56 protein-coding genes and 8 tRNA genes (1 of these 64 running past the window's edge) are annotated in these 57,671 nt (G+C 40.6%); 49 read left to right on the forward strand and 15 right to left on the reverse strand.

Features of this window, described 5'->3' with window-relative positions:
* Positions 1–151: 151 nt before the first annotated feature.
* The 8 genes from ACTNC6_RS08570 to iadA all read left to right on the forward strand — a co-directional run bounded on the left by ACTNC6_RS08570 (position 152) and on the right by iadA (position 2,200).
* Positions 152–224: transfer RNA gene (locus ACTNC6_RS08570), tRNA-Asn, on the forward strand.
* Positions 225–228: 4 nt separating this feature from the next.
* Positions 229–300 (forward strand) — tRNA-Glu (locus ACTNC6_RS08575).
* Positions 301–351: 51 nt separating this feature from the next.
* Positions 352–424, forward strand: a tRNA-Thr gene (locus ACTNC6_RS08580).
* Positions 425–428: 4 nt separating this feature from the next.
* A tRNA-Ile gene (locus ACTNC6_RS08585) sits at positions 429–502 on the forward strand.
* Between the two features lie 14 nt (positions 503–516).
* A tRNA-Asp gene (locus ACTNC6_RS08590) sits at positions 517–590 on the forward strand.
* Positions 591–627: 37 nt separating this feature from the next.
* Positions 628–700, forward strand: a tRNA-Val gene (locus ACTNC6_RS08595).
* A 3-nt stretch (positions 701–703) separates the two neighbouring features.
* Positions 704–789, forward strand: a tRNA-Leu gene (locus tag ACTNC6_RS08600).
* A 271-nt stretch (positions 790–1,060) separates the two neighbouring features.
* The gene (gene iadA, locus ACTNC6_RS08605; RefSeq protein WP_441043870.1) at positions 1,061–2,200 is read left to right on the forward strand and encodes a beta-aspartyl-peptidase; all 1,140 of its coding nucleotides are present in this window, start codon (positions 1,061–1,063) and stop codon (positions 2,198–2,200) included.
* Between the two features lie 116 nt (positions 2,201–2,316).
* Here the strand turns inward: iadA and ACTNC6_RS08610 are convergent, their stop codons facing one another.
* Positions 2,317–3,159: a MurR/RpiR family transcriptional regulator gene (locus ACTNC6_RS08610; RefSeq protein ID WP_441034241.1), complete on the reverse strand. Its 843-nt coding sequence runs from the start codon at positions 3,157–3,159 to the stop codon at positions 2,317–2,319.
* A gap of 206 nt (positions 3,160–3,365) precedes the next feature.
* Here ACTNC6_RS08610 and ACTNC6_RS08615 point away from each other — a divergent pair, with 206 nt between their 5' ends.
* The 4 genes from ACTNC6_RS08615 (at position 3,366) to bsh (ending at position 7,064) form a co-directional block, all read left to right on the forward strand.
* Complete coding sequence (locus tag ACTNC6_RS08615; RefSeq protein WP_441034239.1) at positions 3,366–3,614, forward strand: hypothetical protein; 249 nt, start codon at positions 3,366–3,368, stop codon at positions 3,612–3,614.
* Positions 3,615–5,093: a sodium/pantothenate symporter gene (locus ACTNC6_RS08620; RefSeq protein ID WP_441043871.1), complete on the forward strand. Its 1,479-nt coding sequence runs from the start codon at positions 3,615–3,617 to the stop codon at positions 5,091–5,093. It abuts the gene before it with no gap.
* Positions 5,094–5,114: 21 nt separating this feature from the next.
* Entirely contained in the window at positions 5,115–5,876 is a 762-nt protein-coding gene (locus ACTNC6_RS08625) for a creatininase family protein (RefSeq protein ID WP_441034235.1), read from the forward strand.
* A 210-nt stretch (positions 5,877–6,086) separates the two neighbouring features.
* Positions 6,087–7,064, forward strand: a complete 978-nt coding sequence (bsh, locus tag ACTNC6_RS08630) for a choloylglycine hydrolase (RefSeq protein ID WP_441043872.1) — start codon at positions 6,087–6,089, stop codon at positions 7,062–7,064.
* 162 nt (positions 7,065–7,226) lie between these two features.
* Here the strand turns inward: bsh and ACTNC6_RS08635 are convergent, their stop codons facing one another.
* The 3 genes from ACTNC6_RS08635 to ACTNC6_RS08645 all read right to left on the reverse strand — a co-directional run bounded on the left by ACTNC6_RS08635 (position 7,227) and on the right by ACTNC6_RS08645 (position 9,253).
* Complete coding sequence (locus ACTNC6_RS08635; protein ID WP_173744133.1) at positions 7,227–7,964, reverse strand: class I SAM-dependent methyltransferase; 738 nt, start codon at positions 7,962–7,964, stop codon at positions 7,227–7,229.
* Between the two features lie 47 nt (positions 7,965–8,011).
* On the reverse strand, positions 8,012–8,713 hold the full coding sequence (locus ACTNC6_RS08640) for a FadR/GntR family transcriptional regulator (RefSeq protein ID WP_441043873.1): 702 nt from the start codon (positions 8,711–8,713) through the stop codon (positions 8,012–8,014).
* A 390-nt stretch (positions 8,714–9,103) separates the two neighbouring features.
* The gene (locus ACTNC6_RS08645) at positions 9,104–9,253 is read right to left on the reverse strand and encodes a hypothetical protein (protein WP_441043874.1); all 150 of its coding nucleotides are present in this window, start codon (positions 9,251–9,253) and stop codon (positions 9,104–9,106) included.
* A 272-nt stretch (positions 9,254–9,525) separates the two neighbouring features.
* Between ACTNC6_RS08645 and ACTNC6_RS08650 the strand changes: the two genes are divergently transcribed.
* The 3 genes from ACTNC6_RS08650 to ACTNC6_RS08660 all read left to right on the forward strand — a co-directional run bounded on the left by ACTNC6_RS08650 (position 9,526) and on the right by ACTNC6_RS08660 (position 11,919).
* Positions 9,526–10,149 (forward strand): HEPN family nuclease, encoded by a 624-nt coding sequence (locus tag ACTNC6_RS08650; protein WP_161285930.1) that lies wholly within the window; start codon positions 9,526–9,528, stop codon positions 10,147–10,149.
* A gap of 124 nt (positions 10,150–10,273) precedes the next feature.
* The gene (locus tag ACTNC6_RS08655; RefSeq protein WP_441043875.1) at positions 10,274–11,398 is read left to right on the forward strand and encodes an AAA family ATPase; all 1,125 of its coding nucleotides are present in this window, start codon (positions 10,274–10,276) and stop codon (positions 11,396–11,398) included.
* Between the two features lie 20 nt (positions 11,399–11,418).
* Entirely contained in the window at positions 11,419–11,919 is a 501-nt protein-coding gene (locus ACTNC6_RS08660) for a hypothetical protein (protein WP_161285928.1), read from the forward strand.
* A gap of 659 nt (positions 11,920–12,578) precedes the next feature.
* Here the strand turns inward: ACTNC6_RS08660 and ACTNC6_RS08665 are convergent.
* A complete protein-coding gene (locus tag ACTNC6_RS08665; protein ID WP_441043876.1) occupies positions 12,579–13,055 on the reverse strand; it encodes a helix-turn-helix domain-containing protein in 477 nt (158 codons plus the stop codon).
* A gap of 223 nt (positions 13,056–13,278) precedes the next feature.
* Between ACTNC6_RS08665 and ACTNC6_RS08670 the strand changes: the two genes are divergently transcribed.
* The 13 genes from ACTNC6_RS08670 (at position 13,279) to ACTNC6_RS08730 (ending at position 24,988) form a co-directional block, all read left to right on the forward strand.
* On the forward strand, positions 13,279–13,479 hold the full coding sequence (locus tag ACTNC6_RS08670) for a hypothetical protein (RefSeq protein ID WP_441043877.1): 201 nt from the start codon (positions 13,279–13,281) through the stop codon (positions 13,477–13,479).
* A gap of 12 nt (positions 13,480–13,491) precedes the next feature.
* Positions 13,492–13,794 carry a hypothetical protein gene (locus tag ACTNC6_RS08675; RefSeq protein ID WP_441043878.1) on the forward strand — a complete coding sequence of 101 codons (303 nt, stop codon included), beginning with the start codon at positions 13,492–13,494 and terminating at the stop codon, positions 13,792–13,794.
* Positions 13,791–16,076: a VapE domain-containing protein gene (locus ACTNC6_RS08680; protein WP_441043879.1), complete on the forward strand. Its 2,286-nt coding sequence runs from the start codon at positions 13,791–13,793 to the stop codon at positions 16,074–16,076. The genes ACTNC6_RS08675 and ACTNC6_RS08680 overlap by 4 nt, the downstream gene beginning before the upstream one ends.
* A gap of 262 nt (positions 16,077–16,338) precedes the next feature.
* Positions 16,339–16,542: a hypothetical protein gene (locus ACTNC6_RS08685; RefSeq protein WP_302025365.1), complete on the forward strand. Its 204-nt coding sequence runs from the start codon at positions 16,339–16,341 to the stop codon at positions 16,540–16,542.
* Positions 16,543–16,600: 58 nt separating this feature from the next.
* Complete coding sequence (locus tag ACTNC6_RS08690) at positions 16,601–16,801, forward strand: hypothetical protein (RefSeq protein WP_022380604.1); 201 nt, start codon at positions 16,601–16,603, stop codon at positions 16,799–16,801.
* 1 nt (position 16,802) lies between these two features.
* Positions 16,803–17,036 (forward strand): hypothetical protein, encoded by a 234-nt coding sequence (locus tag ACTNC6_RS08695; RefSeq protein WP_441043880.1) that lies wholly within the window; start codon positions 16,803–16,805, stop codon positions 17,034–17,036.
* A 79-nt stretch (positions 17,037–17,115) separates the two neighbouring features.
* Positions 17,116–17,412, forward strand: a complete 297-nt coding sequence (locus ACTNC6_RS08700) for a hypothetical protein (RefSeq protein WP_173744140.1) — start codon at positions 17,116–17,118, stop codon at positions 17,410–17,412.
* A gap of 589 nt (positions 17,413–18,001) precedes the next feature.
* A complete protein-coding gene (locus ACTNC6_RS08705) occupies positions 18,002–18,286 on the forward strand; it encodes a hypothetical protein (RefSeq protein WP_441043881.1) in 285 nt (94 codons plus the stop codon).
* 635 nt (positions 18,287–18,921) lie between these two features.
* The gene (locus ACTNC6_RS08710) at positions 18,922–19,173 is read left to right on the forward strand and encodes a hypothetical protein (RefSeq protein WP_288546861.1); all 252 of its coding nucleotides are present in this window, start codon (positions 18,922–18,924) and stop codon (positions 19,171–19,173) included.
* The gene (locus ACTNC6_RS08715; RefSeq protein WP_441043882.1) at positions 19,173–19,604 is read left to right on the forward strand and encodes a hypothetical protein; all 432 of its coding nucleotides are present in this window, start codon (positions 19,173–19,175) and stop codon (positions 19,602–19,604) included. The genes ACTNC6_RS08710 and ACTNC6_RS08715 overlap by 1 nt, the downstream gene beginning before the upstream one ends.
* A gap of 102 nt (positions 19,605–19,706) precedes the next feature.
* Positions 19,707–23,693, forward strand: coding sequence for a hypothetical protein (locus ACTNC6_RS08720; RefSeq protein WP_441043883.1), 3,987 nt, complete (start codon positions 19,707–19,709; stop codon positions 23,691–23,693).
* A gap of 33 nt (positions 23,694–23,726) precedes the next feature.
* Complete coding sequence (locus ACTNC6_RS08725) at positions 23,727–24,035, forward strand: hypothetical protein (RefSeq protein ID WP_329285063.1); 309 nt, start codon at positions 23,727–23,729, stop codon at positions 24,033–24,035.
* 248 nt (positions 24,036–24,283) lie between these two features.
* Complete coding sequence (locus tag ACTNC6_RS08730) at positions 24,284–24,988, forward strand: Rha family transcriptional regulator (RefSeq protein ID WP_441043884.1); 705 nt, start codon at positions 24,284–24,286, stop codon at positions 24,986–24,988.
* 503 nt (positions 24,989–25,491) lie between these two features.
* On the opposite strand, the gene ACTNC6_RS08735 is transcribed toward ACTNC6_RS08730, so the two are convergent.
* Positions 25,492–26,835, reverse strand: a complete 1,344-nt coding sequence (locus tag ACTNC6_RS08735) for a hypothetical protein (protein ID WP_441043885.1) — start codon at positions 26,833–26,835, stop codon at positions 25,492–25,494.
* A 4-nt stretch (positions 26,836–26,839) separates the two neighbouring features.
* The gene (locus ACTNC6_RS08740; protein WP_055066188.1) at positions 26,840–27,055 is read right to left on the reverse strand and encodes a helix-turn-helix domain-containing protein; all 216 of its coding nucleotides are present in this window, start codon (positions 27,053–27,055) and stop codon (positions 26,840–26,842) included.
* Between the two features lie 324 nt (positions 27,056–27,379).
* Here ACTNC6_RS08740 and ACTNC6_RS08745 point away from each other — a divergent pair, with 324 nt between their 5' ends.
* The 4 genes from ACTNC6_RS08745 to ACTNC6_RS08760 all read left to right on the forward strand — a co-directional run bounded on the left by ACTNC6_RS08745 (position 27,380) and on the right by ACTNC6_RS08760 (position 30,202).
* Entirely contained in the window at positions 27,380–27,703 is a 324-nt protein-coding gene (locus ACTNC6_RS08745; RefSeq protein WP_441043886.1) for a hypothetical protein, read from the forward strand.
* Between the two features lie 226 nt (positions 27,704–27,929).
* Entirely contained in the window at positions 27,930–28,277 is a 348-nt protein-coding gene (locus tag ACTNC6_RS08750; protein WP_441043887.1) for a hypothetical protein, read from the forward strand.
* On the forward strand, positions 28,264–28,560 hold the full coding sequence (locus ACTNC6_RS08755; RefSeq protein ID WP_441043888.1) for a hypothetical protein: 297 nt from the start codon (positions 28,264–28,266) through the stop codon (positions 28,558–28,560). Before ACTNC6_RS08750 ends, ACTNC6_RS08755 begins: the two co-directional genes overlap by 14 nt.
* Before the next feature lie 493 nt (positions 28,561–29,053).
* Positions 29,054–30,202 (forward strand): tyrosine-type recombinase/integrase, encoded by a 1,149-nt coding sequence (locus ACTNC6_RS08760; protein ID WP_441043889.1) that lies wholly within the window; start codon positions 29,054–29,056, stop codon positions 30,200–30,202.
* 317 nt (positions 30,203–30,519) lie between these two features.
* Here ACTNC6_RS08760 and ACTNC6_RS08765 read toward each other — a convergent pair whose 3' ends face one another.
* Positions 30,520–32,199 (reverse strand): ABC-ATPase domain-containing protein, encoded by a 1,680-nt coding sequence (locus ACTNC6_RS08765; RefSeq protein ID WP_441043890.1) that lies wholly within the window; start codon positions 32,197–32,199, stop codon positions 30,520–30,522.
* Positions 32,200–32,437: 238 nt separating this feature from the next.
* On the opposite strand from ACTNC6_RS08765, the gene ACTNC6_RS08770 reads away from it, so the two are divergent.
* From ACTNC6_RS08770 to ACTNC6_RS08790, 5 genes are all read left to right on the forward strand, one after another.
* Positions 32,438–33,829 (forward strand): aminopeptidase, encoded by a 1,392-nt coding sequence (locus ACTNC6_RS08770; protein ID WP_441043891.1) that lies wholly within the window; start codon positions 32,438–32,440, stop codon positions 33,827–33,829.
* A 167-nt stretch (positions 33,830–33,996) separates the two neighbouring features.
* A complete protein-coding gene (locus ACTNC6_RS08775) occupies positions 33,997–34,728 on the forward strand; it encodes an ABC transporter ATP-binding protein (RefSeq protein ID WP_008708059.1) in 732 nt (243 codons plus the stop codon).
* A gap of 25 nt (positions 34,729–34,753) precedes the next feature.
* Positions 34,754–36,586, forward strand: a complete 1,833-nt coding sequence (locus tag ACTNC6_RS08780) for an efflux RND transporter periplasmic adaptor subunit (protein ID WP_441043892.1) — start codon at positions 34,754–34,756, stop codon at positions 36,584–36,586.
* A complete protein-coding gene (locus tag ACTNC6_RS08785; protein WP_441043893.1) occupies positions 36,579–37,811 on the forward strand; it encodes an ABC transporter permease in 1,233 nt (410 codons plus the stop codon). The genes ACTNC6_RS08780 and ACTNC6_RS08785 overlap by 8 nt, the downstream gene beginning before the upstream one ends.
* A 135-nt stretch (positions 37,812–37,946) precedes the next feature.
* A tRNA-Arg gene (locus ACTNC6_RS08790) sits at positions 37,947–38,020 on the forward strand.
* Positions 38,021–38,261: 241 nt separating this feature from the next.
* On the opposite strand, the gene ACTNC6_RS08795 is transcribed toward ACTNC6_RS08790, so the two are convergent.
* From ACTNC6_RS08795 to ACTNC6_RS08805, 3 genes are read right to left on the reverse strand one after another with little or no spacing between them, the layout of a single operon-like run.
* The gene (locus ACTNC6_RS08795; RefSeq protein WP_441043894.1) at positions 38,262–38,834 is read right to left on the reverse strand and encodes a nucleoside-triphosphatase; all 573 of its coding nucleotides are present in this window, start codon (positions 38,832–38,834) and stop codon (positions 38,262–38,264) included.
* Positions 38,831–39,637 carry an ABC transporter ATP-binding protein gene (locus tag ACTNC6_RS08800; protein WP_441043895.1) on the reverse strand — a complete coding sequence of 269 codons (807 nt, stop codon included), beginning with the start codon at positions 39,635–39,637 and terminating at the stop codon, positions 38,831–38,833. Before ACTNC6_RS08800 ends, ACTNC6_RS08795 begins: the two co-directional genes overlap by 4 nt.
* A 4-nt stretch (positions 39,638–39,641) precedes the next feature.
* Positions 39,642–40,685: a FecCD family ABC transporter permease gene (locus ACTNC6_RS08805; RefSeq protein ID WP_441034183.1), complete on the reverse strand. Its 1,044-nt coding sequence runs from the start codon at positions 40,683–40,685 to the stop codon at positions 39,642–39,644.
* Positions 40,686–41,011: 326 nt separating this feature from the next.
* Between ACTNC6_RS08805 and ACTNC6_RS08810 the strand changes: the two genes are divergently transcribed.
* Positions 41,012–42,136 (forward strand): ABC transporter substrate-binding protein, encoded by a 1,125-nt coding sequence (locus tag ACTNC6_RS08810; RefSeq protein ID WP_441043896.1) that lies wholly within the window; start codon positions 41,012–41,014, stop codon positions 42,134–42,136.
* 88 nt (positions 42,137–42,224) lie between these two features.
* Here ACTNC6_RS08810 and ACTNC6_RS08815 read toward each other — a convergent pair whose 3' ends face one another.
* The 3 genes from ACTNC6_RS08815 to ACTNC6_RS08825 form a co-directional block, all read right to left on the reverse strand.
* The gene (locus ACTNC6_RS08815; RefSeq protein ID WP_441043898.1) at positions 42,225–43,250 is read right to left on the reverse strand and encodes an XdhC family protein; all 1,026 of its coding nucleotides are present in this window, start codon (positions 43,248–43,250) and stop codon (positions 42,225–42,227) included.
* A gap of 39 nt (positions 43,251–43,289) precedes the next feature.
* Positions 43,290–44,222, reverse strand: a complete 933-nt coding sequence (locus ACTNC6_RS08820) for an NTP transferase domain-containing protein (RefSeq protein ID WP_441043899.1) — start codon at positions 44,220–44,222, stop codon at positions 43,290–43,292.
* A gap of 76 nt (positions 44,223–44,298) precedes the next feature.
* Positions 44,299–45,330, reverse strand: coding sequence for a 3-deoxy-7-phosphoheptulonate synthase (locus ACTNC6_RS08825; protein WP_441034175.1), 1,032 nt, complete (start codon positions 45,328–45,330; stop codon positions 44,299–44,301).
* 219 nt (positions 45,331–45,549) lie between these two features.
* Here ACTNC6_RS08825 and ACTNC6_RS08830 point away from each other — a divergent pair, with 219 nt between their 5' ends.
* The 11 genes from ACTNC6_RS08830 to xylB all read left to right on the forward strand — a co-directional run bounded on the left by ACTNC6_RS08830 (position 45,550) and on the right by xylB (position 56,752).
* Positions 45,550–45,771 (forward strand): purine biosynthesis protein PurH, encoded by a 222-nt coding sequence (locus ACTNC6_RS08830; RefSeq protein ID WP_441034173.1) that lies wholly within the window; start codon positions 45,550–45,552, stop codon positions 45,769–45,771.
* Between the two features lie 76 nt (positions 45,772–45,847).
* Entirely contained in the window at positions 45,848–46,366 is a 519-nt protein-coding gene (locus ACTNC6_RS08835; RefSeq protein WP_441043900.1) for a GNAT family N-acetyltransferase, read from the forward strand.
* Between the two features lie 31 nt (positions 46,367–46,397).
* Positions 46,398–47,096 (forward strand): metallophosphoesterase, encoded by a 699-nt coding sequence (locus tag ACTNC6_RS08840; RefSeq protein WP_441043901.1) that lies wholly within the window; start codon positions 46,398–46,400, stop codon positions 47,094–47,096.
* 96 nt (positions 47,097–47,192) lie between these two features.
* Positions 47,193–48,278 (forward strand): leucine-rich repeat protein, encoded by a 1,086-nt coding sequence (locus ACTNC6_RS08845; protein WP_441043902.1) that lies wholly within the window; start codon positions 47,193–47,195, stop codon positions 48,276–48,278.
* 21 nt (positions 48,279–48,299) lie between these two features.
* Positions 48,300–49,670, forward strand: coding sequence for a vWA domain-containing protein (locus ACTNC6_RS08850; RefSeq protein ID WP_441043938.1), 1,371 nt, complete (start codon positions 48,300–48,302; stop codon positions 49,668–49,670).
* Positions 49,671–49,722: 52 nt separating this feature from the next.
* The gene (locus ACTNC6_RS08855; RefSeq protein WP_441043903.1) at positions 49,723–51,213 is read left to right on the forward strand and encodes an ATP-binding protein; all 1,491 of its coding nucleotides are present in this window, start codon (positions 49,723–49,725) and stop codon (positions 51,211–51,213) included.
* 156 nt (positions 51,214–51,369) lie between these two features.
* Complete coding sequence (locus ACTNC6_RS08860; protein WP_441043904.1) at positions 51,370–51,807, forward strand: GatB/YqeY domain-containing protein; 438 nt, start codon at positions 51,370–51,372, stop codon at positions 51,805–51,807.
* 173 nt (positions 51,808–51,980) lie between these two features.
* The gene (locus ACTNC6_RS08865; RefSeq protein WP_441034166.1) at positions 51,981–52,829 is read left to right on the forward strand and encodes an AraC family transcriptional regulator; all 849 of its coding nucleotides are present in this window, start codon (positions 51,981–51,983) and stop codon (positions 52,827–52,829) included.
* 94 nt (positions 52,830–52,923) lie between these two features.
* Positions 52,924–53,541 (forward strand): DUF4867 family protein, encoded by a 618-nt coding sequence (locus ACTNC6_RS08870; RefSeq protein WP_441034164.1) that lies wholly within the window; start codon positions 52,924–52,926, stop codon positions 53,539–53,541.
* Between the two features lie 112 nt (positions 53,542–53,653).
* Positions 53,654–55,138 carry an L-fucose/L-arabinose isomerase family protein gene (locus tag ACTNC6_RS08875; protein WP_441034253.1) on the forward strand — a complete coding sequence of 495 codons (1,485 nt, stop codon included), beginning with the start codon at positions 53,654–53,656 and terminating at the stop codon, positions 55,136–55,138.
* Positions 55,139–55,294: 156 nt separating this feature from the next.
* Positions 55,295–56,752 (forward strand): xylulokinase, encoded by a 1,458-nt coding sequence (gene xylB, locus ACTNC6_RS08880; protein ID WP_441034162.1) that lies wholly within the window; start codon positions 55,295–55,297, stop codon positions 56,750–56,752.
* Between the two features lie 111 nt (positions 56,753–56,863).
* On the opposite strand, the gene ACTNC6_RS08885 is transcribed toward xylB, so the two are convergent.
* Positions 56,864–57,671: the 3' portion of a LysR family transcriptional regulator gene (locus ACTNC6_RS08885; RefSeq protein WP_441034160.1), read on the reverse strand. 128 nt of this gene lie beyond the right edge of the window; 808 of the gene's 936 nt are visible here — the last part of the coding sequence; the start codon falls outside the window, past its right edge; the stop codon is at positions 56,864–56,866.

Below are 57,671 nucleotides of genomic sequence, written 5' to 3' on the forward strand. Positions count from 1 at the left end.
ATACAGACTGGACATTTGCGAAGCAAATGACACTGAGTGACGAAGTCACGAAGTGACCCCCGCGGAGTACAATACTCAATCGGCAACGCAGGAAGTTAATTCTCAAGGAAATGTCAACATGTATGTAGTTTTGAAGGTGCAAAACCTTTATTCCTCCTTAGCTCAGTCGGTAGAGCATGCGGCTGTTAACCGCAGTGTCGTTGGTTCGAGTCCAACAGGGGGAGTTTTGGCTCCATGGTCAAGCGGTTAAGACACCGCCCTTTCACGGCGGTAACAGGGGTTCAAATCCCCTTGGAGTCATTTAAATAATGTAGATGTGATTTTCTGAGGCTTGATTCTGACAAGTGATATGCCGATGTGGCTCAATTGGCAGAGCAGCTGATTTGTAATCAGCAGGTTATCGGTTCGAGTCCGATCATCGGCTTTTTGGACCTTTAGCTCAGTTGGTTAGAGCAACCGGCTCATAACCGGTCGGTCCTGGGTTCGAGTCCCCGAAGGTCCATTTGTTATTATTTTGGCCCAGTGGCTCAGTTGGTTAGAGCGTCGCCCTGTCACGGCGAAGGTCGAGAGTTCGAGTCTCTTCTGGGTCGTTAGCATTTGCTGACGAGGTAATTGCATAAGAAATATGGAATCTTAGCTCAGCTGGGAGAGCATCTGCCTTACAAGCAGAGGGTCATAGGTTCGAGCCCTATAGGTTCCATATGCCGCAGTGGCGGAACTGGCAGACGCCCGGGACTTAAAATCCCGTGGGTAGTGATACCCGTACCGGTTCGATTCCGGTCTGCGGCATGATTATAAAATGGGAGAAACGTTAGTTTTACAGCGTTTCTCTTGTTTTTTTGCTTATAGGTTTTGAACACACTTCTCTTGATTTTTTATTACTCTTGCCAACTGGAAGTTAAAAATACATTTAAGTATTTTATAACAATAACTTGCATGGACAAAACAGGTTCCATCGTATATACTTGGAGTAGAAACCAAATAAAAAAGGAAAAGTAACTGTTCAGAACCGCTTAAAGTACTTGTGTAATGAACAGCTACAGGAAAAAGAGGAATAGTTATGTTATTGGTAAAGAATGCAGAGGTTTACGCACCGGAATATCTCGGAAAAAAAGATCTTTTGATTTGCGGAGGAAAGATTGAATGTATACAGGATTCCATCGGAGAACTGCCTGTGGAATGTGAGATACTGGATGCAGAAGGAAAAATTCTTACACCCGGATTTTTAGATCAGCATGTACATATTACCGGGGGCGGCGGAGAGGGAAGTTTTCATACGCGGACACCGGAATTACAGATGTCGGAGCTGGTAGAGAACGGTATCACAACAGTGGTGGGACTTCTGGGCACAGATGGTATTACCAGGAGTGTGGACAATCTTTACGCAAAGACCCGGGTACTTTGTGAAGAGGGCGTGAGTGCTTATATGCTTACAGGTGCTTACGGATATCCCAGCCCGACGCTCACAGGCGAGATAGATCGAGATATTGTATTTGTGAAGGAGATTCTGGGTGTGAAGCTGGCAATTTCTGATCACAGGGCACCTAATGTGACGGAGGATCAGCTGATTCAGATTGCAAGCAAAGCCCGTGTGGCGGGAATGCTCAGTGGAAAACCAGGCATTGTGGTGCTTCATATGGGAGATGACAAGGCTGGTCTGACTCCGGTATTCCGGGCACTGGAGGAGAGCTCCGTTCCCGTACGGATTTTCCGACCCACTCACGTGAACCGGAATGAAAAGCTGTTGGAGGATGGATATGAATTTTTAAGTCAGGGAGGCTATATTGATCTGACTTGTGGTATGCACACTTCACCGGGAGAATGTGTTCTGGAGGCGAAAAAGCGGGGATTGCCTACAGAGCATATTACCATGAGCTCTGACGGACATGGAAGCTGGTCTAATTATGCTGAGGATGGCAGCCTTTTAGAGATAGGTGTGTCTGGTGTGGATGCGCTTTATAAAGAGTTGAAATATATGGTGCAGGCCCTTGGAATGAATCTGGAGGAAGCATTGCCTTATATGACCTGTCAGGTGGCGGAGAGCCTGGATTTACAGGGAATCAAGGGAATTGTGGCAGAAGGGGCCGATGCAGATCTGTTGTTGTTTGATCAGAACCTGACGCTGGATACCTATGTGGCAAGGGGAGAGATCTTTATGAAGCATGGAGAGGTACTCCGAAAAGGAACTTACGAGAAATAAAAGATAAAAAGAGGTAACTGGTCAGAAATCGAACAGCTATGAAAAGAGAATAAAAACGAAACCGGATATGTGGTTTCCTGCGGGAAACCTGTATATCCGGTTTTTTTGTCTGGAAATCAGGATGGCAAGGTATCAATAAAGATCTGACGTTCTGCTGGCGATACACTGTCGATGACGAGACAGGAAGCCAGAATATTGAGCATGGCCATGGGCACGGTCATGGAGTTGTAAAATAGCTTCGTAGAGGTGGGGCAAAGCAGCAAAAGTGTGCTGTGTGCTGCCGCCGGAGAAGTATCACTGTCGGTGATGGTCAGAATCGGTACACCTGATTTTGCCGCTTTTTTAGCAATATTTCCAATAGGAAAATAATAACGGGGGAAAGAGAAAAAGATTACCAGATCACCATCAGTCAGCTGTTGGATAGTCTTCTGGGTCAATTCCAGATCTGATAAATCAATCAACACAGCATTAAGGTACAGGATTTCCAGACGACCCTGCAGAAATTTACCGGGTACCAGGGAAATATCATGGGCAAAAATGTAGATACGGCTGCTTTTTCGGATTTCATCAGAAGCCTTTATCACAGATTCCAGATTGATGTTAGCAATAAAATCAGAGAAAACTGTAGCCTCTGTATTGCAGATTTCATGAAGGATCCGTTCTCGTTCGGAGGCTTCGCCTGAGATGCGCTCCGGCAGAAAAAAGGAAGAAGAGGAGGCCTGTTTAATCATTTTCTGGGTATAGTCCCGGAACTGCTCCTTTAAGTCCAGAAAGCTGGAGCAGCCCAGCTTCTGGCAAAAACGGAGCAAAGTCAGCTCTGAGGTACCGGTCTGATGGCTCAGCTGTGCCAGTGTAATGTAGCTAATTTCCTCCAAATTGGCGATCAGATAATCTGCAATGGTTTTCTGCTTTTTCGTCAGGGTAGGATAAAGTTCCTGGAGATGCTCTAAAATATCCATATATATTATACAATGTCCTTTCTCTGCATGGTTCATGCAAAATTTTAGATTTTTTTCATAAAAATTTAAGTAAAAACTTTACAAAAATATTATAACATGTATAATAAAAAATATAAAGTAAAGTATATACTTAACAAAAAAATCGAAAGAATCTTTAATTAATATATTACATGATTTTCTTTCGAGAAAAAAGGAGGAAAAAGGCTATGAAGAAACTTTTTGAGAAACACTTCGAACGGACATGGTTGATTATTTTTCTGGTTATGTTTGTATTCATTATGATTCCGTTCCCGTTTTTCTACAGCGAGACGTATATTCCCGCATTTGGTGGTGTTCCGCTTTATATATTCGGATGGATTGTTCACACTGCCATTACATTTGCGCTGATTGTTATCTATTACCGCATGTGTATGAAGAGAAAAGAATATCACACTTATGATGAGGAGGACAAATAAATGAATGGAGCAGCAGTAATTCAGCCATCACCAATTCCTTTCTATACAGTGTTAGTACTTTATCTTGGAATTATGGCATTTATTGGTTGGTATGCAGGACGTAAGACGAATAGCATTGGCGATTTCTTCGTATTGAGCGGAAAGGCTGGTGTATTAGTAAGTGGTATTGCATATTTCTCAACCCAGTTTTCTATGGGAACCTTTCTTGGTACACCGGGAACCATTTATGGCGTAGGCTATGCAGGAATGGCTATCTCTGTACCTGGAGCTGTGTTCTGTATGATTCTTCCGGCTCTTCTTATTGGCCGTAAGCTGATTACTCTTGGTCATAAATATGGTTTCCTGACTATGGCCGATTACCTGACAGACCGTTATCACTCCAAGAATATGAGCGGTGTTTTGGGCGTAATGATGCTCTTCTTCCTGGTTCCGATGATGGGCGCACAGATTATCGGAGCAGGTGTTATTGTACATGTATTTACCGGACTGCCTGAATGGGTAGGTGTTGTGGGAATGGGTATTATCGTTATTCTCTACTGTATGAGCGGTGGTATGAAAGGTGCCATGATGACGGACGTTATCCAGGGATCTCTGATGATTGCTACTGCAGTGGTTACATTTATTGTATCTGTAGTAATGGGTGGAGGTTTCTCTAACATTAACCATACACTTCAGAGTATGAATGAGGCTTATCTGACCTTCCCGGGTGCTAACGGTTATATGCCTTGGACTTATTATGTATCCAACATTGTGCTATGGTCGTTCTTTACCATGGGACAGCCTCACCTGTTTACCAAGTTCTTTGCCATGAAGGATCATAAGACCATGTTCAAAGCAATTCTTCTTGGTACTGCAGGTATGTTTTTCTCTGCAACTCTGATTGAGTGGGCCGGTGTAAATGGTATTGCTTCCATTCAGAATATTGAGAAGGCAGATCAGATTATTCCTATGATTCTGCAGAGAGGCATGAATCCTTTCTTGGCTTCCATTTTCATCGCAGGTATTGTGGCAGCAGGTATGTCCACAATCGATGGTATTCTGGTAACGACTACCGGTGCTGTTACCCGTGATATTTATCAGAAGATTATCAATAAGGATGCTACAGATGAGACTGTTATGAAGTTGTCCAAGGTAGTAACTGTAATTATCGGTATCATCGTAATTTGCTTTGGTGTATTCCAGCCAGGCAGTATTTTTGAAATTAACCTGTTTGCATTTTCCGGAATGGCAATTTTTGTAGTGCCGATTCTGTTTGGAATTTATTGGAAGAAAGCAACAGCGAAGGGAGCAGTCGCAGCAGTTATTGTAGGTATTATTTCCCTGTTGCTCTTTACTCTGAATCCGTCAGTCAAAGCGCTGGCTATGGGCTTCCATGCATTGTTCCCGACTACCATCATTGCTTCTATTGTAATGATCGTCGTAAGTAAATTTACAAAAACTCCGCCGCAGGAGACTATTGATCGTCACTTTATTGCATAAAAATCAGGAGGTGTATTTGAAATGTATCTTGCAAAAATGACTACAGCACAGGCAAAAGAAGCTTTTAAAAAGGATCCGATTATTGTGATTCCGGTAGGAAGCACTGAGCAGCACGGAACGCAGAGTGCGTTGGGAACGGATTTTATGGTACCGTCCTATCTGGCAGATCATGTGGAGGATATAGAAAATGTAATCGTAGCACCTACTGTTCCTTACGGTGTATGTCCTTATCACTTAAGCTTTGAGGGAAGCATTAATATTGGTTATGAAGGACTTTACATGGTTCTGCATGGCATCATGGATTCTCTGATGCAGCATGGCGCAAAACGTTTTGTAATTCTGAATGGCCATGGCGGCAATACTCCATCCATTGACCGGGCAGCTCTGGAGGTATATCATAAAGGTGGTGTATGTGCCAGCGTAGACTGGTGGAGTCTGGTAGCTCAGCTGGACAAGAAGTTTGAAGGCGGCCATGGTGATGTTCTGGAGACCTCAGCTATGATGGCAATTGCTCCGGAATCAGTACATCTGGAACTTAGCAAGCCTATCAATGCACAGGATCCTTCTGAGAATATGAAAGCGGCTTATATCCAGGCAGTTAATTTCAAGGGTGGTATCGTACGTCTTGTGAGAGATACCAAAGAAATTGCTCCAAGCGGCTGGTTTGGACCTTTTGATCCGAAGGATTCTTCAGCAGAACTTGGACAGGAAGCTTTGGATCTGGCAGTATCCTATATCCGTGATTTCCTGGAAGAAATGAAGCAGATGAAACTGTCTGTTTAATAAAACTGCGGAGCAGCTACTCTTGATTTAAAACTTTAATAGATAGAAATCCGAAGGGATACCACTCAGACATGAAAAGATAGCTGAGTGGTATCTTTTTATGTTATATAAATAAACGAAATCAATAGTTTTTACTTATCTATGTAAAAATTATTGATTTTTATTATGATTGTTGGCTATAATAAAAAAGAAGTTAAGGAGGAAATGATCATGTGTACAGCTGCAACTTATAAAACAAAAGATTTTTATTTCGGAAGAACTCTGGATTATGAATTTTCTTATGGTGATCAGGTTACTGTTACACCGCGCAACTACCCGTTTCATTTTCGGCATGTCGGTGACTTGACAAATCATTATGCAATTATTGGGATGGCCCATGTAGCAGATGATTATCCTCTGTATTATGATGCCGTTAATGAAAAAGGGCTTGGCATGGCAGGACTTAATTTTGTGGGGAATGCTTCTTATTCTGAAGTTCAGACAGAAGGGGATAACATTGCACAGTTTGAATTTATTCCCTGGATTCTAAGTCAGTGTTCTTCTGTAACAGAGGTTCGGGAAAAACTTGATTATATTAATATAGTGAATACTCTTTTCAGTGAACAATTTCCTTTAGCCCAACTGCATTGGATCATTGCTGATGAAAAGGAAGCTATTACAGTAGAATCTATGTCTGATGGTCTTCATGTTTATGATAACCCGATTGGTGTTCTCACAAACAACCCGCCTTTCCCACAGCAAATGTTTCAATTGAATAACTATATGCACCTTTCACCGAAACAACCCGTGAATACATTTGGCAGTAATCTCCCTCTCAATGCATACAGCCGTGGAATGGGAGCCCTTGGGCTTCCGGGAGATCTTTCTTCGGCTTCTCGTTTTGTACGTGTGGCATTTACAAAAGCAAATGCTTTTTCCGGTGAATCAGAGGAGGAAAGCGTCAGTCAGTTTTTCCATATCCTCGGGTCTGTAGATCAGCAGCGTGGCTGTTGTGAGGTTTCCGACGGAAAGTATGAGATTACCTTATACACTTCCTGTTGTAATACTACGAAAGGGATTTATTATTATAATACGTATGAAAATCATCAGATCAGCGGGGTAGATATGCACATGGAAAATCTGGACAGTGATAAATTGGTCTGCTATCCGCTGATTCAGGGAGAACAAATTAAATTTCAAAACAGATAATATTTTTATAACCGAGTAACTGTTCCGTGACTTATTTAGGAAGCAGGATGGTCGATAAAATGGGTTGAAAAATAGCCAAATATGCTGGCGATTATGATCATACATGGAAGAAACATCCAGAAACGTTGCTGGCTCATGGTGTGGAACAATGCTTTTTTAAGTCTATTTGTATGGAGAGTAACAGTCATAACGGATTGCCTTGCCCTTTAGGGAGTAGGAAGGAACTCTTTCATCCAGGTATGGACTTTTCAGAGGACGTTTTACAATGATTTTGGAAGGCTGTGCTGCCATAGCTGCATCAAAAAGAGCTGTTTCCTTAGAACAGGGAGGTTCCAGTTTCTGGATAAGCTGGAGCTTTTTGTTGATCAGGCCGGATTTCTGCCGTCCGGGAAACATAGGGTCCAGATAGATGACATCCACAGGATCCAGTCGCTTATTCAAATGTTCAATGCTATCCCCCTCTACAAGCTGCATGCGGGATACAATATCCTTTAGGACAGTATTTTTTTTGGCACGGCGGAGAGCATCTTTGAGCAGAATGGCAATTACAGGATTTTGCTCATAAAGTGTTACCTGATATCCACAGGCTGCCAGAAGCAGGCTGTCTTCGCCCATGCCGGCAGTTGCGTCAATGGCCTTAAGATTTTCCTGATCTGTTTTGACTGCCTTGGCCAGCATCTCATGCTGAAGACGTCCATTGGTCACACGATGAAGCATATTTTCAAAATCTCCCTGATAGCTGAGACCGAAACCGGATAGAGATACTCCTTTGGAATCAAATAAAACGGTCAGGTAATCTCCGGGTTTATTTACGATAGGGGAGCCGGTACGTCTGGAAAAGGATTCTGCCATATCTTTCTGACCGCCTTTGCCTATACAGACTACGATTTTATTATTCATAGTTTTCTTCTCGCTTTTTTATTAATGTTTAAGGATTGGAACAATGTTTATTCTGTGATTTCCTTCAGCAGCCGTTCAATGGTTTGCATATGTTCACTCATGATCTGTTCTGCCAGAGAGGGATTGTTTGTAGTAATGGCTGCTACAAGTCTTGTATGTTGGGAATCAATTTCCGGAGAATCTTCATCTTTTTGCATAAAATGTGAACGAATTCCCACGATCATATTTTCTGTGAGCTGGGAGGAAGCATTCATCACGCTGAAAATAAGAGGATTATCTGCAATCTGTGCAATTTTAAAGTGAAGATCGCGGTCCAGATCACTTCGAAGGGTTTCGTCATCAGTACTGTCCAGCTTGGCAATGATCAATTGAAGTTCCGCTGCATCTAGCTGACTGCAGTTTTGGGCAGCCAGATAGGCTGCTTTGGCTTCAAGAGCACCACGAAGGGAAACGGCGTCCTGAATTTTGCTGTTATACATTTGAAAGATGATGGATAATGGGCCTGTAAGGCAGCTGCTTAGATCTGTTGCAATATAGTTGGCGCCTCCATGCACGCTGACTGTGATTCCCAGAAGAGAAAGAGCTTTTAGCACTTCGCGCAGGGCAGGTCTGGAAATCCCCAGTTCTTCGGCCAGGATACGTTCGGCAGGCAAGGCATCTCCGGGCTTTAATTCCCCGGTCTGGATTTGCTCTATGATCTGTTTTAATACGTCATTAAAAGTATTAGTTCTGTCTATTTTTCTAAACATAAATTTTCTCCCGTATATTAAATATCTAATTTTCTTTTGGATATGGAATACTTACATTATAACTTATGATGTGATATATTTGCGGTTTTTTTATAAATTTTATTTTTTTATTTCATATCTTTTATCTGTTTTTATCTTGTGTCATTATTTACATTTTTAAAATCCCCGAAAGTCTTGATTTTGCTGGATAAATTTATAAAAAGGATTTTGTCAGTGTTTATCACATATTAAGTTTTGCTCGTGGGGTAAAAATCAGTTTGTGGGGTAAAAATTGGGGTAAGCTGTGGGGTATGAAAACGCAATAGATATGTGTTGGTAAAATACGATTTGACAAATATTTTTGCAGTTCGCATAATATACTTAACAAGGGAGCCGGAAAGTGAGTGCAGATCACCCGACCCGGCGAAATAAGATTAGTAAAAAATAGCTGTCATTCTCGCCAAAGAACAGGACAGCTATTTTTTTATATGTATAAGTCAAAATTGCAACGATGAGTAAAGCAGTTGCAAGTATAATTTGCAATTCTTCATAAGTACTCATAATGATCACTCCTCTCTGGTAAGGTGTCCATATCAGGCACTTTTTTATTGTTTTTTACCTTTGAAATTAATATTGTATACAAAATTGTACGCAATTACGGGACATAAAGAGAATGTGTTTTTGAATTTACCCTGTTTTTTACCCCGGTGAGAAAGAAAAATCGCGGAATGAGGTATAATTAGTAACAAGACGCAAAAAATAGAATTACAGAGAGAACTGTAAAAAATAAAATGTAGTATAGAATTATAATGATTATTAAAGTGGAGGCTGTTATGGACAACGAAATGAATCATGGATATTATGTTGAAATGCTTGATAACAATTTGGATACATTTAGTTTGTTAATGAATTTAGATTCTGTATTATGGAATCAAACGGAGCAACCATTGTCTGTAAGTGATTTTTTTGAAAAATGGAAACGTGGAGCGCGGAAATCAGATAATTATAATATTAATTTAGGAATGAATTTAATTAGGACATTGTACTGTGGTATTGTGATTCCTTGTGAAAAATATAAAACATTATTACCGCAAATTTCGATGGATTCTATGGAGATTTGCGAATGGTTTGGAAATGATTCAAGTTGGAAAATCAAAGTGGAAGAAAGAAATTTGAAAAATTGCATGAAAAGAATTCGAAATGCAGTTGCGCATTTTTATGTTGATATTAATTTTCCGGAAGAATATACGGCTGCTAGTAGAATATTGAAAAATACTACTGTTGTGTTGAAAGATAGGCCAAATGAACAAAAACCATTTACATTTGAAGCGAGATTTACTATAGATCAGCTTATTAAGATTATGACTAGAATTGCTGATCTTATAAAAGAATATGACATTTGTGAAAAGAAAAGGGCAATAAAAGAAAGAATGGTTTTAAGCAATGGTTCTAAGTAATAATATATATGAATATATTTTATAAAATTAATTTGAATATATTTCAAGTGTGTAGTATAGTTATAGTATAGAAGTGGAGGATTGCTTCGTGATTTGCGAAATAAAAAAACGGGAGGAACATAAGATGATAGTGATGGATATAAGGTTAGATAATTTTATGGCATTTAAGAACTTTCACATGAATATGTCTTATCCAAAAAAAATAGTAAATTCCTATATTGAAGAAGAATTTTTAAAAGATCATCCTAATTTTAGATATAAAAAAGTAAATATAATTATGGGAGCTAATGCGTCAGGGAAAACTTCTTTGGGTAGAATGCTAATGAATATATTTAACTTTATGGATAAAAAAGAAATGGAAAAAATAACCGGTGTAATTTGTGATACACATAAGAAAGCAACATTTTCAATGGATTTTGTAACTTATGATGGAGATTCTTTATATAGAATAATCACTCAAATTGCTCCTAAAACAGAAGAAAAATATAAAGAGACAGATGTTAGTATTTGTGTAAATAATGTAAAAATAGGTGTTAAAGATAGCTATGAGAGCTGTAGCAAACGGTTGGATGAACAGAATTGTAATATGAAAAAAAATTTTGTTGAAGAACTGGGAAAGATAAAGGGATTATCATGGTTATTTGAATATCCTGTAGATTTTGGCGGTGTTTATAGATACGACACATATTATAATAGCCAGAAATATTTAACAGTTTTGGAAAATACTCTAAAAGCATTAGATACATCAATTATTAAAGTTGAAAAACTGCGGGATGTAAAAAATTCTTTTGTTATAAGAATGAAAAATCAAGATGTTATAATACAAGATGGAGAGTTGACAAAAGCAGATACGTTGTCTAGCGGGACTAAAGCGGGAATAGCTGTAGCAGGTATGTTAACAGCCATTATTAATGGTGAAAATGGATTTTACTATTGTGATGAAAAATTTTCATATATACATACAGATATAGAAAAAGCTTTTCTAACGTTAATGATTCAATGTTTGAAGGGAAATGATCAGCTGTTTTTCACGACACATAATACAGATATCCTTGATTTACCACTTCCTAAGCATACCTTTACATTTTTCAAAAAAGATACGAATGATGATATGGAAACTATAAAATGTATAAATGTTTCTGATTTTCTGAAAAGAAGTACCGATTCAGTAAAAAATGCAGCTGAGAATGATTTGTTTTCAGTGGCGCCAAGTATGGAACTTATTTATGAATTGGAAAAATTGAAGTAAAATGCAAAAGAGGGTATACAATGGGGAAAAATTATCAGTATTATGTTGAAGGCGAAGATGAAGAAAAAATAGTTAAAGTACTGAAGACTGAATTGCGATTAATAGAGCCTGGAAAAATAGAAAAATTCAATGTTGTTTCAGAGCAATTTACTAATCTCAGGGTAATGTCTTTGAAAATGGGGACAGTGGTAGTATTGGTTTTTGATACAGATGCTGGAAATATTGATATATTAAAGAAAAATATTGAATTTTTAAAAAAGCAAAAATCAATAAAAAAGGTCTTATGTATCACACAAGTAAAATGTTTAGAAGATGAGCTAAAAAGAAGTTGTAACATTAAAGATGTAAAAGAACTAACAGGAAGCAAATCTAATAGTGATTTTAAACATGATATGAGAAAAGAAAAGGCATTTGGAAAGAAATTAGAAAAAAAGGGATTTGACATGAAAAAGTTTTGGATTCAAACAGACAATGGTATTTATAAAGAAATTCAAAATAATTCTAATGAAATTAAAATATAAAGATATTCTTTTTGTACATAGGATAGTATTTGGAGGATATTGCTGAGGGATGCTTGAAATTTATGAGAAGTAAAACTTTTTGTTAAGAGGCGAGCGAAAATAGTATGGGTTTTTGGAATTTCTTTGTAGGGAACATTATAATGAATTAAAATGGGCTGGAGCTGTAACAGGTTCCGGCTTTTTTTACAGTAGGACGATAAAGTTTATGAGTGATATGTTTTGCGAAGATATTTTGTAGAATTATGAAGCGGTTTATGCTATAATAAATATATAGTATTTTTGAGGGAGTAGGAAACTCTGATGGCAGATGTGGCTTAGCCATTGCTATGATTGTCGTAGACAGTATTTTGTATGTAGTTTATTTGTATGCACCTACACATGTAGTGTGCCAGACTTTCTTTGAAAGGGTGATGCCTATGGTAATTAATGGTTTTATAGTAACAGTTCATGCAGTGATTGCAAGTGTAGTGGCTAGTCTGCTACTGCCTCAAGAGTATTATTAAGTATTTTCACAAGCAGTCTTTCGCGAGGCTGTTTTTTTAATATAGCGAATATACAATAAAGCACTCAATGCCTTATGACATGATGCCTCTTAAGTAGACAGGGTAAATAACCGGAGCTACTTAAGGGGAAATCAGGAAGTATTGGGTGCTTTTTCTTTATGTTTCTGGATTCTGCTTTTCTTTGAGTCTGGGTAGTAACCATTTTTCTGTACGCATTTGAATGTAATCTGAAATATCCTGATGAAATTCATGTAGATCATTGTCTGAAATAGAACTATTTTCATTTTGATTTTCAAGATTTTCGCCAATTAAATGAACTAGCCGTGTGATGCTGGATGAAATTTCCATATTAAGCAAATTGCTAAATTTTCTTTTTTGGGTAGCTTTATTAAACTCTTCTGGTGTTTTACAGTTATCCTCACATAATAAATATTCTGGTCGCACTCCTAAAATAGGAGCTATTGAGTGGGCTGCCTCGATTGTCATTGGTCTTCGAAAATTACGGAAATTGCGGATTTGTTGAGAAGAGTAATGAGATAATTCAGCAAGTGTTGGGGCTTTAATATCAAGTTCTGTCATAAGTGAGTCTAACCTTTTGGCACATTCTGCTCCATAATAATTTTTCCGTTTCATAGTAAAAACCTCCTTTTTTAATACTGAAACAAAATTTGTTTCGTTTTTTCGGTGTGACTAACTAAAAATCTTTAAATCATTCTTAAAGATTCTAAAACAAATTATAATTTCCTTACAGGAAACAGAAACTGTTGTTTGCAAATTGCGAAACAATATATTACCATAATAGCATAAAGAAACACATAACGCAATGTAAAATCAGACAGGAAGAAGAGGTATTTTTATGAGAAAAACGACATCGTACCCAGGTACATTTTCAGACGCATTAAGTGTTGATACTGCTGGATTGCAGAAAATGCTGAATTCAGGAAGACAGACAGCAACGCAGATTGGTATGGCAGCAGGTGCAAAATTTTGTGTTGGTAGAAGAGTGTATTGGAATGTGGCAAAAATCAGAAAGTATTTGGATGAGATTTCTGAGTAAGGCGGTGATTCTATGGGAGTATATGAACATCTGCTACCAGGTAAAAAAAATGCATTAACGCCAGAGTATCTTACTGTGAAATGTCATTTTTCCAGTGTTCGAATGTTGCAAAAGCAGATTGAAGCAGAACGCAAGGCTGGCAAAGTCATATTATCAAACACAACTCCGCCTGGAGGATATTATCTTCCTGTAGCAGGAGACACGATGGAAATCCGAAAGTTTATTCGTACTTTAGAGAATAGAGGTGAAAATACATTGAAAGCTCTGGAAAGTGCAAGGGATTTATTAAAAGAATTGGAGAGTGATGACTGTTGAGCAATCTTCAAGAGATAAAGGACTTGATATCTATCAGTGCTGTAGCAGATTACTTGGGTTTGGTAGAAGAATATGGAAAACGTAAGTTTCCGGGTGAAAGAACTGCAAGCATTCAGTTATATAAGGACAACCGATTCCATGATTTCGGAAGAAATGTTGACGGAGATATTTTTGATTTAATGATTCATGTGAGAGGTTACACGCTTAAAGAAGCGATAGCAGAACTTAAATCCGCTTTTAATATTAAGGATTCGCCAATAGGGAAAAATACTGTTAAAGAAGCTTGGATAGCATATCTGGAACGAAAATTTAATGCTAAATATATAGAGCATTATGATTATTTCTTGACTGACCAAAGTGGAAAAGCAGTTTATGCCTATACTAAGGTCCGATTGCAGGATAAAGCAGGGAAAAAGAAGTTAATTTACGGTAGGTTTAATGGTGATCGTTTTATTCTTGGTTTGCAAGGTAAAAAAGCGAAAGATATTCTGGCCATTTATGGTAGCTCTGTTTTTGCGATTCAGAAAGCAATAGATCATCAGGAAACAATCTTTTATGTGGAAGGCGAAAAAGATGTAAATACTCTGATGAAAAGGGGATATACAGTATTTACTTGTGGTGGTTCAGGAGATTGGAAAAAGGGTGTTTCTGAAATTGTAAGACAAGCAAATGTGATTATTTTAGCTGATAATGATAAGCCAGGAGAACAATTAGCCTATCAGGTTATGCAGGATTTGCAGTTAATTGCTAATAATGTAAGCATTATAAAACCAATGCCAGAGGTGCCAAAAGCAGATATAACTGATTATTTTGAAGAGGGACATACTGTTGAAGAATTTGAAAATTTAATAAGGAATGTTGATGATACAGAGAGCATTTGCACAGATGTTCAGCAAGATCAGAAGCAGGATACAGGTAAAAAACGAACTGTAACACAAAAAAGTAAGGACGAAGTAGTTGGAGGTCAGGCATTAGTCTTTAAATTCCTCGACTGCAACTATGATGAAGATGGAAATGTAAAAAGCGTAAAACAGCTTGTACATAATTTTGAAATCGTTATGGATAAAGACAGCCGTTTCGCCGGGAAAATCCGTCTTAATGAGTTTGCACAGCAACCTTATCTATATGGTAATGTGCCATGGGAGAATGAGAATAATTGCAGAGCATGGAGTAGCCATGATGATTCAGCTTTGTTTGCGCTGATACAGGCTGATTATGGGCTTAAAAGTCGGCAAGACTTCGCAGATGCGCTGAAAAATGTTTCTATGCGCAATAAATTCCATCCGGTAAGAGAACTACTGGATTCCCTTACATGGGATGGAAAAGAGCATATAAGAAGCCTGCTGCCGGAATATCTTGGAGCAGAGGATTCTGATTATACATACCAGGTAATGCGCTTATGGATGCTAGGAGCTGTTTCAAGAGTGTATAAACCTGGAAGCAAATTTGATTATACTATGATTCTACAAGGCTCACAGGGAATTGGCAAGAGTACATTTTTAAAGCAAATGGCAATGGATGATTCATGGTTTAATGACTCCTTGGACAGTTTGGATTCAGACAAGGCGGTACAGTCCCTTACAGGATCCTGGATCATCGAACTTGCAGAATTAAAGTCACTGGCCCGGACTGCAGGAGGCGTTGAGAGTGTAAAAAGGTTTTTGACCGCAACGCAGGATAAATACAGGATTCCTTATGAGCGGCGGGCAGACACATTTTACAGACAGTGTGTATTCGCCGGAACTACCAATAAAGATGATTTCCTACAGGATGAAACGGGAAATAGGCGTTTCCTAATTGTCCAGACAGGCGTTAAGAAACCATCAAAAAGTCTTTTTGTGCCAGAAATCATGGATGCAATCAAGCTGGCTTGGGCTGAGGCTGTACATATTTGGAAAAATGAGAAGCCACAGCTGATACTTCCAGAAGCATATATGCAAGAGGCAAAGGAACTTCAAGAGGCGAATATGGCGGATGATGGCAAGCGGGGGATTATTCAGGAATACCTGGAAGGTAAAACTCAGGTGTGTGCAAGAGAAATATGGTTTGAAGCATTGGAAGAAAGCATTTCGCCAAAAAGTTATCAGACATCGGAAATAAACAGTATTATTGCAAAGGTACCAGGATGGCGAAGAATGAAAACTCCACGCAAATTTCCTAAGTATGGAAGTCAGAGAGGGTTTCAGAAGATGTTACTACAAACTGAACCGGAAAAAACTACAAACTCTTCTGACTTTGTGCCAGTTCCTAAACAAGAACAAATGGAAATACCGTTCGAGTAGGCGATCTTGAAAGAATGTAGTCAACTTTGTAGTTAGAATGTAGTCTGCTCAACCCCAGCATTTATGGGCTTTTCTACAATAACTACAAAAACTACATTCTATAAAAAGAAATATATAAAAGATAATAATATGGGATATAAGAGTATATAAGGAAAACTTTAAACTCTTTGGAACGATTGTAGTTGTAGTTTGTAGTTGTAGTTTGTAGTTTGGTTTTGTAACGGATTTTATAGGCGGTTTACCGCCGGAAAGGGAAAAATATATGTCAAAAAAATTAAAGAAACAGTCGGTATATTCAGTAGCTGATTTAGAAAGTTTGAAAGGATTTACAGTAGATGAAGTGAAATCAGATTCAAGGGGGCTGAATGTAACTATGAAGCTTGTAAATAAAGCAGGAAACGTTGTAAAAATATATGTTGATTCAGTTTTGTTTGGAGCTGAATTAGTGAAATATACAGAGGAGTAACTTAATCATAGGGGAAACGATAATTATAGGCGGTAATCCGCCAGAAAGGACAATAATCATGAAAATCATGACACAGGATAAAACACGAGTTTTAAATTTCAAAATGACGTATATCAGTTATGTAAGTAAGAACCGTATTTGTGAGGGTGATTTTGGTATTGCGGAATATGCAAGTCCAGAACGCGCGAAAGAAGTGTTGAATGATATGTTTCAAAAGTATGCAGCAGGAGAAAAAGCGTATATCATGCCGGAGGAGTAAAGTGGATAATACAAAGGAATTAAAGCCGATTTATGACATATTCACTGCTGCCTGGCGGGCATACAGGGAACACTATCCGCCGGGAAATCCGCAGGATGATACATACTGGTCAAAGCTGGTAGATGATCTTCACAAAATAGAATCACAATATAATTGCCAGTTGTGCCGGGATATTTTGTGTAATGTCGTGTCAGATCTGGAGCGCAAAGCAAAAGTCCTGTATCAGTCAAAGTAACTGACACAGGACCATATAAAAGGGGTGAGTCTTTCTGTAAGCTATTATACCACAAACAGGACAGGAGGACTCTATACCAATGAGCATCAGAAAAATGAAATTGAAAGATTATGGGATTACGCCGGGACGGGCAGCAGAACTCAAAGAAATGGTAAAAGATAAACAGTATTATTCTTTAGTAATCGAAGCATGCAATAGGGCAAATGAATTTCTTGCCTCGCATCTGGTAAAGAGTTTTACAGAAAGCGTGGGATATCGCCAGATATTCAAAAACAGCAATTCATGCGAACTTCCATGCACTGAAAATGATTTTTATGGTTATAAGCGGAAAGCACTTCATGAATTTGATTTACTGGTGAAAACAGTAGATTTGTAGTAGACGATGCTGGCAGAACCTGACAAAACTCCACATATCACTCTATATATGGGAAAACTTACGGAAACCTACGATTTCAGCATATATAGCCGAAAACATTAACATATATTAACATCTTCTTGGATCGGCAACCTGTCAAAACCGTCTGTTTCTCTGTATAGGGAATACATCTTGGAAAAACGTGGAGTTTCAGAGGATATAGTGAGGAAGTAGGTTGCTAAGAAATGCTAAGGTTTCTGCATATATATCCGAAATCTTAGTATTTTGGCTCATATAGGCGGAGGCGTTCCATGAAAACCTCATGATTTTTCTGTATAGGATCATGGAACCTAACAAAAGCTAACATTTTTGTATATATAGGCAAAACCTTAAAAAACCTAATATTTCTCGGTATATGGATGGAAAATGCAGGGAATTTAATGACACGATTACGCGCGGGTGGTATTCGGAGATTTCGGAGTCCCTAAAAGTCGGGGCGTAATTTCAGAGCGAACTCCGAGTGAACTCCGAGAAATAACCGTTTTAGTATTGTTGAACAGAGAACGAACAGAGAGAAATCGAACAACAGACAAACAAAAAGGAGATTTTTATGAATAGATGTAATGAAAATGCAATTGAATTTATGACCAATGGTACCAAAGCAACATTGACATTCTCTCAGGGCCGGTATAAATCTGTAATCCGCAAGCTGGCAGAGAAACATCCTGAGGAGTGTCAGATCATTGCGGATAATGAGGACGGAAGTATTTGTGCTCATGTTCCGGTAGCTTGGATCCGGATTTCTCCTCCGAAACAGTATACAGAGGAACAGCGTCAGCAGATGAGGGAAAGGCTAAGCCACAATATATCTGAAAATACAGGAGTATGGGAATAAAACAGAGCAAAAACCAATTGTAATGCAACTAAGGTAAAGTTGTAAGGGTAAAGGAAGAAAAAGGTTAAATGAGCCGATAAAATAGAGAGAAGAGATGATGCCAGTATTTAATAAAAATCCTGCTGCCGAACCTACGGCTTAATAAAAGACCCATTATGAGAAATACGGTCATTTACGGTCATGCGTTATTACTGATTTTTACGGTATTGGTCTGATTGAAGCAGTGAGGAAGCAGTGAAAAGTTATAAAAAGGGGTATCCACTATTTTGAGGATCCCTGTTATTGATAATGAAGCCGCAGGAAAGCCGCACAAAGCCGTGACGAACCCGTGAGAAATGGAATTAAAGCGGCGAGGAAGCGGCGAGAACTTGGAGCGTTCGAACAGGCGAGGAACAAGCGAGAATATCAGATTGAATCGTGATTTTTGCGAAAGGCCAGTTACCTTTGAACTGTCGATGAACAGTCGAAATAACAAAAACGCCCAAAAGTGGTAGAGAGCTGTTCTCACAAAATGTGAGATAATATATGTATCACGATAGGACAGGAGATGATGTATATGATTTTACTTAACATGTTGATGTTGGTTGCAGTCATGGAATTAGCAGCTATTTATGATGCGGTAAGGGGGAAAGACAATGAGACGTATCAGAATGAAGAAAAGTAGAAAATATGAACAGGACAAGCTTCAGGCGGCAATAAATGCTTCTGCCAGACGGGCACTTGATGATTTGGAGAAGTCATCGGGAATGCTTTCTGTAACGATTGAAGCATTAAGACAGGGCCTTCCAGAGATGGCAGAAAAATATAGAAAACTTGCGCAGGATTACAAAGAACTTCGGAAACTTGAAAAAGAACTTCAGAAATATGAGGGAGAGGGCGATAAATAATGGCAGAGAAGATAACATTTAATACAGGTGCTAAGAGCTATGAGATTGTAGATCAGGATGGAAATGATCTGGGAGTGTTCCGGTTTGTTCCTACAGATGCCGGAATCTTGACCAGATATAAAGAGACAGCGGCGTTTTTCGCAAGTGTAGGCGACAAAATGAAAGGGGAGGATCTGGAAGATATTCTACCTGAGCTGGAGAAAGAGGCCGGGGAAAAGATTGATTTCCTGTTCGGTGCTCCTGTATCGGAAAACTTCTTTAAAATTACTCATCCGTTTACAATTCTGGAAGATGGACAGACATTTGCCGAACAGATTATCACTGTAATTGGCGGAATCATTGAAAAGGAATTAGCTGAAAGAGAAAAGAAGCAGCAGGAACGAATTGACAAATATACTGCTAAATACACAAAAAAAGACGAAGAAAAATAAAAACGGTGGGCTGTTCTGGAAACAGGATAGCTCTAATTTATAACTCGGTACTGGTAATTTGAAACTGGTACCCTGACCTCAAATAGTCGGGAGGTAGATAATATGGCAGCTGATGGCTCAATCATCATTGATACCAGGATTCAGACAGAAGATCTTTCCAAAGGATTAAATACGATCAAGGCAGGAATGACAAGAATTACTGCCCAGGTATCAAAAATGGGAGAAACAGCAAAAAATTCATTTCAAAGGCAGATTGCAACAGTTGACAGCCTTTATCAAAGCTATGAAAAGCAGGAAAGAAAAGTTGCTGAATTAAAATCTAAGCTGGATGAGCTGGGTAAAAGCAAGACAGAAACAGAAGAATACAAGCAGATTTCAGCTCAGATCAAAGCTCTTGAGACAGACTTTGAGAGCGTAGAATCTAAACAACGTGAATGGCTCAACATGGGATTCCCGGTTGATTCTGGACCTGTTAAGGATCTGGATAAGCAGTTGGATAAAATATGGATGGATATGGAAAAACTGCAGAACAAACAGAAAGAGATGCAGGTATCCGGTAGCGCATACATAGATCCTAAATCGACAGATGCCTATAAGAATGCATTACAGAAGTACAACGAGGAATCGCAGAAGCTGGAACGTACAAACGGAAGGTTATATTCTTCATACAATAATCTAAGGAAAAAAGTAGAGGAATATCAGAAAAAGAACAACAAGCTTGTTCTGGCAATGCAGAATCTACAGAAAGCTGCTGCACGTGTAGGTGCAGTCATGAAGAACATTGGCTCTGCTTTAAAGAGCGCAGGATCGGCTGTAAAAAGCATGGTCTCTGCTATGAAAAAAGCAGTGGAATCTATGCTTAATTTCGATAAGCAGACAAAACGTTCCAAGGCAGGTCTGGGAAAAATGCTGGGAATGTCGCTGATGTTCTCTGGCGTATTTCGGGCTATAAATTCTGCTATTGAAGGGATGAAAGAGGGATTTCAGAACCTCGCACAGTATAGCAATTCTACAAATGCCAGCTTTTCACAGTTAATGTCCTCTATGACAAGACTGAAAAATAGCCTTGCCACAGCATTTGTGCCGGTTCTGACAGTGATAACGCCGATACTCACAAAACTCATTGATATGTGCTCGCAGGCGGCTACATCCGTAGGAATGTTCTTTGCTGCTCTTACCGGACAGACAACATTTACACAGGCGAAAGCTGTACAACAGGACTATGCACAGTCTTTAGACAGTACTTCGGCATCTTCTAAAAAAGCTGCTACAGCTGCAAATAAGCAGGCAAAAGAGCAACAAAAGTTAGCAAAAGCAACGAAAAAGAACATTGCTTCCTTTGATGAACTGAATGTGATCGGGGGGAATACTACCGATACAATAAGTGATCTGTCAAATGTGGAGACACCAACGCTTTTACCAAAAGATATGTTCGAAGATGTTCCCATAAAAAGCAAGATTAAGGACTTTGCGGACAGAATCAAAGATATGATCAAAAAGCAGGACTGGAAGGGCATCGGGAAACTTCTTGGAAGTCAGATTAATAAGGGTCTGCAAAAGGTCAATAAAGCAATCCGGTGGGACAATGTAGGCAAGAAGATTGAAAAGGGCGTTGATGCGATCACAAGTATCTTCAATTCCATGGTTGATGAGATTGACTGGACATATCTGGGAAATACCATAGGCGAGGGTCTGAACACAATAGTCCGGACAATGAACCTGCTCATGGAAAAAACAGATTTTAAGAATCTGGGAAAAAGTATTGCAGAAGCTGTTAATGGCCTTATGGATACAATATCGTGGGAAGAGGTCGGACGGTTCTTTGGTAATCGTGTGATGGTTCTCTGGGACACATTAAACGGAGCGGTACATGAATTAAACTGGGCCGGCATAGGAACATCCCTGGCGGAGACATTGAATGGTGCTTTTCATCGTATAGACCTTGCCGAGATAAGCGATACTCTTGCAACTTCAATCAATGGAATCTTCACATCCCTGCAGAACTTTACAGCTACATTTGACTGGACTGGTTTTGCCGATAATATCAAAAATGGAATAACTACATTCCTGACAGAAACGGACTGGAAAGCAAATGGAGCGGCGCTTGGCGAGTTTATTGAGAAGTTATGCGAAACACTGACTGATGTAATGACTCTTGAGAATTTTCAGGAGTTTGGAAAAGGTATAGGGGAATTTTTATCGGAACTTCCATGGACAGAGATATTGAAAACTGCTGCCACAGTCATGATAAATGCCATAGGCGGGTTATTGTCTGGACTGGCAGGAACGCCGGCAGGCAGATTTGTAGATGGGTTGGTCGTTGCGTTTGGTTCTGCGAAGCTGATTGGAATATTAACAAAGGCGTTCAAGGCACTTTTTACAACAGCTGCTTCAGATGGCGTGAGTGGAGCAATTACTGCATTGAAAGCAGGCGGCGTATTTTTAAAATTTGCTTCTGCGATAGGAATCGGTGTAGCAGCAGGTGCTACGGCTTCTGAGAAAACGACATCCAGTAATGATGAGCTGAAAAGTACAGAACAACTGCTTTCAAACTTTCAGCTTGTATTGGAGGACCTTAAGGAGCAGGGCATTGTATCAGGAGAAGCTATGCAGCAGCTTTATGAAAAGGTCGGTGCAATTTCTTCTGATACATCACCGGCGGGGACTATCAGCCAACTCAGGGATGCATTGGTAGAGGCGGGAGTATCTTCCAATCAGCTTGCAAGCTCTATAGGAAACACAGATGTGAATCTGAGTGAATTATATGCTGTAATGGCAAATTCTACAGGAGCTATTGACGAAGCAACCGGGAAAACAAAAACTTTCTCTCAGGCAATACAGGATACAGAGACAAGCTCCCTGATTGAAAAACTGGATTCCCTGCAGACTGCGACAGACAAGGTAAGCTTTGCGGACCTAATCTTGAAATCCGCCAATGCGATTGATGAGATGGGCGGTATCTGGGAAAATGGAAAACAGATTCTTGGAGAAAAAGCTATTGCAATTCATGAAGAAATCGTAAATAAGGGCCTTAATCCTGATAAAGATGGGTTCTATAAACTGGCAAATGGACAGATGGTCCAGTACGGAAAAGGAATAGAAGATTCGACAGGAACATTGAAGGAAAAAACGAAATCCACATTAGATGCAGGGCTGAAAACTGGAATTCAGGAAGCACTTCCGGAACAACAACAGATTGGTTGGGATATGGGAGGCTATTTTATAACTGGTTATACAAGGGCCTTGCTGGAGAATAAGAAGCTTAGGGATGCATATAAAGACGCATTGGCAAGCGTAGATACAACAAATGCAAAGTCCAAAGCAAAATCCGATGGAGAAGAGCTGGGAAAGAACGCCGGCGAGGGATTTCAAAAGGGAATCGAAGAAGTCTCACCGGATGTGAATGCATCTGTAACAGATATGATGGAAAAATCGGTCAAGGAACCGGCTCAGACAGCTGTTGATGCACATTCACCGTCCAGATGGTTTGAACAGTTGGCGGACTGGTGTGGTCATGGATTTGGAGATAAACTGAATGCTGCTTTTTCATCAACATTTGCGTTCTTCAGAGATTTCCGTGCCCGTATCAGTAACAGCATAGGTAATTTATACAACATTGGTTATAACTTCCTAATCGAGATGAATAACGGAATGATGTCAGCGGCGACTGTCTTATACAATAATGCCCAGGCGATTGTCAACAGGATTAACAATATATTTCGGAATATAGGAAAAAGCCATTCAACATCCAGTATATCTGGAGGAATTGCCAGAAGCATTCGAAGCTATAGAATGCCTGCTATGACAGCACCACAGATTCCGTACCTGGCAAAAGGTACAGTTGTGCCGCGAAACTCCGGAGAGTTTGCTGCAATCCTTGGCGATAATAAACGTGAGACAGAGGTTGTATCTCCTCTTTCAACGATGAAGCAGGCAATGATGGACGCTTTGAGAGAATCCGGAAACAATGGCGGAAATTCTCCTCAGTACATCACGCTTAACATTGATGGTCATGAGTTTATTCGCTGGCTTCGCGATCAGAACGGACAATACAGGAACCGGACGGGCTTCGGAATCTTTGAAGGCTAAACAAATAAAAAATAACACAAGGAGGAAGAAATTATGCGGACTAGAGAAGCAACTTATGCAGACTATGGATTTAAAAAGGGAGAGGAAAAACAGCTGAAGCAGTATTGTCTGGATCTGGAACTGCCGGACAAGCTTCTGCTGTTACAATGTGCGCATGAATGCAATCCTATGGTTGAAGATGATCTCTTTTACAGTATATCCAAGGGCGTGGCATTTCAGGTCCTTGCCAGAAAAGGGATTGATCAGAATTACAAATGCCATGCAGATGTTTATGGATATAAACGAAAAACACTGGCATTATTCAGATCTGCACTACAGGCATGCGGAAGATATCCATTTTAGCAATAGAATGGAAAATTAGATGAAAATATTACGGTACTGTAAGGATATGGGGCTGTATATAATACACGCGAATGGATAACGAAGCGTGAGGGAAGCGTGAGAAACAGCATTATGTTGGAAAAAGATTGCATTTCTGCATATATAGCCGAAAAGCAATAACATATTTACTAGAAATGTTGAGATTTTTTATATGTAGCCCCATAACAGTACAGTTATTTCCAAAATAGAACTTGAAAAAACTTGAAGTATTGGCTTATATAGCTCGGAAAAATAATTGCAGAGCGGAAAGGAGCGTTGTTATAGACGATTTAGTATATCTTAAAAATGAACAAGCAGTATGTGATAGTTTACAGGTAGCGGAGAAATTTGGAAAAAGGCATTCAGATGTCATTAGAGCAATAGAGAATTTATTGGCAAATGACTCAACGCAAAATTGCGTTCAGTGCATCAAGCCATCTAAGTATAAAGATGCTTCCGGAAAATATAATAAAAAGTATTTGTTAAATAAAGATGGCTTTGTGTTCCTGGCATTTGGTTTTACTGGAAAAGAAGTGGATGCCTGGAAATGGAAGTATATTGATGCGTTCAATCGGATGGAAAGACTTGTTTATGAAAAGAATACTGCTGCTTATCAGATAGCAGATCAGGAAGAGAGGATCACCAGAAGAGCAGAGACGGATGTTATCAAGGAATTTGTGGAATATGCCAGAGCGCAGGGAAGCACTCACGCAGATCACTATTACAGCAATTATACCAGACTGGCATATAAGAGTGTAGGAATCACTGACAAGACAACTGCTGCCGGAAGTCAGTTAGATGATCTGTCATTGGTGGAACATCTGATAGCGCATACTTTAAGAACTGGCATGGCAGCAGGACGTAATTACAAAGATATTTACCAGGACTGCAAGAATCGATTGGAAGCTATGCGGTATTTACAGTGTACGGCGTGAAATGTTTTATTTGTCCAGAGTACAGGCATGAAATAATGTGAAAATGGATGGAAACAGTGCAAGGGTATATTTGTATAGGGTAAGGTAGAATAAAGAAAAATAGACGATTATTACAAAGCAATGAACGGTGTGGAAAGCATAAGGGAAATGCCGAGAATGGATCCCGATAAATTGAATAGGCGAAGCGGCAGCAGATGAGAGTGTGGGCAAATGGAAATTGACAAATTCTGGGGGCTGGCATATAATATACTTATCAAGACAGCCAGTAAGGGAAGTCAAGGTTCCCCGTCCTGGCAAGATATATGTTTAAGACGTAGCCGCCTATTCTTTACCAGAGAGCAGGGCGGCTATTTCTTATGTGTGTATGTAAGGATAGATACAATTAAGCTGGCTGTTGTCAGGATTATCATAAATATCTCGTAATCGCTCATAAGCATCCCCTCCTGTCAAGGCTCAGGATCAGGGGAACCACAGCCGCTCTACTGGCTGCCTGGATAAATATACTATATTTGATTTCTACGCTGGGCTTCTTTGATTCGTTGCTGTATTAATTGAATGTTTAAGTCATCCCAATAATTGATGTATACAAGAGTTATATGATTTTCAATGCTGAGTTTGAGTTTCTGCTTGTCGCGCCATTGTTGTTTTTCAAAGCCATCTTTTCCACCGAAAAAATCAATAGGTTCAAAATGTTGCTTCCCCTGATATTCAAAAGCTAGATGAAGACTTGGTATAAAAACGTCATAACTCAATTGACTGTTTCCTTGTTTTAAGAAATCGGCACGATATTGATAGTAAACAGGTTTTTTAGGAAACATTTGGGTTATTAATTGAAACATAAGTTGCTCTGATTTCCATTTGTTTTCTGGAATTGAATATTCATATAAATCAATATCTGCATACATTCCTTTTTCAATGGATTTTAATAATTCTACATCATTATAAGATTTCATATATGCAGTGAGCCAGCAAAATGACATTCCTTTTTCTTCGATACCGAGTTTTCCATTTCCTAAATTTTTCTTTCTCCATGAAATATCAAAAGTACCATTCAAACGACCAGTTAAAACAGTATGCATATCGGAATTAAAAGTAAATAAATATTTTAATCCTGCCCAGGTATTGAAGTGTTTTGGGTTAGAACATGTAACGCAGGCAAACAAGAGATCTGAACCAATGTCATATATTTTTTTTAAAGTTTGTTTCGCATTGGTATGACGAATTGCAATCCCATGATAAGGCTCTTCTTTAAGATCGAATAGTGCATAAGAATACGGAATTCCCTCCCATTTGTTGTATAAATCATTTATTTGTAGATTAGGAAACGCAGTGTTAATTAGTTCATACTTACTTATGTGATATGGATTTGAATAGCCCAAAATACCATTAAATCCCCAGTAAGAGCACAAGGGAATTGTGCGAGTGTATTTTTTTATTCCGAAATCATAATGTCCAGCATCGAATATTTCTTCAACAACAAGTGAATTAGTAAATTCGATATTTATAGAAATATAAAGGATTAATGTATTTTCAATAATATATAACAATCCATAGTCCCAAACGTTAAAAACTTGATAATTACAATTTTCAAGAAGACTCTTTAATCCTAATATATACGATTCGAAAATTTGTTTGGTATTTGTATCAGGAATAGGTGCTACTATTTGGTATAATCCGCGCCTGATATCTTTATCTATCTCTGAAAAATTAACAGAATTGTTATAGTAATCGACTGATTTTCCGGAATTTACTATAGAAGACGGAACCAGAATATAAATAGGATCAGTATGCGGAATGCCCCATAATGGGAAATTAGTTTTTATAATTTGAGTATGAGAGTATTTCATGTTATTAATCGGTTACTTTATCCCCGTTAGGAAGAATAAACGAACTTTGATAGATACATCCTGCTGCTTCTGCTACTTTTTTGAGTTCTGCTGGAGTAAATCCCTCTCGCTTTAATTTTTGGTTAAATGCTTGAGGACTTGAACCATATAAGCGAGCAAGCTCAGATACACTTATACCGAGTTTGACACATAATATTTTGACCTGTTCTGAAACTGCCATAATAATTCACCTCTAATATTTGATGTTTGATATATAAATAAATTATAAACGATAATATTTAAAAAGACAACATTAAAGTGGAAAAAAGAAATGAAATTATTTAAACAAAACTATTGACATTATAAACAGAAATGTTTATACTATAATCAGTTCAAGGGAACAGACAACAGCGAAGAGTGAAAATGAAGTGATTGTAAGATGTACCAAAGACACTAACATAACATCGGGTAAGGGTAAGGGGATAATGAGATGGTCGAGAAACCTTAGATAGCTTTAAGACCTGCCGGGGCTGTTGGGAATTCCGATAAAAGGAGGGATAAGAACATGAAGTACAACTTATCAAAGATCATGCTGAAAGCATGGAAGATTTACCGCAAGACAAAGGACATCCGCTTTGCAGAAGCTCTTCATAGAGCATGGTTGAGCGCAAAGGCTGAGGAAATCAATGCAAAGCGTATCGAAAGTGCGAAGCAGGCAGCAGGAATCACTGAAGAGACGAATACTTTTGCTAAATGGAAAGAACTGGGATATAAAGTGGTTCATGGTTCCAAGGCATTATTCGGATGTTCTCTTATCTGGGGAAGCAGGGGAGACGGCGCAGAATACAAGGCAAGTTTCTTTGGAAAGTCTCAGGTAGAAATAATTTAATAAAAAGCCCTTACCAGAGCGGCAACTCTGATAAAGGCAAAGTAACCCGACATTCAGCTAAATTGAGGGGTTGTGCGTATTATAACATACTCATTCCCCTCAGACAACAAAGGAAAGGAACAAACAAAATGATATCAGTAATGGATGTTCTTACAATTTTTATCAGTGGCTTTGTGGTTGCCAAGGTATGCGATTACATTAAAGAACTGGATAAGGAGAATGAGATATGAGTAAAAAGGAAGTATTAATGACACAGGAAGAAACAGAAGTGATGCGGGCCACAGGTGTTCCAGCACAGGAAATAGACGGTGTAGGTGTGGTTATGGCAACAGAGATTATCGCAGATCTCAAGAAACAGCTCGAGGAAGCAAAGGAAGAGGCGAAAGACTGGGAAGAAAGTTGGAATGTGTGTCGTAAGCAGGTTCGAGTACTGTCCAGACAGTCAGACATTATTAGTATGGCGTTAAGGATGGATGATGTAGAACTATTAGACTTATCTTTTGGATTTGTTAGAGGATGCTATAACCAGCAGATTAAAAAGGAACAGGAGGCAGAAAACAATGGAGAAATGTAATTTAACTCAGGTTCCTTGCAGAAAGGCAATTATGGACGTTGTCCAGGCTAACAAAGATAGAAGATCATTACAGCACACCTATGAGCTGGCAGAACTCTTTCAGGTGGCTTGTTCCAGCAATGAAGTATTTATGGAACTGCCAGAGGAAGATCAGGAGCGTTTCTGGCTGATTACAGATGCTTTAATGATGAATGATCTGGAAGACCTTAAGAGAGTACATAACCTTGCTAATTATCTGATGGTAAAGCGGATTAAAGATAATGTGAAAGTGGCGGAGGCATAACATGGACTACAAAAAGCAGATAATTGAGATGTTGGAGAAGATAGATAACATTTATTGGCTAAGGTCAATCTATGTATTCATGAAAACGCTGATAGGATAGTGGTACGGAGGTATAGCATGGATTATAAAAAAGAAATTGGAAATCTCTTGAATGAAATCCAGAGCGAGAAATTTCTGAAATTTTTGTATAACGTAATTGTCTCATTTAAGAAGCAGTGGGGGTACTAATATGGATTACAAGAAAGAAACTATTGAGATATTACAGAAGGTAAGCGATGATAGCCTGCTTGAATTCTTCTATAGATTCATTGCCAGAGTATTAAAGAACAGGGGATATTAATATGGATTACAAAGAAGAAACTATTAAACTGATTCAGAAGTGTAACGATCTTCACTGGCTGAAAGTAATCTATGCTTATGTTTCAAGGTTGTTGGGGTAATTAGAGGGGCGGCGGACTGCTGCCCTATTGCCAATAGAAAGACAGGTGATATAATGGCAAGAATACCATCAGGGATGCGAAAAAAGGAAAATGGTTTATTCGAAAAACGTTTTACTGTAGATGGCAAGCGGTACAGCGCTTATGGTCATAATGTAAAAGAATGCGCAGAGAACGAGGCTAGGATTCGTGAGGAAATTAAAGCTGGTCTGTACAATTCAAATAAGAACATAACACTGGATGCATATTTTGAGGAGTGGGAGAAGTCCAGGATAGGAGTGATCAAAGATAGTAGCCTTAAAATAAACAGGTCAAAGTACAATAACCATATTAAGCCGGTTCTGGGAAAGACTAAGATTCAGAAGATAGAGAAGCGTGAAGTAGTAAAGCTACAGCAGGACCTATCAAAGAAGTTAAGTGCATCAATGACCAACGGTGTTATAGTAGTTTTAAAAACAGTGTTGAATGCGGCTATTGACGATGAAATTATTGTTAAGAATCCTGCCGCCAATGTAAAGCCCCTTAGGACGGACGATAGGCCAAAAGCAAGTGAAACTATACATAGGGCATTAACCAGGGAGGAACAACAGGCATTTATACGGGAATCTAAGACAGAATGGCTTTATGAATTTTTCTGTTTTTCTTTGTGCACTGGAATGAGGCTCAATGAGATCATGGCCCTGAAGTGGCGTGATATAGATTACATCAATAACGTGATCCACGTAAGCAAGACCGTGAGCTGGAAAGAGGGAGGCGGGATTGAAGAAACTTTGCCAAAGTCTGACACCAGCAAGCGCGATATTCCTATGAATGACACTATCAAAAAAGTTCTGCAGATGCAGAGGACTAAGATGTCTTTAGTTTATGGAGAGATTTATGCAAGGAAGATGGACAATAATGTTTTTATCGGGAGTAATGGAGCTAAAGCGGTAGCATCGGCTACAGTATCATTTTCTATCAATAATGTTCTGAAACGGCTCCGGCAGCAGGGCATAGAGATTGAGAGATTTACCCACCATGCTTTCAGAGATACGTTTGCGACACGATATATAGAAGAGGGTGGGAATATGCAGACACTCCAGAAAATTCTGGGACACAGTAGTCTGGCTATGACGGCAGATCTGTATACGCATGTCCTTCCGAATACAAAGCAGCAGGAAATGAAACAAATAGAGAATGGATTTAGTGAGGTGGCAGTTTTATAACTGCTGCCTTTTTTGAATAAGATCAGCGGATTGGGGTAATAATTGGGGTAAAACCAAAATCTGCATTCCAAGAATCCCGTAAAATCAACATTCTTTGCAGTTTTTTTATAAATTTTATTTTTTTATTATAAATTAGACAAATTTTTCTCACATTTATGCGATATGATATTTACATCTTAAGGGAGTGACGAACCTTAAGATAAAATCTTTCCTTTCCCTATAAAAGTGTAAAATGATCGATGAATCCCCGCACCTATGGCAAGATCGCTGTAGGAGCGGGGATTTTGTGTTGTCTGCATCCACAGATACTCAGAATCTCAGGGACGACGGTAACGGTTAAAGCAGGCATAGATTTCCTGAAGTCTGGGGAGGGCATAGCCGCAGGAAATCTGGCGGTCTCCGTAAAGGAAAGACATTCCTTCTTTTTTTAGCTTTTTTTCAAGATCTTCGACAATTTCAGATAAGGTACGTTTTCCATTAATCATATTTTCTACAGCATATTTTAACAGAAGACTCAGGGTAGCCGTTTGTTCTGGGTCAATGAGCTGTTCAGTATAACGCAGATCAATCTCCTGTCTGCCCAGAGAGAAGCCATCAGTTTTGGAAACTTTGGTTTTCAGGCGATCCTGGGGTGCTTTAGTCATAATTCGATAACTGTGTGGAGATGCGAAGGCGGGAGCACAGAATGCAGGCAGAGGGTATTTGGCACAGAGAGCTTTGGTAGAGTCTGTAATGTCCCTGGGTACATAGTTATCCATCTGTATGATAGTATCTGCAATATGGAAAAAAGCACCGGAGCTTCCGGCTACCAGGATAGTGGAAATACCAGCCTTTTTATAAAGCTCACCTGCACGTTCCAGAAAGGGGGTAATAGGCTCCTTTTCACGCTGTATTACCTGCTGCATAAAAGCATCCCGTACCATAAAGTTGGTGGCAGAGGTATCCTCATCCAGCAGAAAAAGATGGCTGCCTGCCTCCATGCTTTCCACGATTCCGGCTGCCTGGGAGGTACTTCCACTGGCATCCTGGGTAGAAAAACAATGGGTATCCTTTTGGTTGGGCAGGTCATTGATAAACAGGGAGATGTCTACATCCTTAATGAAACGTCCATCTTCTGAGCGAAGCTTGACAGCAGTGCAGTCTGTGATCACATATTCTCTGCCGTCTCCGGGGATATGGTTGTATACGCCAAGTTCCAGTGCATTGAGAAGAGTAGACTTACCGTGATAACCACCGCCTACAATGAGGGTGATTCCCTGTGGGATTCCCATACCTGTGAGAGTACCTTTGTGAGGAAGCTCCATAGAGATCCGAAGGCTTTCCGGAGCGGAAAAGGGGATGGCGTTTTTCATAGGACGGGAGGAAATCCCGCTTTCTCTGGGAAGGATGGAACCATCTGCTACAAAGGCGGTAAGCTTTCTGCGGAGAAGTTCCTGACGAATATACTCCTGATCCAGAGCCAGTTCCATAAAGTTGCGGAGTTCTTTTTTATTTGTGCTGGAATAGAAAAATGCTTTCTGTACACAGACAGGGAGATAATCAAAAAGGATTTTCTCCAGCTCCAGGGCATTGATCGTTCTTCCGTTGGCTGGGAAACCAATGAAAAAGCGAGCAGTAATACCTCTGCCTGTAATCTCACAGGCTGTTCTGGAAAGGATTTCCTGACCACAATGACTAACAGAAATCAGACCGCTTTTTCCGGAACCCTTTGCACGGAAGGTGTAGCGGTTTACCTGCTGTTCGAACTGGCGTGTCAGGTAATCACACAGGGTGGTTCTGGTAAGTACATCCTTGTAATATTCACTGGGAAAAACAGAATCTCTGTGAGAGATCTGTATACTGATATGGGAGGGAGAGGCAAAGGGATCTCCCTGGACATGGTCAATGGAAAGAATGAAATTTTCAAAGCGGTAAGCGCCCTTTAAGCCCTTGTAGGCCGGGTAGCTTTTTCTGTGTATGGAATGAAGCTGCTGACGCAGTACTTCTGAATTCTGCATATATAGTTGCCTCCTGCTGAAAAATCAGACATCCGCAATTTCCGGAATGTCTGCTGATGTATATTACTATAGACGAAATTCTGTAGTTTGTCCATAAGAGGATTACTGTTTACTGTAACGTAACATTAGCTGGAAAAAACTTCTGCAATGTTATATAATAAAACGCGAAATACTATATAATAGAATGCACTATAGAGGAAGAAAAAATACGGATGAGAGCAGAAAGGCGGAACAGGTAATGGAACGTAGAAATGCATGGCTTTCTTATACAGAAGCAGAAGAAAAAGAACTGGAAAAGGTTGCAAAGGAATATCGTAACTTCCTTGATGTAGGTAAAACAGAGCGTGAATGTGTGACACAGATCATTAAAGAGGCACAGGAAGCAGGATATGAATGTCTGGAGGAGAAAGCTGCGAAAGGCGAAAAACTGAAAGCAGGAGATAAAGTTTATACTGTAGGAATGAAGAAAATCGTTGCACTGTTTCATATTGGACAGGACGATATTGCAGAAGGTATGAACATTCTGGGAGCACATATTGATTCCCCTCGTCTTGATATCAAACAGAATCCTCTGTATGAGGATACAGATTTTGCATATCTGGACACTCATTATTATGGTGGTGTTAAGAAATATCAGTGGGTAACCATTCCTCTTGCCATCCATGGAGTAGTGGCAAAGAAAGACGGAAGCGTAGTTCAGGTAAATATTGGAGAGGATGAGAATGATCCCATCGTTTATATTACAGACCTTCTGATCCATCTTGCAGGAAAGCAGCTTCAGAAAACAGCTTCAGAAGTGATCGAGGGTGAGAACCTTGATATTCTGATCGGAAGCAGACCGCTGAAGGATCTTGAGGATGATAAGAAGAAGGAAGCAGTGAAACAGAACGTACTGAATATCCTCAAAGATAAATATGATATAGAAGAAGAAGATTTCCTTTCAGCAGAGCTGGAGATCGTACCTGCCGGAAAGGCAAGAGAGTGTGGACTTGACAGAAGTATGATCGCTGCTTATGGACAGGATGACAGGGTTTGTGCATATACATCCCTGCTTGCAATGCTTGAGATGGAAGCACCGAAGCGTACCGCATGCTGCCTGCTTGTAGATAAGGAAGAAATCGGAAGTGTAGGTGCAACAGGAATGCAGTCCCGTTTCTTTGAGAATGCGACAGCAGAGCTTCTTGATGCAATGGGATGTTACAGTGATCTGAAATTAAAAAGAGCACTGAAGAATTCCAGCATGCTTTCTTCTGATGTAAGTGCTGCTTACGATCCTGCATATGGAGACGCATTTGAGAAAAAGAATGCAGCTTATTTCGGAAGAGGTATTGTGCTGAATAAATTTACAGGTGCAAGAGGGAAATCAGGATCAAATGATGCAAATGCAGAGTATGTGGCAAGAGTCAGAAATATTTTTGACAGCCATGAGATCGCATTCCAGACAGCAGAGCTTGGTAAAGTTGATGTAGGCGGCGGCGGAACAATCGCATATATTGCTGCACTCTATGGAATGGAGGTCATTGACAGTGGTGTTGCAGTGCTCAGTATGCATGCACCGTGGGAAATCACAAGTAAAGCAGATGTCTATGAAGCTAAGAAGGCATATAAAGCATTTTTACTGGATGCATAAAAAATGAAGAAATTGGGGAGGCTGCATCGTTTCTGATTAACAGAGACTTGCAGATTCCGCAGATAAGGGCAGAGCTTTTGGGGAACCGGAAGCCTGCCCTTTTATATATCTATAGCAATTCCGTAAAATAATTTTTGTGGAATTGCTATAAGAGAGAGGAGGAAAAGATGGAGGAAGCACTGATCAGAGTAAAAGATTTGTGTAAGATATATAATCCCGGCGAGAATGAAGTGCGGGCGCTGGATCATATTAATCTGGAAATTAATAAGGGTGAGTTTGTTGCTATTATCGGACAGTCAGGTTCGGGAAAGTCTACATTTATGAATATGCTGGGATGTCTGGATGTGCCTACATCCGGCGAATATTTTCTGAATGGAACTGATGTGTCTACAATGGAAGATAATGAACTATCAGAAGTCAGAAACCGGGAGATCGGATTTATTTTTCAGGGATTTAATCTGATCTCAAATCTGACTGCAATTGAAAATGTGGAACTACCGCTGGTTTACAGAGGGGTAGACAGAAAAACGAGACATAAGCTGGCAGTAGAGTCACTGACCATGGTAGGGCTTGAGAAACGTATGGATCACAGACCAAATGAAATGTCAGGAGGACAGCAGCAGAGGGTGGCTATTGCAAGAGCAATCGCGGCCCAGCCACCGGTGATCCTGGCAGATGAACCTACAGGAAATCTGGATTCTGCATCCAGTAAGGAGATTCTTCAGATTCTTAAAAGTATGCACGAGCAGGGAAAAACGGTTATATTGATCACACATGATAATGGGATTGCTGCTCAGGCAAGGCGTGTAGTCAGAATTATGGATGGAAAGATAGAGTCAGATTTTATCAATAAAAACTATGGGAAAGAAGAATATATAAAAAATCAGCTGGATGCATAAACCCGGTTACAAGGAGACAAATATTATGAAAAAAAAGAAAAGTAAAAAGAAAATTATTATTGGAGCAGCAGCTGTTCTCGTTGTTGCCGGCGGAGTTACAGTAGCAGGTCAGAGGAATTCTACAGAAAATCAAATCCCGCAGATTCAGGTGGTAACTGCAGAGAAGGGTGATGTTGAGGAAATCATAGATGCCACAGGAACAGTGGGAAGTGAAGAAGAGAAGACTTATTATTCTCCTGTAAATGCAGAACTGAAAACGGTTTCTTTTTCCCAGGGCGATGTGGTAAAAAAGGGAACAAAACTGATCGAGTTTAATACAGAGGATCTGGAAAAAGATAACCGGAAAGCAGAACTGAATCTGAAATCAACAAAGTACGATACAAAAGATACAAGAAATAAATCTGATAAAGCAGAGAAGAAGCAGAAGGATGCCAAAAAGAATGTTCAGGAGCTTGAGAAGAAAATAAAGGATAAAAAGGCTTATGTCTCGTCTCTGAAATCACAGATTTCAGCGGCAGCAGCAGCGGCACAGCGTGAAGCGGCAGCTCAGGCATCTGCACAGGTAGCAGCTCAGGCTCAGGCACAGCAGCAGGAAGCTCAGGCAAAAGCCCAGGCAGAGGCAAAGAAACAGGAGGAAATCCAGAGTAAATATCAGGCCGCACTTTATACATACAAAACGGAGACTCTTCCGCAGTACCAGCAGCAGCTCTCAGATCTGAATGCACAGTATAATCAGGCACAAAGCGATTATAATCAGGCAGACACCACATATCAGATGGCATTTGCAACATGGCAGGCAGACCCTTCAGATGAGAATACACAGGCTCTGGATAATGCGGAGGCTGCAAGAACACAGGCACAGCTCGCAATGCAGCAGGCACAGCAGACTTATAATGATCTTAAGCAGCAGACACCGAAAATGCCGGTACTTTCTGATTTCACAGAAAGCAGTGCAGATTACTCATGGGGAATTTCAGACGGTTCAGATGCAGATGACAGTGATGGGGAAGATTCTTCCTCCTCCGGATATGATTACAGTGGAAGTGATGGCGGGACAGTAACTGCGGATACTTCTGCTCTGGAAAGTGCGCTTGAGACAGCAAGCGATGAACTTGCAGAGCTTCAGTCAGATCTGGCTTCTGAGAAAGCTATCGCAGAGGCAGATTCCACAAGCCTGACAAAAGAAGAAAAAGAGAAACTGAAAGTAACGGATAATCTTTCCGAACTGGACGCAAAATCAGCCGAGGAGCTGGTGAAGGAAGGAAAGAAAGGAATCACCGCGGAATTTAACGGAATCATATCCAAGGCAGATATTAAGCAGGGAGCAGCAGTTACTCAGGGGATGGAACTGTTTACTATTGAGAATACAGACAAGGCAAGTGTGGATGTGACTCTCTCTAAATATGATTACAATACAGTGAAAGAGGGGCAGTCTGTTGAGATTACCTTGGGGGATAATACTTATCAGGGTACTGTAACAAAAATGAGTCATATTGCGGTGCAGAATGAAAAAGGAACGCCGGTCATTTCAGCAACAGTAAGCATTGATGATCCAGATGAAGATATTTTCCTGGGGGTAGATGCAAAGGTTAAGATTTATGCGGCTTCTGCGAAAAATGTGGTGACTCTTCCTGTGGAAGTGATCAATATCGGCAAAGAAGGTTCCTTCTGCTATGTGATAGAAGATGGACTGGTGACAAAGAGAAATATTACCACAGGAATCAGCTCAGAGGATTATGTGGAAATTACGGATGGAATCAAAGAAGGAGAAAAAGTAATCGCAGATCTGGGTGATTACACAGAGGGAATGGAAGTACAGGCAGTTCCTGAGCAGACAGGAGAGGATGCTGATGAGTAATCTGTATGAATATATCAAGATGGCAGTCCATAATATTATGGCAAATAAGGGACGTTCTTTTCTGACTATGCTTGGCATTATCATTGGTATTGCTTCTGTAATTGCCATTGTATCTGTGGGTGAAGGAACCAAAAACCAGATGAACAGTGAAATTGATGATATCGGCGGCGGGCAGATTGCCATCAGTGTCAGCGATGAGGCACAGACAGATGAGGAGTGGATCACTGCGGATGATGTGGAAGCAATCCGGGCGGTAGACGGTATAGAAGGAGTAAATGTTTCGGATTCATTCAGTGGAGAAACTACCACAGGTAAGGGGAATTTTTCTCTTATGCTGACAGGTGAGGGACCGGATGCGAAACTGTTAAATAATGCCACCATGAAGCATGGAGTATATTTCGGGGAAAATGAAGTTCAGGAAGCAAAAAATGTCTGTGTGCTTTCCGATGCAGATGCAAAAAGACTTTTTGGCACAGATGATGTGGTTGGAATGACTGTAGATGTCAACTGCTATGGACTGACCAAAAGTCTTCATATCTGCGGGGTGACAACCCAGAAAGAAAATGGAACCTTTGTCAGTTATACTTATGAGGGAATGCCGGTGACTATTAATGTTCCCTATACTACAATGAATGAATTCACCGGTGTATCCGATTACTTTTTCTCAGTAACAATGCAGGCAGATAAGAGCTTAAACAGTCAGGATGTTGCTGACAAAGTGGTAAAACTGATGGAAAAAAGACATCAGTGTGCAGGAAAAGATTACTTTCAGGTACAGAGCTTTCAGGATATTATGAGCTCTATGAATCAGATGCTGGATATGGTGACTGCTTTTATCTCCTTTGTGGCGGGGATTTCCCTTCTGGTTGGCGGTATCGGCGTTATGAATATTATGCTGGTTTCCGTAACAGAACGTACCAGAGAGATTGGTATCCGTAAGTCACTGGGAGCGAAAACCTCTTCTATTATGATGCAGTTTCTGGCAGAGGCGGCAATTCTGACGGTGATTGGAGGGGTGATAGGAATTGTTCTGGGTGTGATTGGCGGATATGTAATCTGTTCAATCATAAGCAGTAGTATGGGAATGTCCATCACTCCGGGAATCAGCCTGAGTACAATTATGGCGGCGACTTTGTTTTCCTGTGCTGTGGGAGTATTCTTTGGAATTTATCCTGCGAAAAAGGCTGCAAAACTGAGTCCGATAGAGGCATTAAGACGGAACTGAATTTTTGCAAAATAATGAATTGTATTGGATAAAAGAAAAAAATAAAAAAATTTAAAAAAGGTGTTGACAAATGCTTTAGTATAGAGTAAAATGGTCAATGTTGTGAGGGACACAAAATAAAAACTTCACAAGGATGTGCGTTTAGCTCAGCTGGATAGAGCGTTTGGCTACGGACCAAAAGGCCGGGGGTTCGAATCCTCTAACGCACGCTAATAAAAAATAAGACAGTGCATATGCACTGTCTTATTTTTTATTCGAGTCCGGGTCGGACTCGAACGGGTTCGATCTACGCTTTGCTCCGGTCGTTGCTAAACGCGTGCCACTGGCACGCAGCAACCTCTAACGCACGTAAAACCGCTAGAAATCAAGGCTTCTAGCGGTTATTTTTTTACTTGACAAGGCTACTTGACCCTTTGGTTAGTTCCGATGGCATAGCCCCGGGAGTAATCATTAAGGAGAAGAAATTTTACATTGAATGTAATTGAGTAAAGCTCTGTCATTCCGATTGTCTTCAGAAATTGTAATGATTTCAACCTTTGGGTGATTTACAATTTCAGGCCAGAAAGATTCTGCAGGTTCCTGTAATACCCCTAAAATGGGAGTCTGCCCATCCAAAAGGTTTAAGATTTTTTTACGAAATAAAGCAGCGTCTGCTTCATGTGGACCAAGTTCATCCATAACAATTAAAGAGCAGTCAGAACACATGGAAAGAATATTGCATCCAAGACGATCAAAGGTATCGGCAGTGTGTTCATCTGTTTTTCCGCATAAAAACAAAAGATTAGATTCGTTTGGGAATTCCTTCTCTTTTAGATGGTACATATGAACTGAATACTGATTCTTTAGATAGTCTTTTGTGCGGACAGTCAGGAATCCATCAGCGTTTTTCTTATAATCATCCAATATCTTTTGGATCAATGTAGATTTTCCAATGTGTTTTTTACCAGTTAAAAATATATGTTGAGTCATAGTAAAGTCCCATTTTATTTTGTAATAGTTCCATAATTGTAACCCACGTATCATTTCTCATGAACTGTTTTGGCTGAGCTATTTACCGGTAAACAGATAGTTCGTTCACGGCCATAGCGGTCGTATGTAGTTATCACATCCATTTCAATATCGTAAACAGATTGTAAGGTTTCAGATGTAATGATTTCTTTGGGAGAGCCAAATCCCATAACCTTTCCGGATTTCATGAGAAGAACTTTGTTTCCCACGGAAAAGGGATGCTCAGGACTATGTGTTGACATAATAATGCAATATCCCTGGTTGGCCAGCCCTGAAATTACTTCCATGAGAAGCTGATGATTTGCATAATCCAGATTGGCGGCTGGCTCGTCCATGATGAAGATTTTTGCAGACTGACAGATTGCACGGGCAATTAAAACCAATTGCCTTTGTCCTCCGCTTAAGGAAGTATATTTCCTGTTGGCAAGAGGCAGGGCATTTACTTTCTCCAAGGCAGCAAAAGCTGCTTCCTGATCAGGCTCTTTTGGGGTTTCAAATGCGGAGAAATGAGAAGCACGCCCCATAATTACCATATCAAGAACTGTATAGGCAAATACAGGGGAATGATATTGGGGAATATATGCAATCATATTTGCCAGTGCTTTGGTTGTAAAGTCACTAATATTTTTTCCGGCTATCTTTATTTTTCCATTAGAAACAGGAAGGGAACCTAATATCATGCGGAACAGAGTAGTTTTTCCACAGCCATTAGGACCAAGCAGACAAAGCACATCACCATAGTCTGCGCTGCAGCTGATACCCTTTAAAATATCACCATTGCCGTAACCGCCAAAAACATTTTCAATTTCCAGAAGCATATAATTACGCGCGCTCCTTTCGTTTGATGATAAGATAGATAAAGAAGGGGGCGCCCATGATACTTGTGACAACGCCAAGTGGAAGTTCCATGGACAAAAGGGAACGGGAAATATCATCAACAAGTATCAGATATCCGCCGCCAAGGATCGCACTTGCAGGTATCAGCCTTCTGTAATCAACGCCAACCAGTGCACGTGCCAGATGGGGGATCATCAGCCCGACCCATCCGATCAATCCTCCAAGACAGACTGCAGCGGCGCTGAGTAATGTGGAAGCGACTATAAAAATCAGACGATATTTACGCACATTGATTCCTAAACTTTTGGCTTCTTCTTCATCCAAAGTCAGCAGATTGATCTGCCATCGAAAAATAAAAATCAGACTTAATCCAATGATCATTGGAAGAACACTCCAGGAAAAGGATTTGGTTGTGGTTTTGGTTAAGCTGCCCATAAGCCAGAAAGTAATTTGCTGGAGAACATCATTGGGGTCTGCCACGTATTTGATCATTGTGACACCGGCATTGCAGAGTGACATGATCATAGTTCCGGTCAGAACAAGACTGAGGGTCTGGGAATGTGCGGATTTTCGGCTGATAAGATAGGATGCGGCTACTGCGACCACACCACCTGCAAAAGCAGAAAGCTGAATCATCCAGTTGGAAGCTCCGTTTAAAATTGCAAAAGCAGCTCCGAGACTTGCACCGGAAGAAACTCCAAGAATATCCGGAGATACCAGTGGATTGCGAAACATTCCCTGATAGGTTGCACCTGCTACCGAGAGGGAAGCACCAATAAATAAAGCAGACAGAATACGGGGCAGACGGATATTCCAGAATATGGTAACTGCCTGGGGTAAAATATCTCCTTTAAAACTAAATTTTGATAAAAATGCATTTAGTACCTGCACTGGTGTAAGCGGATAATATCCCACCCAGAATGAGAGTACTATAATGATAAACAAAAGTACCAGCATAACCGCCAACAGCAGAACATATCGTCTTTGCCGGGCAGTAGCTGCTTTTTTTTCATTAGCTGTCAGATTCATAATCATTCATCCTTGTAACTTGACTGATCAAATTTACGGTGTTATACTCAGAAAAACCGAATTGTTTTTAAAAACTATTCGCATATACATTATAATACTTAAATGATGTATAGTCAATTTAATCGAATCAAGTAAGTCCCCTGCTTCAATTGCGAAAAGCAATAAGCAGTGAGTGGGGACTTGATTGCATCAGGAGGAGTGCAAGCTCCTTCTGATAAACTGCGGAGCAGTTATTCGGTTATGAGCAAGTAGCGAAGCGGATTGCGAATATCCGCTTGACCAAGCGTCAATTATGAGTAATGTGGAGAAAAGAAAGGAGAGAGGTTATGAAAAAGTACAGACAACTTTTGGCTCTGCTTATATGTCTGGTGATGTCAGTCAGTCTTTTAACAGGATATTCTGAAACGAAGGCTGCTACTGAAGAGCCGACGCAGAGTGGGGAGCAGGATGCCACACAGGAAACTGCTGAAACCCGTGAGATCACAGACATGGCAGGAAGAAAAGTGACGGTCCCTGCAGCAGAAAATATTGAATCTGTTTTTTCAGCAGGTCCGGTAGCTGCAATTTTTCTGTATATGGTTGCACCGGATAAGCTTCTTGGGTGGAATTATGAACTGAATGATGTTGAGAAATCTATTATTCTGGACAAATATCAGGATCTTCCTAATTTTGGAATGGGTGATGCTGTCAATTATGAAGCAGTAATTGCTGCCAATCCTACAATTGCTATTAATAGTGGAAAGATTAATGATGCAATGGTTTCTGATTGCGATGCGTTATCAGAAAGCCTTGGGATTCCGGTTGTTGCAGTAGACAACGAGCTTAATAATTCTGCGGAAGCTTTTCGTTTTATGGGCGAACTTCTTGGCGTAGAAGATCATGCAGAAGAGCTTGCTCAGTATGCGGAGCAGGTATTTACTGATATTAATGCACTTTCAGATATTCCAGAAGAAAAGAAGGTCAGTGTATACTTCGGTAATGGGGAGGATTCACTGGAAACTGCACCCAGGGGATCCCAGCATGCACAGATCCTTGATGCCATCAATGCAGTCAATGTTGCAGATCTGGAATTGGGAGATGGATCCCGTGTTCAGATTTCAGCAGAACAGCTTCTTGCATGGAATCCGGATGTGATTGTTGTAAATGGTGAACCAAAGGCAGATAAAAGCGGAAATTCTGCAGCAGAAGATATCCTGAGCAATCCGGATTATGCTTCATTAAAAGCAGTACAGGACCAAAAGGTTTATGGAACTCCTAATGCACCGTTTAGCTGGGTGGATCGTCCGGCAGGACCAAATCGTCTGATCGGTATGCGATGGTTCTCAGCATTGATTTATCCGGAATATATTAAATGTGATATCAATGAAGAAATACATAAACTTTTTGATCTTTTTTATCATGTTGATCTGTCCGATGAACAGTTGGAAAATGTTCTGAAAGGAACTGTATAAAGATCAGACAGAGATGTAGAAGGACTGTACAATAAATAATAAAAGAAACACCAGTTCCGGTAATGATACCCGGTTCCGGCGTTTCTTTTTATTTTAATGAAGCTTTTCTGTCAGCACGGATCTGGATCATCTGTCCTGTGATGGATATGGCAATCTCAGCCGGTGTTTCTGCTTTAATCTCCAGTCCGATAGGTGAGATGATGCGGTTTAAATCCTGTTCATCAATGCCGTATTCTTCAACGAGACGGCGAAATACAGCTGCTTTTTTTGTACGGCTCCCAATGACACCTATATAGCATGCCGGTGTGGCAAGAAGCTGTGCCTGTACAATGGTATCATAGGAATGCCCACGTGTCATGACGCAGCAATAATCAGCAGCTGTGATGGAAATATACTGATCCAGATGGTTGAAATCACAAAGCATTGTTTCAACTGCCCCAGGGAAAAGGGCAGGATCTGCAAATTCCGGCCGGTCTTCCAGGACGATACAGCGAAAATCAACGCTTGCAAGGATTGGTACAAGCTTCTGTGAAACATGTCCGCCACCGAATACATAGACGGTTTCTGAAGTTCCGATCTGTTCAGAAAACAGGTCATAATCTTTACTGCGATAGCGGTGTGGCTTTGCAGATAAAGAGGACAATACAAAAGAAGGAACATTGGCATTTCCGATGAGACCGCATGCAGGACTGTAGAGACTCATACCGGAAGTGGTGAGAAGATCGCAGATCAGCCAGAAATCTCTTCGTTCTTCATAGAATTTTTCGGCAGTTTCCGTGATCTCTGCAATAATCGGGTCGTTATGATCCAGATACTGAAAAAAGACCGTAACGTCACCACCACAGATCATACCGATATTTTCAACATCCTTACGGTTTAGCAGGAACTGATGTTCACAGGATTCCTTTCTTTCAAGGATATCTAATGCCATACATTCAGCGCGATATTCTACAGCTCCGCCTCCGATGGTTCCGGTAACTCTACCGTTTTTGTTGACCAGCATGCGGGAACCGGCACCTCTTGGTGTAGATCCTGAGGATGCTGTGACAGAGACAAGCACCAGATCGTATCCCTTCAGGAATTGCTGTTTTATTTTCTGAAATAATGCTCTCATATAATAAAATACCTCCTCATATAATCTGTCAGATCAAAGTTAAGCATCAAAAAATCCTCCGAAACATTTTTCAAATATTTTTTTTGAGCAGTTACGTGTTTCTTCTGAAAAACGGGCATATCGTTTCAGAAATTCCTTGCCATATGGTGTCAGTTCACTATGGCTTCCCCTTATACCACCCTGGCTTCTGCTGATCAGGGGCTCATGAAGCTGTGATTCCAGGGTATGGATCAGGTTCCAGCTGGCAGAATAGGAAATATGCATGCGTTCACAGGCATTGCGCACAGAACCGGTTTCATGAATTTGTGTAAGAAGGGCATAGAGCTTTTCATCAAAGAAAACTTTTTCCCTGGCCAGCTGAATATGGATTTCGGAACGGATCAGGCTCTGGTTATGTATGCGGAGAAGTTCGGCATAATCCTCTGGTGTATCAACGTCATGAAGGATGCCGGGATCATCTACATCCAGATAATATATAGGTTCTCCACAGTTTTTTACAGCACCCTTAAGCCCCGATTTACCCTTATCATTTAGGATAGAATCAATAAGAGTGGACCGGATCAGGAGAGGATGGCCGGGTCTGCCGTTACAGACCGGGATTACAAGTGGATGCCCCAGAGAAAGCATTTGAGTAACAGTCCGGGCTGTAAACAGTGGAATGTCTACAGGTGTAAAGAGAACTGTATCCACTTTGCCTTTCAGATACTCAAGTCCGATCCGGACAGAATCAAACATATGCGTGTTTTCATAGTCTTCATTTCGAAGAAAGATTACATTATTGGAAGCAAGGTGGCATTCCAGAACATCTGCGCGATATCCGGTTACCACCACTATTTTAGAGATTCCGGCCTGCCGGAAATTATTGATCACGCGCTGTGCAATGGAAATGGAGCCAAGCTGAAGCATTGGCTTAAAGTCTCCCATTCGTGATGATTTTCCGGCAGCTACGATGAGAGCACCTGTCTGCATCATAGATATCACCTTCTTTCAATGATGTTATATATTGAGACTATTATAACATATAAAAGAAGAATATTCGCTTGATAAATCAGCATTTCTCAGCAATATCATAGATAAGCCGTTCTGTATCTTCCCATCCGAGGCAAGGATCTGTGATGGAACATCCAGGAGTCATATGATCACTGATATCCTGGCGGCCCTCCAGAAGGTAGCTTTCAATCATAACACCTTTCACCAGCTTTTTAAGTTCCGGATTATAATTACGACTGTGAAGTACTTCTGAGACAATTCGGATTTGCTCTTTGTATTGTTTATTGGAATTAGAGTGGTTGGCATCTACGATGATGGCAGGGTTCTTAAGATCTTTTTTGGCATATAAAGCAGACAGATGCATCAGATCTTCATAGTGGTAGTTAGGAATAGTCTGTCCGTACTGGTTTACACCTCCGCGGAGAATGGTATGTGCCAGATCGTTTCCTGAAGTTTCCACATCATTTCCTCTGTAGATAAAATGATGGGGATGCTGTGCAGCAGTGACGGAATTCAACATAACAGAAAGATCACCACTGGTAGGATTCTTCATACCAACCGGAATATCCATGCCGCTGGCAGTGAGACGATGCTGCTGATTCTCTACGGAACGTGCACCTACAGCTTCGTAGGAGAGAATATCATCCAGATAGCTGCGATTTTCAGGATAAAGCATCTCATCTGCGGAAGAGAGTCCTGTTTCCTGCATAACTCTCATGTGCATCTTGCGGATAGCAATGATTCCGGCAAGAAGGTCAGGCGCTTTATCAGGATCTGGCTGATGTAACATTCCTTTGTAGCCGTCGCCGGTGGTACGGGGTTTGTTTGTATAAACCCGTGGGATAATCATCAGTTTGTCAGAAACCTTATCGGCCACTGTTTTTAATTTGTGTACATATTCACAGACTGTATCTTCGTTATCTGCAGAGCAGGGTCCTACAAGAACCACAAATTTATCTGATTCACCGGTAAAAATGCGGCGTATTTCTTCATCTCTCTGTTTTTTTACTTTTTTGAGTTCCTGGCTGAGAGGGTACTGAGATTTCAGAACCTCCGGCAAAGGAAGCTCGTGATTGATTTTCATAGACATGATTTGTTTCCTCCATATAATATCATACAGGCTCTTGATAATGCCGGAACTCAGGAATGTTTTATACCTGACCGGACTGCCTGCACATTTTCCTTCACAAGTATAACATGATGTTATCTAAAATTCCAGAACTTTAACACTTTAAACTGACATATTTTCAGAGGGCGTAATCAGACTGTTTTTTATGCTTGTTTCCTAGCTTCACAAAAATGCTTTCAGATGTTACAATCAAATAAAAGATATGAGGAAAGAAAACAGATTGTGGAAGAATCTTTTGGGAATATATCTGCAAGCTGTGATGGCTGTATGGCGGGACTGGCTGAGATGTATCAGGAATATATTGATGGCACGAAGGAAATCCGCGACATTAACATGGAGTTTAATGCACATTATATACGGGAAGATCTGGATGAGAAATCAAAGAGAAGCTGCCCGATGTAGATAAAACAACTATATGGGAAACTTACAGATCTCGAATATACAGGAAATAACAAGATAGCAGGAGAAGGATAATAAAATGAGTACAAACAATATGGATAGATTTGAATTCAGATGTATCAGACCGGAGGAGACACAGCAGGCAATAGAGATCGAGCAGATCTGTTTCCCGCCAAATGAGGCATGTTCCCCGAAAAGTCTGACAGAGAGAATAAAAGCAACAGCAGAAACATTTCTGGTAGCTGAGGATAAGGAAACCGGAAAGCTGGCTGCATTTCTTAATGGAGTTCCTACAGATGAGGAGGCTTTCAGAGATGAATTTTTCACAGATATTTCTCTGAGTAATCCTGAAGGCAAAAATATCATGCTTCTGGGGCTGGATGTCCTTCCGGAATATCGTATGCAGGGACTGGGACGTGAACTGGTATCCCGATACTGCCAGAAGGAAGCACAAAAAGGACGAAAGAAACTTTTCCTCACCTGTCTGGATGAAAAAGTGAAGATGTATGAGAAATTCGGCTTTACAGATCTGGGCCAGGCAAATTCCACCTGGGGCGGAGAAGCCTGGCATGCCATGAGCATCGAGATTGAAAGATAATTAACAATCAGAACAGACAGGAGAGTGTACAATGAGCCTATACGCAATCGGTGATTTTCATCTTTCGTTTACAGTCAATAAACCTATGGATGTATTTGATAAAAGATGGAAGAATCATGTAGTTAAGATTGAGAAATACTGGAAGAAGAGAGTGACAGAGAATGATACAGTAGTGATTACCGGAGATCATTCCTGGGGGAGAGATCTTGCAGAGTGTCAGGCAGATCTGGATTTTATTATGGCTCTGCCGGGCAGGAAAATCCTGCTTCGGGGAAATCACGATATGTTCTGGGATGCAAAGAAGACAGAAGATCTGAATGAGATGTTCTGGGGAAAGCTGGAATTTTTGCAGAATAATTTTTATACATATGAGGATTATGCGCTGGTGGGAACCAAGGGCTGCTGTTATGAAGGAAAAGACAGCTATGAGCATTTTCTGAAGATCCGAGAGCGGGAGCTGGGGCGGCTGCGCTGCTCTTTTGAAGGGGCGAAGGCAGCAGGATATGAGAAGTTTATCATGTTTCTTCATTATCCGCCTACAAGTATTGGAGAGATGGAGAGTCCGTTTACCCTGATGGCACAGGAATTTGGCGCCGAGAAGGTGATCTATTCTCACTGTCATGGAGAGAAGCGATATGATGACAGCTTTAAAGGCTATGTGGATGGAATAGAGTACAAGCTGGTGTCAGGAGACTATCTGAATTTTAAACCGGAGCTGGTTTTACGCTAATTATATTGTCTGGAAAAAATCCCTGGGAAGTATTATACTTTTCAGGGATGATTTTATGTGCTTTGAGAGAAAATATCTTCGGGGAGAAATGAGAAAATGAAGATTTACTACAGAGAGAAATCTGGCGAGATTGAAATTCTGCGGTGTTTTGGAATAGAGGGCAGAGTTGAGATTCCGGGAATGATAGATGACAAATTGGTAATTAGTGCAGCACCGTATGCATTCTCCAGCCATATGGATGAGAAGGAAGACCTGAAAAATGCCAGTCTGTGGGAAGTGTCAGATGGTCTTGAGTTTGGCAGAGAAGAGCATGTTCTGGCAGGAAATGACGTGGAGGAGATTGTTTTTCCTTACACTTTAAAAGAGATTGGACGATATATTTTTTATGGCTGCGGGAATCTGAAAAAGCTGGAGTTTTCTGACAGCCTGATGCAGATAGGCTGTGGTGCATTTACAGGCTGCCATGCATTGGAGAAGCTGACTGTTCATATGAGACAGGGAAAGAAGTCAGGCGTTAAGGAAATGCTGGGCGAGATGTGGCAGAGGATAGATGTAAACTTTCTTTATGAGCATGAAGAAGCCAGACTTGTATTTCCGGAGCATTATGATGAGGCAGTTGAGAACACTCCGGCGCGTATTTTGTATACGGAATATCATGGATCAGGCAGTAATTACAGGCAGTGTTTTTATGATAAGGAGCTGAATTATCAGGAATATGACAGACTTTTTGAAATGGCGGTAGCCATGGATAAGCTGGAAGTTCTGGTTGATATGTCATTTGGCAGACTGGAGTTTCCTTATGAACTGACCGGGAAAGCCAGGGAGAATTACAGGGAATATATCCGTAAGAATCTGGGAGATATTGCAGAATATCTGGTAAAGCAGGAGGATATGCACAGATTGGAAGTGATATCCTCGCAAAAACTCTGGACACTGGAAGGAATTGATTCTGCCTTGGATTGTGCATCTAAGAGAAAAGAAACGGAAGTATCCGCATTTTTGATGAATGAAAGAGCAAATCTGGTGGATAATACGGCAGGAAGTGAACGTATAGATGTGGATAAGCTGCAAAATAGTCAGGAAGCTGACAGGACAGAGCAGGGGAAAAATGAACAATCACAAACTACAGAAAAATCTTTGAATAGAAGAACTATACTAAGAAAAAAGAGGTTTGAACTGTGATAGATATAGAGGAAAATAATGATGCAGCCAGAGGATAAAATACAGGAAATAGCAGAAAGAGCAGAGCGTTTGCAGGAAATCGGCAGCAGTATTCTCAGCGCTGCGCGGGATGAATTATATCTGGGAATGCGTTTTTTGGATGTGGCGCTGAGCAGTTTTTCTTATCAGATGGATGGTCAGGTCCATGGATTTGGAACGGATGGAAGAGTGATGTATTTCCAGCCGCAGATGCTGGGAGGCCTATATAGAGAGAACAGGATTCTGGTGAACAGAGGGTATCTGCATATGGTATTCCACTGTATTTTCCGGCATTTTGCATGGAGCGGTACAGAAAGTAAGAAGAGGGCAGACGATGGAATCACAATCCAGGAACGTATGCGTGATCTGAGTTGTGACATTGCAGTGGAGCATATGATAGATGGGATGAGCTATCGGAGTATCCGTTTCTCACGCAGTCTTCTGCGAAGGGAAACCTACCGTCTCCTTGAAAAAGAGGGAAAAACCCTCAACGCACAGAGAGTATATAAAATATTGTCAGAATGGAATCTGAACGAAAAGGATCTTACAAATCTGGAACAGGAATTTCGCACAGATGACCACAGATACTGGGAAAGTAAGAAACCGGATCAGAAACCGAATCCCATGCTCAGCCGCAAATGGGGGGAGATCAATGATGGAATCGAGACGGACCTGGAAACCTTTTCCCAGGAGGCAGGTGAGCGGGACGGAGATTTCCTGGAGCAGATAAAAACAGAGAACAGAAGTCGGTACGATTACAGAGAATTCCTGCGGAAATTTGCAGTTTTTCATGAAGAACTGGTAGTGGATGATGACAGTTTTGATTACAATTTCTATACCTATGGTCTGCGTCTCTATGGAAACATGCCGCTGATCGAACCACTGGAATCCAAAGAAGTTAAGAAGATAGAGGAATTTGTGATTGTCATCGATACTTCCATGTCCTGTTCAGGAGAACTGGTGAGAAAGTTTCTGGAGGAAACATACGGTGTGCTTAGTGAGAGTGAGAGCTTTTTTACAAAAATCAATGTGCACATCATTCAGTGTGATGAGAAAGTCCACACAGATAAAAGGATTACCTCCCGGAAAGAAATGAAAGACTATATGGAACATCTGGAACTGTATGGAGATGGCGGAACAGATTTCAGGCCTGCATTTGAATGGGTGGACAAACTGCTGGAACAGCATGAATTTCATAACCTGAAAGGGCTGATCTATTTTACGGATGGATTCGGGATTTACCCGAAGAAAATGCCGCCATATAAGACTGCATTTGTGTTTATGCAGGATAATTACAGAGATGTGGATGTGCCGGTATGGGCCATGAAACTGATCCTGGATGAGGATGATTTTGATAAGTCAGACAGGCAATGAAATAAAAAGCTGAGTAAAAGTAAGAAGTGTTCAGCAGGAAAGGATTTACATTATGGATATAAAGCGAGCAAAACAGGAGATAAAGGACTCAATAGAAGCATACCTTGCGAAGGATGAATTTGGAGAATATCTGATCCCGGCCATACGCCAGAGACCAATTCTCCTTATGGGGGCACCGGGTATTGGAAAGACGCAGATTATGGAACAGATCGCCAGGGAATGTAAAGTAGGTCTGGTATCTTATACTATCACCCATCACACCCGTCAGAGTGCAGTAGGACTGCCGTTTATCAAAGAGAAAACCTTTGGTCAGGAGACTTTTTCTGTCACAGAATATACTATGAGTGAGATTATTGCCTCTGTCTATGAAAAGATGGAAAAAACAGGTCTCAGAGAAGGAATTCTTTTTATTGATGAGATTAACTGCGTATCAGAGACCTTGGCGCCTATGATGCTGCAGTTTCTTCAGGGAAAGACCTTTGGCAATCAGAAAGTACCGGAAGGATGGGTGATCGTGACAGCAGGAAACCCGCCGGAATACAATAAATCTGTCCGCGAATTTGACGTAGTAACCCTTGACAGAATCAAGAGAATCGATGTGCAGCCGGATTTTGAAGTATGGAAAGAATATGCCTATGAGCAGGGAATCCATCCTGCTGTGATCTCTTATCTGGAGCTTCGCAGAAAGAATTTCTACAGAATGGAGAACACAGTAGACGGACGGATTTTTGCCACTGCCAGAGGCTGGGAAGATCTTTCCAGGCTGATACAGGTATATGAAACACTGGGCAAAGAAGTGGACAGAGAGGTGGTATATCAGTACATCCAGCATCCCATGGTTGCCAAGGATTTTGCTTCGTATCTGGCACTTTACAATAAGTATAAGACAGATTATGCAGTGGAGGATCTGCTTCAGGGTAAATGGACGCCCATCACTCTGGGCAAAATTCGCAATGCTTCATTGGATGAGCATCTGAGTATTGTTGGTCTGTTGAACGGAAAGCTTAGCCAGTTATTTGCAGACTGTTATTTTATGGATGCCTATGTGACAAAGCTCTATGGTTACATGACAGAATACAGAGATAACTTTCCGGAAATGACGCTGGAATCCATTTATAAAAAGGCAGAAAATGATTTTTATACTGCAAAAAAATCTGAGCTTCTCACTAAAAATGAAGAAAAAGTATTTATCCGTACAGTGAATTTCTTTGAAAATGAAATTTCAGAAAAAGGTACTTATGAGCAGATAAAAACCGCTTTTACAGCGGAGGCAGACAGTCTGGAAACACAGACAGAATATATCTCCAAGACGCTTCAGAATGTTTTTGATTTTATGGAAGCAGCCTTTGGTGACAGCCAGGAAATGGTAGCATTTATTACGGAACTGAATGCAAACTTTTACAGTATCTGGTTTATCCGGGAAAATGGTTCTGACCAGTATTACCGTCACAACAAGGGACTACTGTTTGATGACAGACAGAAACTGATCCTGGGACAAATGGAGGAACTGGAGAACACGATGAAGCGGGGACTAAAAAATTAATTTTCATGCCAATTAGCATTGGATTTTCAGATAAATCGTGGTATGCTGATGAATAGAATTATAATTTGAGTGAAAAATATCAGGAATGCAGGCGCATTTGACTGTGCAGCAGTAGAACGATATGGAATCACTAGAAAAAACGAGGAGGAATATAAAATGGAATTAGAAGTATTAAGAAAAGATATGGTTGCAGCTATGAAAGCCAAAGATAAAGTAACAAAAGAAGCAGTTTCCTCTCTGATCTCTGCAGTAAAGAAGGTAGCGATCGATGAGGGATGCCGTGATGAGATTAAGAGTGATCTGGTGGACAGAGTGATTCTGAAAGAAATGAAAACTGTAAAAGAACAGCTGGATACCTGCCCGGAGAGCCGCGAAGATCTGAAGGCTGAATACCAGGCAAGATATGATGTGATCGCCAAATATGCACCAAAACAGATGGATGCAGCAGAGGTAAAAGCATATCTGGAAGAAAAATTTGCAGATGTGATCGTAACAAAAAATAAGGGTCAGATCATGAAGGCTGTTATGGCTGATATGAAGGGAAAAGCAGACGGAAAGGTAATCAATCAGGTTGTTGCAGAGCTCTGCAAATAATGTGTTATCTTAACCGAATCAAGTAGCGAAGCGGATGATTTTATCCGCTTGAATATGTGAAGAATATGGTCATCCAGCAGTTTTGGTATGCAGAGAGCTGGATAGTTATCGAAATAGCCGCAGTATATTGGAGTATCCGGATACTGCGGTATTTTGTTAGGAGGTGAATATATGTGGAGTTTCAACATGAACTGATCATTCCTAATGAGGGACTTCCGTTCAAGGTTTTTCTGTTTGAAGGGGAAAACGGTAATTACGTGCGGGAGAAACACTGGCATACATCTATAGAGATTTTTGCTGTGATGGAGGGAAGCCTGGATTTTTTTGTAAATAAGGAAGAATATCCTTTGAAAGCGGGAGAGCAGATTATTATCAATTCCAATGAGCTCCATTCTATCCATGCTGTGGAGAAAAATAAAACGGTAGTTCTGCAGATTCCTCTGAAACAGTTTGAGAATTATTTTACTGCTCAGAGATATATCCGTTTCCGTGGGCAGGAGGAGCTGGTGGATAAGAAACTGGCTTCTCTGCTTCGTAAATTATATCATGTGTATTCTGAGCGGAAAATCGGATATGAGTTTCGTACAATTTCCATTTTTTATGAAATCATGTATATTCTGGTGAAGGATTATCGTGTGACAGAGACCAGGGAGAAGGATATCCGACACAGCCGCCGTCTGGATACATTGTCAAAAATCACCACATATATGCGTGAGCATTACAGGGAGGAGCTGAAGCTTTCTGATGTGGCTGCTACCTTTGGATACTCGGATGCATATTTGTCGCGAATGTTTCAAAAATATGCAAAAATCAACTATAAAACCTATCTGCAGGATATCCGTATGGCATATGCGTACAGGGATTTGCTGAATACAGACCATACGATTAGTCAGATTGCACTAGATAATGGATTTTGCAGCAGCAGGGGCTTTTCCGAGGAATTTCAGAAAAGATATGGGCTGCTTCCCAGTGAGATGCGAAAGCAAATAAATGAAAAAGGTCAAAAAAACGCTATAGATTAGACAAGAAAACTGGCGAAAAGTGCCATTTATTCTGATATACTCTAAGCACAGTCAAGAAAACGTAATATCTACAGAATATAAGGAGGTTTTTAGAGTGAAAATTCAGAACGTAACAGATGCTTCCTTCCGTAAATATGGAAAGGTGCTTGAAGGGTATGACTTCAGTGCTCTTCTCAAAGAGATGAAACATACACCGGTTCCGGATGATGTGGTTTATGTACCGTCTGTTGAGGAACTGGAAGCTCTGGATGTAGCAAAAGCATTGCAGAATAAAGGATTTGGCGGAATTCCCATTGAAATTGGATACTGCAACGGACATAACAAGAAATTAAATGCAGTAGAATATCACCGCAGTTCAGAGATCAATGTAGCGGTAACAGATCTGGTTCTGCTTATCGGAAGCCAGCAGGATATCACAGATGATTTTACATATGATACTTCTAAGATTGAAGCATTCCTGGTACCTGCAGGAACAGGTATTGAAGTATATGCAACTACACTTCATTATGCACCCTGCAATGTACAGGATGGCGGTTTCCAGTGTGTAGTCGTACTTCCGGCAGGAACCAATACAGATCTTACATTTGAAACTGCTAAGGCAGGCGAGGACAGTCTGCTGACAGCTAAGAATAAATGGCTCATCGCACATGAGGATGCAGCGATTGAGGGTGCAGTAAACGGACTTCGTGGAGAGAACATCACCATTGACTGACAGCGTATTTTAAGTTTGAATATTGCTGAGAGAAGCAGATGAAGTAATGAATGAAACCAAAAATAATAAATGAAACCTAAATTTGTATTAAGAAAAAGGAGAATCCATCATGATCGATAACATGCCAAAAGTAAAAGTCGGAATTGTAGCAGTAAGCCGTGACTGTTTCCCGGAAAGCCTTTCCGTAAACAGAAGAAAAGCACTTGTAGAGGCTTATACAAAGAAATATGGTGCAGAAGACATTTATGAATGTCCAATCTGTATCGTAGAGAGCGAAATCCATATGGTTCAGGCTCTTGAAGATATCAAGAAAGCCGGATGTAATGCACTTTGCGTATATCTTGGAAACTTTGGACCGGAAATTTCCGAAACACTTCTTGCTAAACACTTCGAAGGACCGAAGATGTTCTGTGCAGCAGCTGAAGAAACACAGGGCGACCTGATCCAGGGACGTGGAGATGCATACTGCGGTATGTTAAATGCAAGCTACAACTTACAGCTTCGTAATGTAAAAGCATATATTCCGGAATATCCGGTTGGTGACGCAGAAGACTGCGCAGATATGATCCATGACTTCCTTCCAATCGCAAGAGCAGTTGAAGGATTAAGCAACTTAAAGATCATCAGCTTTGGACCACGTCCAACAAACTTCCTTGCTTGTAACGCTCCGATCAAACAGCTTTACAACCTTGGTGTTGAAATCGAAGAGAACTCTGAACTTGATCTGTTCGAAGCATTCAACAAACATGCAGGAGATGAGAGAATCCCGGCAGTTGTTAAAGAAATGGAAGAAGAACTTGGTGCAGGAAACAAGAAACCTGAAATTCTTGAGAAACTTGCTCAGTATGAACTGACTCTGAAAGACTGGGTAGAGGCTCACAGAGGATATCGTAAATATGTAACATTAACAGGAAAATGCTGGCCGGCATTCCAGACACAGTTCGGATTCGTTCCTTGCTATGTAAACAGCCGTCTGACAGCTCAGGGCATCCCGGTATCCTGTGAAGTTGATATCTATGGTACATTAAGTGAGTTCATCGGAACAGTTGTAAGCCAGGATACAGTTACACTGCTTGACATCAACAATTCTGTACCGAAGGATATGTACAAAGAGTCTATCGAAGGCAAATATAACTACACACTGAAAGATACATTCATGGGATTCCATTGTGGAAATACAGCTTCCAGCAAGCTTTCCTTCTGTGAGATGAAGAACCAGATGATCATGGCAAGATCTCTTCCGGAAGAGGTTACAAACGGAACTCTTGAAGGAGATATCGTACCTGGAGGTATCACATTCTATCGTCTGCAGAGCACAGCTGATAACAAACTTCGTGGATATATTGCACATGGTGAAGTTCTTCCTGTTGCAACGAAATCCTTTGGTTCTATCGGTGTATTCGCTATTCCGGAAATGGGACGTTTCTACCGTCATGTACTGATCGAGGGAGGATACCCACATCACGGAGCAGTAGCATTCGGACATTATGGAAAAGCTCTGTTTGAAGTATTCAAATATATCGGTGTACCGGTTGAAGAGATCGGATACAATCAGCCGGCAGGCGTAAGATACCCAACAGAAAATCCATGGGGTTAATTCAGATAAACAGACTGACACCATAAATCATAATACATCTCAGGGGTTTACCCTGGGATGTATTAAATTAGATGAATATTAATTTATACTGCAATAAATCAGGCTGTTTAATGAAATGAAAATAAGCAGCTATAAAGAGAGAAAAGGAGAGCACTTATGTATTATATTGGTATTGACCTTGGTACTTCCGCTGTAAAACTTCTTCTTATGGAAGAATCAGGAAAAATCTGTAACATCGTATCCAGAGAATATCCTTTATTCTTCCCACATCCGGGCTGGTCTGAGCAGAAGCCGGAGGACTGGTTTGCACAGAGCATGGAAGGCATGAAAGAACTGACAAAGGATATTGACAGAGCTCAGGTAGCAGGAATCGGTTTCGGCGGACAGATGCATGGTCTGGTAACTCTTGACAAGGATGGCAATGTGATCCGTCCTGCAATCCTCTGGAATGACGGACGTACAGGTGAAGAGACAGAATATCTGAATACAGTGATCGGAAAAGACAAACTTTCCCAGTATACAGCAAATATTGCTTTCGCAGGCTTCACAGCACCGAAGATCCTCTGGATGCAGAAAAATGAGCCTGAGAACTTTAAGAAGGTAGTAAAGATCATGCTTCCTAAGGATTATCTGGCATATCGTCTGTCCGGTTCTTTCTGTACAGATGTTTCTGATGCTTCCGGTATGCTTCTTCTTGATGTAAAGAACCGCTGCTGGTCAAAAGAAATGCTGGAGATCTGTGGAATCACAGAAGAGCAGCTTCCGAAACTGTATGAGAGCTGGGAAGTAGTGGGAACTCTGAAACCTGAGATTGCGAAAGAACTTGGATTCTCAGAAGATGTGAAAGTTGTTGCAGGTGCAGGTGATAATGCGGCAGCTGCTGTAGGAACAGGTACAGTTGGTGACGGTCAGTGTAATATTTCTCTTGGAACATCCGGAACTGTGTTTATTTCCAGTAAAAACTTTGGTGTGGACGAAAATAACGCACTTCATTCTTTCTGCCATGCAGATGGAAGCTATCATCTTATGGGATGCATGCTCAGCGCAGCTTCCTGTAACAAATGGTGGGCAGAGGAGATTCTTCAGACAAAGGATTTCGCAGCAGAGCAGGCTCCAATTCAGAAGCTGGGAGAGAATCATGTATTCTTCCTTCCATATCTGATGGGAGAACGTTCACCTCATAATAATCCTGATGCAAGAGGTGTATTCTTTGGAATGTCCATGGACAGCACAAGAGCAGACATGACACAGGCTGTTCTGGAAGGTGTTGCCTTTGGTCTTCGTGATTCCCTGGAGGTTGCAAGAAGCCTTGGAATCAAGATTGAGAGAACCAAGATCTGTGGTGGCGGAGCTAAGAGTCCGCTGTGGAAGAAGATCATTGCAAACGTTATGAACCTGAAGGTTGATGTCCTGGAGAACGAAGAAGGACCGTCCATGGGTGGAGCTATGCTGGCAGCAGTGGGCTGCGGCGCTTATCCGGATGTAGAAACCATCGGAAAGAAATTTGCCAAAGTTGTTGATACAGTAGAACCGGATCCTGAACTGGTTGCAAAATATGAAGAGAGATATCAGAAGTTCAGAACTCTGTATCCGGCTATGAAGCCACTGTTCTAATGGAATATCCGCTTAATAACTGGGGTTGTTGTACTCATTTAGTACAACAACCCTGTTTTGATGTGCATCTGACGATGACCAATCACCACCGTGTATTTGACTTATGACATATCAGGAAAAAGGCAGCTTCAGGAATTCTTCCATGGCTCTGCTGATATAGCGGCCTTTCTTCCAGTAAAAAAATACAGTACGTTTACTGCTCTGGCCGGGCAGCTTATAAAAAACCAGTTCTGAATTTGTTGGAACTCTGGAGAGCAGAAGATCTCCGATGAAAGTGATACCCATTCCCAAACATGCAATATTATAGGCAGTCATCTGTTGATCCAGGCGAAATACTACAGAAGGTGAAAAGTGATTTTCCTGACAAATGGTCAGTGCACGCTTACCGGTATCGTTATCTGAACGAAGAACAATAAAGGGTTCGTTTTTAAATTTGTTTAAAGGAACAGAAGGAACATCAGAAGAGCGGAACTGACCGTTTCGGATTTCCTCAATAGGAATCTGATATTCCTGCAGTCTGCTATTTACTGAATAATTTTTGGGAACCGCTAGAAGAAGTTGTTCTTTCTGGTAGGTATAATGTTCAAAAATCTGGTTATCCAGGATGCAGTTATCAATCATCAAATCTAACTTTCCGGCTTGGAGAAACTGGGATAGCTTTGCTGTACTTTCTTCTACAAGAGAAATTTGAACATGGGGAAATTTTTGGGAAAAATCAGCAATAAGGGGCGGCAGAATCCACGAAGAAAAGAAGTTACTGCCACCTACATTGAGAGTTCCTGTTTTGAGATTTCCAAGATCTAACAGGAAATTTTCAAGATTATTTTCAATATCCATGACTTTTTCGATAGCCTCTATATAATGTTTTCCAACTTCAGTTAACTGCAAAGGTTTGGTGCTTCGATCAAAAATAGGATAG

Source organism: Blautia sp. HCP3S3_C4 (assembly GCF_052064095.1).
GTDB lineage: Bacteria > Bacillota > Clostridia > Lachnospirales > Lachnospiraceae > Blautia_A.

What these genes read in the sequence shown, in the direction of transcription:
- iadA (WP_441043870.1), top strand. Translation starts at nt 1,061, where the DNA reads ATGTTATTGGTAAAGAATGCAGAGGTTTACGCACCGGAATATCTCGGA.
- ACTNC6_RS08610 (WP_441034241.1), bottom strand. Translation starts at nt 3,159, where the DNA reads ATGGATATTTTAGAGCATCTCCAGGAACTTTATCCTACCCTGACGAAA.
- ACTNC6_RS08615 (WP_441034239.1), top strand. Translation starts at nt 3,366, where the DNA reads ATGAAGAAACTTTTTGAGAAACACTTCGAACGGACATGGTTGATTATT.
- ACTNC6_RS08620 (WP_441043871.1), top strand. Translation starts at nt 3,615, where the DNA reads ATGAATGGAGCAGCAGTAATTCAGCCATCACCAATTCCTTTCTATACA.
- ACTNC6_RS08625 (WP_441034235.1), top strand. Translation starts at nt 5,115, where the DNA reads ATGTATCTTGCAAAAATGACTACAGCACAGGCAAAAGAAGCTTTTAAA.
- bsh (WP_441043872.1), top strand. Translation starts at nt 6,087, where the DNA reads ATGTGTACAGCTGCAACTTATAAAACAAAAGATTTTTATTTCGGAAGA.
- ACTNC6_RS08635 (WP_173744133.1), bottom strand. Translation starts at nt 7,964, where the DNA reads ATGAATAATAAAATCGTAGTCTGTATAGGCAAAGGCGGTCAGAAAGAT.
- ACTNC6_RS08640 (WP_441043873.1), bottom strand. Translation starts at nt 8,713, where the DNA reads ATGTTTAGAAAAATAGACAGAACTAATACTTTTAATGACGTATTAAAA.
- ACTNC6_RS08645 (WP_441043874.1), bottom strand. Translation starts at nt 9,253, where the DNA reads ATGAGTACTTATGAAGAATTGCAAATTATACTTGCAACTGCTTTACTC.
- ACTNC6_RS08650 (WP_161285930.1), top strand. Translation starts at nt 9,526, where the DNA reads ATGGACAACGAAATGAATCATGGATATTATGTTGAAATGCTTGATAAC.
- ACTNC6_RS08655 (WP_441043875.1), top strand. Translation starts at nt 10,274, where the DNA reads ATGATAGTGATGGATATAAGGTTAGATAATTTTATGGCATTTAAGAAC.
- ACTNC6_RS08660 (WP_161285928.1), top strand. Translation starts at nt 11,419, where the DNA reads ATGGGGAAAAATTATCAGTATTATGTTGAAGGCGAAGATGAAGAAAAA.
- ACTNC6_RS08665 (WP_441043876.1), bottom strand. Translation starts at nt 13,055, where the DNA reads ATGAAACGGAAAAATTATTATGGAGCAGAATGTGCCAAAAGGTTAGAC.
- ACTNC6_RS08670 (WP_441043877.1), top strand. Translation starts at nt 13,279, where the DNA reads ATGAGAAAAACGACATCGTACCCAGGTACATTTTCAGACGCATTAAGT.
- ACTNC6_RS08675 (WP_441043878.1), top strand. Translation starts at nt 13,492, where the DNA reads ATGGGAGTATATGAACATCTGCTACCAGGTAAAAAAAATGCATTAACG.
- ACTNC6_RS08685 (WP_302025365.1), top strand. Translation starts at nt 16,339, where the DNA reads ATGTCAAAAAAATTAAAGAAACAGTCGGTATATTCAGTAGCTGATTTA.
- ACTNC6_RS08690 (WP_022380604.1), top strand. Translation starts at nt 16,601, where the DNA reads ATGAAAATCATGACACAGGATAAAACACGAGTTTTAAATTTCAAAATG.
- ACTNC6_RS08700 (WP_173744140.1), top strand. Translation starts at nt 17,116, where the DNA reads ATGAGCATCAGAAAAATGAAATTGAAAGATTATGGGATTACGCCGGGA.
- ACTNC6_RS08705 (WP_441043881.1), top strand. Translation starts at nt 18,002, where the DNA reads ATGAATAGATGTAATGAAAATGCAATTGAATTTATGACCAATGGTACC.
- ACTNC6_RS08710 (WP_288546861.1), top strand. Translation starts at nt 18,922, where the DNA reads ATGAGACGTATCAGAATGAAGAAAAGTAGAAAATATGAACAGGACAAG.
- ACTNC6_RS08715 (WP_441043882.1), top strand. Translation starts at nt 19,173, where the DNA reads ATGGCAGAGAAGATAACATTTAATACAGGTGCTAAGAGCTATGAGATT.
- ACTNC6_RS08720 (WP_441043883.1), top strand. Translation starts at nt 19,707, where the DNA reads ATGGCAGCTGATGGCTCAATCATCATTGATACCAGGATTCAGACAGAA.
- ACTNC6_RS08725 (WP_329285063.1), top strand. Translation starts at nt 23,727, where the DNA reads ATGCGGACTAGAGAAGCAACTTATGCAGACTATGGATTTAAAAAGGGA.
- ACTNC6_RS08735 (WP_441043885.1), bottom strand. Translation starts at nt 26,835, where the DNA reads ATGAAATACTCTCATACTCAAATTATAAAAACTAATTTCCCATTATGG.
- ACTNC6_RS08740 (WP_055066188.1), bottom strand. Translation starts at nt 27,055, where the DNA reads ATGGCAGTTTCAGAACAGGTCAAAATATTATGTGTCAAACTCGGTATA.
- ACTNC6_RS08745 (WP_441043886.1), top strand. Translation starts at nt 27,380, where the DNA reads ATGAAGTACAACTTATCAAAGATCATGCTGAAAGCATGGAAGATTTAC.
- ACTNC6_RS08750 (WP_441043887.1), top strand. Translation starts at nt 27,930, where the DNA reads ATGAGTAAAAAGGAAGTATTAATGACACAGGAAGAAACAGAAGTGATG.
- ACTNC6_RS08755 (WP_441043888.1), top strand. Translation starts at nt 28,264, where the DNA reads ATGGAGAAATGTAATTTAACTCAGGTTCCTTGCAGAAAGGCAATTATG.
- ACTNC6_RS08760 (WP_441043889.1), top strand. Translation starts at nt 29,054, where the DNA reads ATGGCAAGAATACCATCAGGGATGCGAAAAAAGGAAAATGGTTTATTC.
- ACTNC6_RS08765 (WP_441043890.1), bottom strand. Translation starts at nt 32,199, where the DNA reads ATGCAGAATTCAGAAGTACTGCGTCAGCAGCTTCATTCCATACACAGA.
- ACTNC6_RS08770 (WP_441043891.1), top strand. Translation starts at nt 32,438, where the DNA reads ATGGAACGTAGAAATGCATGGCTTTCTTATACAGAAGCAGAAGAAAAA.
- ACTNC6_RS08775 (WP_008708059.1), top strand. Translation starts at nt 33,997, where the DNA reads ATGGAGGAAGCACTGATCAGAGTAAAAGATTTGTGTAAGATATATAAT.
- ACTNC6_RS08780 (WP_441043892.1), top strand. Translation starts at nt 34,754, where the DNA reads ATGAAAAAAAAGAAAAGTAAAAAGAAAATTATTATTGGAGCAGCAGCT.
- ACTNC6_RS08785 (WP_441043893.1), top strand. Translation starts at nt 36,579, where the DNA reads ATGAGTAATCTGTATGAATATATCAAGATGGCAGTCCATAATATTATG.
- ACTNC6_RS08795 (WP_441043894.1), bottom strand. Translation starts at nt 38,834, where the DNA reads ATGATACGTGGGTTACAATTATGGAACTATTACAAAATAAAATGGGAC.
- ACTNC6_RS08800 (WP_441043895.1), bottom strand. Translation starts at nt 39,637, where the DNA reads ATGCTTCTGGAAATTGAAAATGTTTTTGGCGGTTACGGCAATGGTGAT.
- ACTNC6_RS08805 (WP_441034183.1), bottom strand. Translation starts at nt 40,685, where the DNA reads ATGAATCTGACAGCTAATGAAAAAAAAGCAGCTACTGCCCGGCAAAGA.
- ACTNC6_RS08810 (WP_441043896.1), top strand. Translation starts at nt 41,012, where the DNA reads ATGAAAAAGTACAGACAACTTTTGGCTCTGCTTATATGTCTGGTGATG.
- ACTNC6_RS08815 (WP_441043898.1), bottom strand. Translation starts at nt 43,250, where the DNA reads ATGAGAGCATTATTTCAGAAAATAAAACAGCAATTCCTGAAGGGATAC.
- ACTNC6_RS08820 (WP_441043899.1), bottom strand. Translation starts at nt 44,222, where the DNA reads ATGATGCAGACAGGTGCTCTCATCGTAGCTGCCGGAAAATCATCACGA.
- ACTNC6_RS08825 (WP_441034175.1), bottom strand. Translation starts at nt 45,330, where the DNA reads ATGTCTATGAAAATCAATCACGAGCTTCCTTTGCCGGAGGTTCTGAAA.
- ACTNC6_RS08830 (WP_441034173.1), top strand. Translation starts at nt 45,550, where the DNA reads ATGTTACAATCAAATAAAAGATATGAGGAAAGAAAACAGATTGTGGAA.
- ACTNC6_RS08835 (WP_441043900.1), top strand. Translation starts at nt 45,848, where the DNA reads ATGAGTACAAACAATATGGATAGATTTGAATTCAGATGTATCAGACCG.
- ACTNC6_RS08840 (WP_441043901.1), top strand. Translation starts at nt 46,398, where the DNA reads ATGAGCCTATACGCAATCGGTGATTTTCATCTTTCGTTTACAGTCAAT.
- ACTNC6_RS08845 (WP_441043902.1), top strand. Translation starts at nt 47,193, where the DNA reads ATGAAGATTTACTACAGAGAGAAATCTGGCGAGATTGAAATTCTGCGG.
- ACTNC6_RS08850 (WP_441043938.1), top strand. Translation starts at nt 48,300, where the DNA reads ATGCAGCCAGAGGATAAAATACAGGAAATAGCAGAAAGAGCAGAGCGT.
- ACTNC6_RS08855 (WP_441043903.1), top strand. Translation starts at nt 49,723, where the DNA reads ATGGATATAAAGCGAGCAAAACAGGAGATAAAGGACTCAATAGAAGCA.
- ACTNC6_RS08860 (WP_441043904.1), top strand. Translation starts at nt 51,370, where the DNA reads ATGGAATTAGAAGTATTAAGAAAAGATATGGTTGCAGCTATGAAAGCC.
- xylB (WP_441034162.1), top strand. Translation starts at nt 55,295, where the DNA reads ATGTATTATATTGGTATTGACCTTGGTACTTCCGCTGTAAAACTTCTT.